This is a genomic window from Pseudomonas sp. AC229 (assembly GCF_979254655.1).
Map to the genome: position 1 here is coordinate 56,774 of NZ_CEEDHK010000013.1, position 55,961 is coordinate 112,734.

The following is a 55,961-nucleotide window of genomic DNA, read 5'->3' on the forward strand; positions in this document are numbered from 1 at the left end:
CTGTAAAAGCGCCCCAAGCTGCGGGCGGCGTTGTGGTCGAGCAACCGGGTGGTGGCCACCAGCTTGCCGGTGTTCAGGTCACGCACGCCGATGTGGGCGCAGTGGCCATCGTAATCGTCCATGTCCAGACCCAATTCGGCGCCTTTGAGCTTGGCGTCGAACTCTTTGCTGAATACGCTGAAGCGCAAAGCCTGGGCTTCACGCAGGGCACGAGGGCCGACCAGGCGCTCGGCTTGCAGGCGGCGTTCGGCAGTGGTGTCACGAGTGCGGGCGATTGTAGACATCGAGTAGCCTCCATAAGCCGGCTTGATTGGGTTGCAGCCGGTCGACCTTGTTGGGCAAGCTCAGGCTAGGAACACCCGGTGTCATCACCATGAATCTTTAGTGATGCTTGCATGACAATGAACGAGGACGCGCTTATGTACTGGCAACGACTGCTCGGCTGCACCGAGCGCCTGCCGGCAACCGCTGGTTTGGAAGAGTGGTACGCCGCTTTGTTGGCAAACGTGGGCGAGGGCGTGTCGCCGTTCGAGTTGGCGCTACTCGGCGGACGGCTAGCCGCTACCCCCGGCTTGGCGTTTCTGGCCGGTTACCAAGGCGCACTGCGCGCGCTGTGGCCGTCGGCGCCGTGGACCTTGGGCGCCTTGTGCGTCACGGAAAACCGCAGCGTGCGCCCCGCTGACATGCAGGTGCGCCTCGATGGCTTGAGCCTCAGCGGGCGCAAAGATTTCGTTACTGCCGCCGATGCAGCCGACTGGTTGCTGGTCGCCGCCCGCAGCGACTTGCCCGGCAACACGCCGCAAGTGGCCGTGTGCGTGGCCTACAACGGCGCGCCGGGCGTGCGCGTGGAAATGCTGCCGCCGTTGTCGCTGATGCCGGACGTCAGCCATGGTCGCCTGCACCTTGAAGGCGCGCAGTGCGAGCGCTTGCCGGGCGATGGCTGGGACGCTTACGCCAAACCCTTCCGCTCCCTGGAAGATTTACATGTGCTGACCGCCCTGGCCGCCTGGCTGTATGGCATTGGCGTCGACAACGCTTGGCCGCAAGCACTCAAGCTGCGCTTGTTGGCATTGCTGAGCAGTGGCGCTGAAGTGTCGCGCCAAGGCATGAACGAGCCCGCTACGCATCTGCTGCTGGCCGGTTTGTTCGAGCAATTCAACAGCCTGCGCGGCGACATCGACGCCGCCATGGCCGGTGGCGATCCGCATTGGCAACACCTGTGGAAGCGCGACGCTGGCTTGTTGGAAATCGCCCGCACTGCCCGCGAAAAGCGTCTGAGCAATGCGCTGTCCAGCTTGGCCGCACGGGCCTGACGTATCGCGCCGAACCGCCGCCATCTGCGGCACGTTCGGCGCTATTTGCGTTCATCGGCCGCGTGCTAGGGTTGGCGCCTTCGCCAACAAGAGGCCGTCCAATGCCCGTTCCTGCCTTACGCCGTTTAAGCCTTGCGCTCGGCTTGCTTTGCTTCATCCCTCACGGCTTCGCCGAAACCTGGCCGGCGGCCGACTGGGCGATGACGCCCGCCGCCGCCAGCCCAGCCATCGAAGCACTCGAAACCTACGCCTTTCCCACCCGCGACGATGACAGCCGCAAGGGCATTCGCACCGACGCGCTGCTGGTGATTCGCGATGGTCAGATTATTTACGAACGCTACGCCGGGCCGACCAAAGCCAGCACTCCACACTTGGCGTGGTCGGTGAGCAAAAGCATCCTGGCCACGACCCTCGGCGTGGCGTATGGCAAGGGCTTGTTCAAACTGGATGACCCGGCGGCCAAGTTCTATCCGCCCATGAACGCGCACCCGCAGGTGAAGATCGGGCACCTGTTGAATTGGGCTTCGGGCCTGGGTTGGCAGGAAGGCTACGAGTACGCCCCGGTGCGCTCCAGCGTGGTCGCAATGCTCTACACCCATGGCCGTAGCGACATGGCCGCGTTTGCCGCCAGCTTCGATCAGGCCGCCACGCCCGGCACGCGCTTCCTCTATTCCAGCGGCGACGCCAATCTGCTCGCCGCCGCCTTGCGCGGCATGGTCGGGGATGAGGCGTACAAGGATTATCCGTGGACCGCTTTGTTCGAGCCGCTGGGCATCACCAGCGCCGTGTGGGAAACCGACGCCAGCGGCACGTTCGTGGGTTCGTCTTATGCCTACCTGACTGCCCGCGACCTGGCGCGCATCGGCCTGCTGATGCAGCGCGACGGCCGTTGGGGCGATCAGCAAGTGCTGCCCAAAGCCTGGGTGGACTTCAACCGCACGCCATTCGCCAACTACCAGCCGTCGAAGGAAACCGAAGGCGATGCGGTGCCCGGCGGGCAGTGGTGGCTGAACGTCGCCGTGCCTGGCGCTGCCAAGCCCTGGCCGGATGCGCCGGACGACACCTTCGCCGCGCTCGGCCATTGGGGCCAGGCGCTGTACGTACTGCCGGCGCAAAAGCTGGTGGTGGTGCGTTATGCCGATGATCGCGACAAAACCTATTCCCATAACGAACTGTTGAAACGGGTTGAGGCGGCCTTCGCGCCGACCGCTCAAACCGCTGCGGAGGCCAAGTGATGAGCAGCTTTATCAAGCGTCGCCCGTTCAGCAGCGTGCTGTTGCTGATTGGGCTGGCACTGGCCGCGTTGGCCTGGCAGAACCGCGTTCACCTGGCAGCGTTTCCCGGCATCATCGGCGCGCTGTCGGCCAAGGAATATTGCTCGTGCCGCTACGTGATGGATAACCCGGCGCAGTACTGCCTGGCTTATGTGAAGCAGTACATTCCCATTAGTGGGTTCTTCGACGACGAAGCCAACAAGCGGGTAACCGCGCGCGGCCTGGGCAGCACGCAAACCGCCGCCTGGCAAGGGCCGCGCCAGGGCTGCCAGCTGTTGCCAAAGGCTGATTCGCTGCCGCAATCCTGAACCGAACCGGGGTTTGCAGGTCAGTGTGAGGCGGTTAAGGTGCCGCCTCACACTCTTGCTCGGAGCCCCAATGCGTACGCTGTTCACCTGTGCAATTGCCGCCTTTGTTCTCACCGCGCTGACGCCGGCCCAGGCCGATTGGTATTTGGATAACGAGTCCTCGCGGCTGTCGTTTATTTCCACCAAGAACGGCAAGTTGTCGGAGGTGCATCGCTTTCTGACGCTGCACGGGCAAATCGACGAAACCGGCAAGGCTAATCTGCGAGTGGAATTGGATTCGGCCAGCACCGGCATTCCGCTGCGCGATGAGCGTTTGCGCACCTTGTTGTTCGACACGCAGCGCTTCCCCGAAGCCTTGGTGAACGCGCAACTCGACCTCGCGCCCATCGCCAACCTGGCCCCCGGTGCGCAGTTGGAATTGCGCTTGCCGTTGACGGTCGAACTGCATGGCCAGACCCAGGCCTATAGCGCTGAGCTGCTGGCGACGCGCCTGGATGAACAGCGTTTCCAAGTGGTTACTCTGGCGCCGTTGGTGCTGCAGGTTGAAGACTTTGGCCTGGCCGACGGGCTGGAAGGCCTGCGCAAGGCGGCTGGCGTTTCCACCATCAGTTGGTCGGTGCCGGTGGGCGCTGTGCTGATCTTCACCGCGCGTTAAGGCGTTTTCCTTTTTGAATCAGGAGTTGAGCGTGGTGCGAGCGCGAAGGATGCAGAGCTGATGCCGGGGCGTATCTATCCTTGGCGCACCGACAACGGCTTCGAGTTGTTGGTGGACGGGCCACAATTTTTCCCGCGCATGTTCGCGTGCATCGACCGCGCCCAGCGCCAGGTGGAGCTTGAGCTTTACCTGGTCGAGTCGGGCGCCTGCGTCGACCAGATGGTGCAAACGCTATGTGCCGCTGCGGCGCGTGGCGTTCAAGTGCGCTGCTTGTTCGACGGCTTCGGCAGTTCGGCGCTTTCGGCGGTCGATCGCGAGCGCCTGGTGCAGGCCGGCATCGAGCTGCGCTTTTATAACCCGATCAAAATCTGGCGCTGGCAGCGCAACCTGTATCGCGACCATCGCAAGCTGTTGCTGGTCGACGGTGCCGTTGCGTTTGTGGGCGGCACGGGCGTGACCGACGCTTTCTGGACGCCCGGCGAGCCGACCAGCGCGTGGCATGAGGTGATGGTAGAAATCACCGGGCCATTGGTGCAGGACTGGCAAACGCTGTTCGAACAGCAATGGGCAGCCAATCCGCAAAACCGCGCCTGGCTGCCATTTTCCCCGGGGCCGCGTCCGCGTTTGCCGGTATTACCCGTCGGCGGCGCCGGGCTTGGCCGCGTGGCGTATGCCAATGCCATGCAGCACAGCGACATCGTGCAATCGCTGGTGCGCGCCTTGAACAGCGCACAACGGCGCATTTGGCTGGCCACGCCATATTTTCTGCCGAGCTGGAAAGTCCGCCGTTCGCTGCGCAAGGCCGCACAGCGCGGCGTCGACGTGCAGCTGCTGCTCACTGGCCGACAAACCGACAACCCGCCGGTGCGCTTCGCCGGCCAGCGCTACTACCCGAAGCTGTTACGCGCCGGGGTGAAAATCTTTGAATACCAGCCGTGCTTCCTGCACCTGAAAATGGTGCTGGTGGACGACTGGACCAGCATTGGCTCGTGCAACTTCGATCACTGGAACCTGCGCTTCAATCTGGAAGCGAACCTGGAGGCCGTTGAGCCGCCGCTGACCGAGGCGGTGGTGCAGAGTTTTCTCAACGACTTTGGCCAGAGTCGCGAAATAACCATGGACCTGTGGAAGTCGCGGCCGTTGTGGAAGCGCATGCAGCAGCGGTTGTGGGGGTGGTTGGATAGGTTGGTGGTGAATGTGTTGGATCGGCGCAAGTAGCGGAGGGCCAATCGAGGCTGAAGCCTCTCCTACAGATGGCGTGTTTATTTTTAGCCTCGAGGCTGCAAACAGTGGAACCCAGCCTTTTGTCGGGTGCCTTCAGCGGGGCACCTCGCTAGTCTCATCGCCATAACCATAAGAGGAATGCGCGCTTGAGCCGACATCACCCGCTGCTTGTTTTGCTGCTGCTGTGCCTCGCCGGTTGCTCCTCGCCCGGCGCCTTCCTGAATACCAATGACGGCCCGTTGTTCACGCCCCATTCCCCCGAGGAAGACCTTGCGCTGGTGTATCTCTATCGCCCGCAAAGCGATTGGGCGGACCAGGAGCTGGAAGCGCCCGGCCTGTTTCTGAACAAACGCCTGATCGGCAGCCTGCCGAGCAACAGCTACCTGGTGCTGGAACTGGACGTGGCCAGTTATCCCGTGGAAATGCGCCGACCGTTATTCGGCTCGTTCTGGACGGCGCTGGCCGACGGCATGCTCGATTTCAATCGCATCGCCGGTTTCAATTTGGATGTAGGCGCGGGCGGCACCTACTACCTGCGCTATGACGAGCTCAATCCGCCGCCCCTCGGCGAGGGTGTGGCCACGCTGGGGGACGGGCCGTTGCAACTGGTGCCGGCAAGCCTGGCGGAAAAGGAGATCGTGGCCACCCATGAGTTCCAGCCGCCGCAGCGCTTTGCCATGGAGCCATCGCCGGGTTTCTGGGGCGCGTTGGGTTTCGGCGAGCAGTGATTCGGTAGTAGTCGCCTATTACCTGTTCGCCACGCGGCGCGGCAATACTGGCTGGGTTGGCATGCATCTGCCCTTTCCCCTGCTGGAGATACCCCGATGGCCGCGAAGAAAATTCTCATGCTGGTTGGCGATTACGTCGAAGACTACGAAGTGATGGTGCCGTTTCAGGCGCTGCAGATGGTGGGGCACACCGTGCACGCCGTATGCCCAGACAAAACCGCCGGGCAAAGCGTGCGCACCGCCATTCACGATTTCGAAGGGGATCAGACCTACAGCGAAAAGCCGGGCCACAACTTTGGCCTGAATTTCGACTTCGCCAAGGTCAAGGCCAAAGACTACGACGCGCTGGTGGTGCCGGGCGGGCGTTCGCCGGAATACCTGCGGCTAAACAAGAAGGTGCTGGATCTGGTGAAAGCCTTCGACAAAGCCGGCAAGCCGATTGCCGCCGTGTGCCATGGTGCGCAATTGCTGGCGGCGGCCGGCATTCTCAAGGGTCGCGAATGCAGCGCTTACCCGGCCTGCGCGCCGGAAGTGAAGCTGGCCGGCGGCACCTATGTGGAGATTGCCGTGGACCACGCGCACATCGAAGGCAACCTGGTGACAGCGCCTGCGTGGCCGGCGCACCCGAACTGGCTGGCGGGCTTTCTGCTGCTATTGGGCACCACCATCACGCTGTAAGCTCAGGTTTTTCAGGCTCGGCGTTTGCCGTCGAGCCTCGCCAATTCAGGAGCAGGGCGCATGTGCGAGCTCTACGTCAAAGCCGATCCCATCCTCTACGAATCGCGTTCGCGCTCGCTGCGTATTTGCGGCGTGGTGACCACGTTGAGACTGGAGAACCAGTTCTGGGACATCCTTTCTGAAATCGCGGCAGTCGATGGCATGTCCACCAACCAGCTGATCAGCAAGCTGTATGAAGAGGTGATGGATTACCGCGGCGAGGTGGTGAACTTCGCGTCGTTTCTGCGGGTGAGTTGCTGCCGTTATCTGGCGCAGCCGCAGGAGAAGCGGGCACCGTTGGCGTTGGTGGCGAGTCGGTCTTGAGCTGCCGGTGAATGCAAAAAGCATCGCGGCTAAAGCCGCTCCTACGGGTTCTGTAGGAGCGGCTTTAGCCGCGATGCTTTTCAATAGTTATGTGAGCCTAAACCTGGCCGATGTAAGCCATCACTTACAAGAACCCGCCGATGGCTTACTTTTGTAGGACAATCACCAGTACAAGGTGACCACGGTCGCAGCCGCTTGGGTGCCTTTCACTTCGCTGACAGCGTTGCTGGAAAGGGGGGCTTCGGAACGCACGCCGTTGCTTTCACGGTCAACACGGAAGCTGTTGATGCCGTCGCAGTTCTGGTTTTCAACACGCAGGGACTGGCCGTTGGCGTTGCTGCTGAGTGCGCAGCTGGAGGTAATGGTGATGCCGACCGCCAGATTGCCCGAGGCCTGGCCTGCCTGGGCTTGAGCGCCCATGAACAGCAGTGCAGCGGCGGTAACGAGGGAAGCAAAACGACTGGTGCGGTTCATACTGTTCGCTCAATGTGATGGTTCGGGTTGACTGCACTCAGGCAGCAAAGCGTTTACAACCATCCGTAGCGAGCCGGTTCCTAAACCCGGCGATGCGCGCATATTCCGTCATTTCCTTGGGTGGCGATCCTACCTACAGCGATGTCAGCCTGCCACTACCGTCTGTAAGACATTCGCCATAGTGTCGCGTACGACATCACCTATGTCGCTTTTCTCACACTTTTCTGGCGCCAAAAAAATACCCAGCGCTTGGCCGGGTATTTTTCCTTCCTTTAACGATTCAGCAGCGGCTTAAATTTCGACCGCCAGGCTGTCACTTATCTTCTTCTGCCAGATAGCCGGTCCTGTGATGTGCACCGACTCGCCGTTGGTGTCGACCGCCACTGTTACCGGCATGTCTTTCACCTCGAACTCGTAAATCGCTTCCATGCCCAGTTCGGCGAACGCCAGTACTTTGGACTTCTTGATCGCTTGCGCCACCAGATAAGCGGCGCCGCCGACGGCCATCAGGTACACGGCTTTGTTGTCTTTGATTGCCTCGATGGCAATCGGGCCGCGCTCGGATTTACCGATCATGCCCAGCAGGCCGGTTTGTTCGAGAATCTGACGGGTGAACTTGTCCATCCGCGTTGCCGTGGTTGGACCGGCCGGGCCTACGACTTCGTCGCCGACCGGATCAACCGGGCCGACGTAATAGATGAAGCGACCTTTTAGGTCCACTGGCAGGCTTTCGCCTTTGTTGAGCATTTCCACCATGCGCTTGTGCGCGGCGTCGCGGCCGGTGAGCATTTTGCCGTTGAGCAACACGGTTTCGCCCGGCTTCCAGCTCTGTACGTCTTCGGGTGTCAGGGTGTCGAGGTCGACGCGGCGGGCCGACGGGCCAGCTTCCCAGACGATTTCCGGGTAGGCGTCCAGCGGTGGCGCTTCGAGCGACGCTGGGCCGGAACCGTCGAGCACAAAGTGCGCGTGACGGGTGGCGGCGCAGTTAGGGATCATGCACACCGGCAGCGAGGCGGCGTGAGTCGGGTAATCCATGATCTTCACGTCGAGCACGGTGGTCAGGCCGCCCAGGCCTTGAGCGCCAATACCCAGTTGGTTGACCTTCTCGAACAGCTCGAGGCGCATTTCTTCCAGCTTGTTCTGCGGGCCACGAGCTTTGAGCTCGTGAATGTCGATGGACTCCATCAACACTTCTTTGGCCATTACGGCCGCTTTCTCGGCGGTGCCGCCGATGCCAATGCCGAGCATGCCGGGTGGGCACCAGCCCGCGCCCATGGTCGGCACGGTTTTCAATACCCAGTCGACGATGGAGTCGGACGGGTTGAGCATGGCCATCTTCGATTTGTTTTCAGAGCCGCCGCCTTTGGCCGCCACGTCCACTTCCACGGTATTGCCGGGAACGATGGAATAGTGGATGACCGCCGGGGTGTTGTCCTTGGTGTTTTTACGCGCGCCTGCCGGGTCGGCGAGGATGGATGCGCGCAGCACGTTTTCCGGCAGGTTGTAGGCGCGACGCACGCCCTCGTTGATCATGTCGTCCAGGCCCATGGTGGCGCCGTCCCAGCGCACGTCCATGCCCACACGTACGAATACGGTGACGATGCCGGTGTCCTGGCAGATCGGCCGATGGCCGGTGGCGCACATGCGCGAGTTGATCAGAATTTGCGCCATGGAATCACGGGCCGCTGGCGATTCTTCGCGCAGGTAGGCTTCGTGCATCGCTTGGATGAAGTCCACGGGGTGGTAATAAGAAATGAACTGTAAAGCGTCGGCGACGCTCTGAATCAGGTCGTCTTGCTTGATCACGGTCATGCAGCGCGCTCCTCTCTAAACACGGGAACATCTAAGCGCGCAGGGCTAGGCCCGGCAGGCTCGGTAAGGCAAAAAAGGCGCGGCAGTATAACGCGCAGGGCGTTGTTGGCGCACCCGCTGACGATAGACCTTGGTCGATTAACGCACGTGTTGGTGTACTAGGTTTTTTGCCTTGAGCTAGGTACAGTGACGGCACGATGCCAGTACGGGACGGAGCCCATGAGCAGCGCCACTAAAAAGGGGACACAGAAAGCCCTGCAGAGCCTGCTACTGAAGCGGTTTGGCATGGCGGCGGCTACTTATGGACTGGCACTGCTGTTGTTCGGCCTGCTGGTAGCGGGCGGCCAATACTCTGCCGAACCCGGCGCTGCGCTGATTTGCGCCGGCATGGTGATTGTCAGCCAACTGATTTTCTTCGCCATCTTCATCAGCGGCATCAACCTTCGCTTTAACGACCCCAGCCTCACCGCGCCTCAGGTGCTCGTCGCCCTGAGCATGCACACTTACCTCATGTACAACCTGCACACCGCGCGCGGCACGATGCTGGTGTTCTATCTATTGATTCTGATGTTCGGGGTGTTCCAACTGGCGCCCCGGGTGTTTGCGCGCTGCGCCGCGTTCGCGTTTTTTGGTTTCGCCAGCGTGAATTTGTGGGACGCCTACCAGATGCGTCTGCCCGACCCGAAACTGGCGTTGCTGCAAGTGGGCGTGCTGTTGGTGACGTTGGTCTGGTTCAGCCTGTTCGCCGGCTATGTGCAGGCGCTGCGCCAACGCATGCGCCAACGCCGCTTCGCCTTGCAAGCTCACCAGGACACCTTGCGCGGCATGATGCGTCAGCTTGAAGACCTGGTAGCCACCGACGAGCTCACCGGCCTGTTCAACCGCCGTCATTTCTTGCGCCTGGCAGCCCGTGAATTGGCCAGCCTCAGCCCTGGCATGCAACACGGCCTGGCACTGATCGACCTCGACCACTTCAAACGCATCAACGACCAACACGGCCACGCCAGCGGCGACCGCGTGCTGCAAACCTTCGCCACGGTGGCACAAGCCTGCCTGCGCGACGGCGATGTGCTGGCGCGCTACGGCGGCGAAGAGTTTGTGCTGTTGTTGCCGTGCACCGACGCCGACCAACTCACCGCGTGCTGCGAGCGCCTGCGTGAGGCATTTGCCAACGCGGAACCGGTGGGCTTGAAAGTGAAGAGCATCAGCTTGTCCGCCGGCATGACCTTGCTTGAAGCCGGCGACGACCTCGACGAAGCCCTGCACCGCGCCGATCAGGCGCTATACCGCGCCAAGCACAGCGGCCGCAATTGCTGCCACGCGGCGTGGGAGAACAGCGGTGCCTGAACTGAAGGTGGCCGGGCAGGCGTACCCGTTAACCGCTGGCAGTAATTTGTTGGATGCCTTGCTCGGAGCCGGCATTGCCGTGCCATACAGCTGCCGCGCCGGCAGTTGTCATGCGTGCATGGTGCGCTGCGTTGGCGGCGAACCGCTGGACGCCAAACCCGAAGCATTGACCGCCGCCCAGCGTGAGCAAGGCTGGCGGTTGGCCTGCCAGTGCCGAGTAGTGGACGACCTCAGCGTTGAGGTGTACGACCCGCTGCGCGACGGTCTGCCCGCCACCGTGGCGCAGCTCGATTGGCCCAGCGCCACGGTGCTGCGCCTGCGGCTGGTGCCGGAGCGCCCGCTGCGCTATCGCGTGGGCCAGCATGTGTTGCTGTGGACGGCCTCGGGCATTGCCCGGCCGTATTCGCTGGCTAGCGTGGCGGGTGAAGATCCTTGGCTGGAGTTTCACATCGACTGTCGTCAGCACGGCGCGTTTAGCGACGCGGCGCGGCAGTTGCAGGCGGGCGACATGTTGCGCTTGGGCGAACTGCGCGGCGGCGCCTTGCACTATGACCCGGACTGGCAGCAACGCCCGCTGTTGCTGATGGCGGCGGGCACCGGTTTGGCTCCGCTGTATGGCGTATTGCGCGAAGCGTTACGCCAAAACCATGAGGGCGCGATCCGGCTGATGCATGTGGCCGCCAACGCCGAGGCGCATTACCTGACGAGCGAATTGAACGCCCTCGCTGATGCCCATCCGCAGCTCGAAATTCAGCTGGTGAATGCGGCAGAGTTGCCAGCCGCTTTGGCCGAACTACGCCTTGTTTCACGGCAAACCCTCGCCTTACTCTGCGGCCAGCCGGCCGTTGTCGAAACCTTCTCGCGCCGGCTCTACCTGGCAGGTTTGCCGCGCAGCCAACTGTACGCGGACCTGTTCTTGCCCCATGCGTGAGGATGGTTATGAGCGAACATGTACTGGTCGAGCGCGAAGCGGGTCTGCTGACCCTGCGCCTGCACCGTCTGGATAAAAAGAACGCGCTCACCCGCGCCATGTACAGCCGCATGGCCGAAGTTCTGGAAGAAGCCGACGCCGATTCGAGCATTCGTGCCGTGCTGATTTGCGGTGGTGAAGACTGCTTCACCAGCGGCAATGACATCGCCGATTTCCTGCAAGAGCCACCCACCGGCATGGACAGCCCGGTGTTCTTTTTTATGCGCGCCTTGTTTGAAATGAAAAAGCCCGTGGTGGCAGCCGTGGCCGGCCCGGCTGTTGGCATCGGCACCACGTTGCTGCTGCACTGCGACCTGGTGTACGTCAGCCAGGACGCCGTGTTGAAAATGCCGTTCGTGGCGTTGGGCTTGTGCCCTGAATACGGCTCCAGCCTGATCCTGCCGCAAATGCTCGGCCACGCCAAAGCTGCCGAATTGTTGCTGCTGGGCCAGTCTTTTAGTGGCGAACAAGCTGCCGCGTGGGGCATTGCCAACGAAGCGTTGAAAGATGGCGCGGCGACGCTGGCTCGCGCTAAAGAAATGGCCATGCGCTTCCTGCAACTGCCGCCCAAAGCGGTGGAAGACAGCAAAGGCCTGATGCGCAAACCGGGAAGGGAACAGCTGAGAAAGGTGATCGAGGAGGAGGGCGCTTTATTCAACCAGCGCCTGCGGTCACCGGAAGCGATTGAAGCGTTGTCGGCGTTTATGCAGCGGCGCAAACCGGATTTTTCCAAGTTCGCGTGAGGGCACCGCACCTTCCAAACCCGTAGGAGCCAGCTTGCTGGCGAACCCTGCAAACGACGCTAATCGGCGTCGCCTGATGGATTCGCCAGCAAGCTGGCTCCTACAAATCATGATCTGAGGCGATGCTTTAAAGATCAAAAACATCGCGGCTAAAGCCGCTCCCACAGGGTTGCATCGTGCCTTTAGCAACCGAGATTTACGGGGCTAAGGCCAGGCAAGGCGCCCCGCAGCTTTTAAGCGCAGCGTACTGATGTACGTGAGCATTAAAAGCGAGGACGTAACGCCGCCTGGCCGACGACCCGGAAATCGGCGCCGGGAGAGTCTCAGACCTGCGGTTCGCCCACGTGCAAAATCTTCATCGAGTTCGTGCCACCGGTGGTGTGGTAGCTGTCGCCCTTGGTGAGAATCACCCAATCCCCTGGCTGTACCACGCCGCGTTTCACCAACTCTTCAATCGCCGCTTCACTGATCTTGTTCGCCGGCAGCGCTGCCGGGTCGAACGGTACGGTGTACACGCCGCGAAACATGGCCACGCGGGCTTGGGTTTCGCGGTGTGGGGTAAAGGCGAAAATCGGTACCTGGGAACGCAGGCGCGACATGATCAGCGGGCTGTAGCCGCTTTCGGTCAGCGCGATGATCGCTTTCACGCCCGGGAAATGGTTGGCGGTGTACATGGCAGCCAGCGCTACGCTTTCATCGCAACGCTCGAAGGTGTGGCCCAGGCGGTGGCTGGAGCGCTTGTTGGTCGGGTGCTTTTCAGCGCCCAGACACACGCGGGCCATGGCCTTGACGGCTTCGATCGGGTACATGCCGGCGGCGCTTTCGGCCGACAGCATCACGGCGTCGGTGAAGTCCAGCGCGGCGTTGGCCACGTCCGAGACTTCGGCGCGCGTTGGCATCGGGCTGCTGATCATCGACTCCATCATTTGCGTGGCGGTGATCACCGCTTTGTTCAAGCGACGCGCGTGCAGAATGATTTTCTTCTGAATGCCGACCAGCTCGGCATCGCCGATTTCCACGCCCAGATCGCCACGGGCCACCATCACGGCGTCACTGGCGCGAATCAGGCCATCCAGGGTTTCGTCGTCGGCCACCGCTTCGGCGCGTTCGATTTTCGCCACCAGCCAGGCGGTGCCACCGGCTTCGTCACGCAGACGGCGGGCCAGTTCCATGTCGGCGGCATCACGCGGGAAGGAGACGGCGAGGTAGTCCAGCTCCATCTCGGCAGCCAGCTTGATGTCGGCTTTGTCTTTGGCGGTCAGGGCCGGCGCGGTCAGGCCGCCGCCACGACGGTTGATGCCTTTGTGGTCCGACAGCGGGCCGCCGATCAGCACGCGGCAGTGCAATTCGTCAGCGGTGGTGGATTCCACCAGCATCACCACACGACCGTCGTCGAGCAGCAGCTCGTCGCCGGTTTTGCAGTCTTTGATCAGGTCCGGGTAGTCGATACCGACCACTTCTTGCGTGCCGGCATCGCGCGGGTGGGTGACGGAGAAGCGGAAGCTGTCGCCTTCTTTGAGTTCGATGCGCTTGTCGGCGAATTTGGCGATACGGATTTTCGGGCCTTGCAGGTCGCCGAGCAGTGCCACGAAACGACCGTGCTTGGCGGCGATTTCACGAACCAGGATGGCGCGCGCTTTGTGTTCGTCGGGGGTGCCGTGGGAGAAGTTCAGGCGACAGACGTCGACGCCCGCGAGAATCAATTGTTCCAACACTTCCGGGGAATTGCTGGCGGGACCGAGGGTGGCGACGATTTTGGTGCGGCGAAAGGTCATGCGAAAGACTCCGAAGGGCGAGCAGAAGCCGAGGCTACTATGCTGCGCCGCTGTAGTCATTGTTCGCTTGCACTACCTTACTCCTCGTTATATGGCGCGCTGCTCAAGGTGTGATGGTGTTCAGCGCGGTGTCCAGATGGCGCTCGGCTTTGTCGCGCAATTCGCTGTTGGGGTATTGCGCCAGCAACTGGCGCAGGTACTCGATGGCCTTGTCGCGGCTGGGGTGCGGGTTGTCCGGCGCCAGGTACATAAGCGCTACCTGGTACAGCGCTTCTTCCTTTATGGAGGGTTCTACCGCCGGGTCTTTGAGCGCCACGCGGTACAGCTCCTCTGCGTCGGCGACGCGGTCTTTGAGCACCGCGCGGCGCGAGAGCAGGGTCATGTCCGGGTCGAGGCTAGGCTGGTCGAGGTTGAGATTCTGGCTGGGTTTCCAGTTGGCCAGCAGTTCGCGGGCGTTCTGTTGCAGCGGCTCGTTGGCGCGCTGATTGATCAGCGCAATGCGTTGTTCACTGCGTGCCGCGGCCCGGGTTTGGCCGAACTCATTGCGCACTTTATAAAAGGTGTTAAGGGCTTTGGTGTCGTCGCGCTGGTCATTGAAGCGACTCATATAAATGAGGCCGATCTGGTACAGGGAAATGGCGCGTACCTCGTCGCTCAGCTTGTCGTCCTGATAGCCCTGCAAGTACGTGGTTTCAGCCTTGGCGCTGGTGCCGTCGCGAATGGCCATGGCGCTGTAGGTGAGCAAGTCGCCTTCGTCTTCGATGGCGCCAAGCATGCGGTTGTTTTTGCTTTCCTTGGATTCGGCGACTTCCTGCGTGGTGACCTGGGCGATAAACAGCGGCGTGGTAGGTGCGCAGCCGGGCACAAGTAGGCAATACAACAGCGGCACAAAGCGGCGGGCGGGCATGGGCGTTCCTTGGCTTTTATAGAAGTGCCGGGCGGTGCGCTGCGGCCCGGTTCGGCCAGTCTAGTCAGGCGGCGCAGATGGACCAAGGGCGCTGACGCATCTCCAATCGGAGGATATGCTCAGCCTGCTCTGCAGTTTTTCTCAAGGCTGTCGATACACTCCACATCGGAGGATTTGCCCATGCGATTTTTACTTATTGGTGCGGTGGTGCTCGGCGCCGCAGGCTGCAACAGCATGACCATGGATTACCACCTGGATCAGGCTTACCAGGAATACAACGCCGGCAATTGCGACAAGGCCATGCTGGAGCTGTCGCAGGCCGAGCGCAAAAGCCGTTCGCGCAGTTATGTACAACCGGAAATCTCGCTGTTGCGCGGCCAGTGCCTGGAACGTGAAAACCTCTTCGTGGACGCGGCGCAAACGTACCAGTTCATCATCGCGCGCTACCCGTCGAGCGAGTACGCCTACCGCGCCCGCGCGCGTTTGGACACGTTGCAGCAGCTTGGCCACCGGCCGAGCGAAACCGCCAAAACGTCCGCTGCACCGCTGTAATTTTCTCAGCGCCGGCGTTGCGCTATTGGCAAGCCCACGGCGCTTAGCGAAGATAGCCAGGCGCTGAATGTGGCGTTGATTCAAGGAGGAAGGCTATGCGCATGTGGTTGTTATGCGTCGCGCTGCTGCCCGGTGTGGCGGCGGCAGAAATCTACAAATGGACGGATGCCAATGGCACGGTGCACTTCGACCAGCGCCAGGTTTCAGGCTCGGCGCCTGTGGCGGTGAAGCCGCAAGTGATCGAGCGCGATGAAGCCACCCGCCAGCGCCAGGAACGCACCGACAATTTCTACAACGCGCGCCGTGAAGAGCAAGCGCAAGCCCAGCAGCGCGCGAGCAAACAGCAGGCCGAAGTCCACAATTACTGCGCAAGCCTACGCAACAAACTGGCGCAGATTCCCGCTGGTAGCACGTACTACTCCGTCAATGACAAGGGCGACCGCGAGTATTACAGCGACCAGCAGCTGGACACCGCTCGTCGCCAAATCAGCCAACAAATTGCTCGCGACTGCGACTGAGGCTGGCCCTCCCTATAAGCAGCGGCCATACTCAGGCGCCGTCCATAGCGATTTGCCATCATGCGAAGTGAACGCCGAATCGATCGACATCAGCTGCCGTCTTACCTGAATGTCTTCAACCGCATCACCGACAAACCCATGGGCCATATCGGCAACGTGTCGCTCGACGGCCTGATGCTGATCAGCGAGTTGCCCATGCTCGTTGGCGCGCGGTTTGAAATGTGTTTGAAAATTCCGGGGCCGACCGGCCAGCGAATCATCAACTTCTCCGCCACCTGCCAATGGTGCCGCGAAGATGTCACCCCGGGTGGTTGGGACTCAGGCTTCTCGCTGGTGGCACCGCCGCCGGATTACGTGGAAATGGTTGACGCGCTGCGTCAGTACTTCACGTTTCAAACCTTGGCTACGCCGGTTTAGCTGCTTTTCGCTCTGCCATCAAAACCCTCTCCCCAGCCCTCTCCCGTAAACGGGCAGAGGGGGCGAAGTCGTGCGTGAATTGATTCCCCTCGCCCGCTTGCGGGAGAGGGGTTAGGGGAGAGGGAGGGGCGCAGCGCAGATCCGAGTCCGCCGCTGGGCTCTCTGTAGGAGCGGCTTTAGCCGCGAGCTGTTGATCGAAAAGCTCGCGGCTAAAGCCGCTCCTACACAGACGCAGTTTGGCGATGCCGTATGTTCGCCGCCATTCGAGATCGTCGGGGCTAAGGCTTGGCAAGGCGCCCCGCAGCTTTAAAGCGCAGCGTACTTTTGTACGTGAGCATTTAAAGCGAGGACGCAACGCCGCCAGGCCGACGACCCGGCGATCGTCCAGAAAGAATCAAAACACGCCGGCTTTTTTCCAGGCCAGATACCGCTCGACGAGCTCCGGCCCCAACTGGCTCGGCCTTGCATCCAGCACCGGCACGCCATGGGCGATCAACCGTTCATGCAGCCCGGCCCGCGCGTTCAAATAATCCACGGTGCCGCAGTAGGCCAGCGCCTCTTCGTAGGTGTGCACGGGGTTGTGGCGCAGGCTGTCGAGCACTTCTTCGCGCAAGCTGGTGATCAACACCCGGTGTTGGCGGCCGAGGCGTTTGGCGGCGGCCAGGAGCTCTTCGTCGTCTTCGTCGCGCAGGTTGCTGACGATCACCACCAGCGCGCGGCGGCGTTGGCGGGCGAGCAGGGCGTCGATGGCTGCGGCGTAATCGGCGGGACGTTGCGTGCTTTGCAGGTCGTACACCGCGTTAAGCAGCACGTTCAAATGCGCCTGGCCTTTGACCGGTGCCAGAAAGCGCGGCTGGTCGCCGGCAAACGTCGCCATGCCCACAGCGTCGCCTTGGCGCAAGGCCACGTAGCTGAGCAGCAGGCAGGCGTTGAGGGCGTGGTCGAAGTGTGAAAGGTCGCCGTCCTGGCTGCGCATACGCCGGCCGCAGTCGAGCAGGAAAATAATCTGCTGGTCGCGCTCGTCTTGATACTCGCGGGCAATCGGCGTGCGTTTGCGTGCGGTGGCTTTCCAGTCGATTTGGCGCAAGGTGTCGCCATCGCGGAATTCGCGCAGCTGCTGGAATTCCTGACCCAAGCCACGGCGCTGTTGCTGGCGCACGCCCAGTTGCCCAAGCCAGTCGTCCACGCCTTTGAGGCTGGCGTCGTAGAGCCTTGCGAAGTCCGGGTACACGCGCGTGGCGCCTGGCAGCTCCACGTAGCGCCGGCCTTGCCAGAGTTTCAGTGGGCTGGGGATGCCCAACTCACAGCGTTCGAACGCGAAGTGCCCACGCACCAATGGCCGCACGCGGTAGCTGAATTGCGTTTGCTCGCCAGGGCGCAGCTCGATGCGTTGCGGCAGGTAGTCGACGTCCATGCCGGCGGGCACGTGGTCGAACACCTCGAGTTGCTGGCGATGACGCAAGCCGTGTTGCGCGACCAGTTGCACCTCACCCCAACGGCCGAGCGACAAATTGCCGGGCAAGGTGCGTGTCAGCTGTGGCGAGGGCAGTTGCCGCAGCCACAGCACGTCCAGGCCGCTGACCAGCAACAGTGCCAGCAGCGCCGCCCACCACAGCGTGTGCAAGGTCGGCGGCACATGCACGTCTACGGCCTGCAAGATGCCCAGCACAATGGCCAGGCTCAGCAAGCCGCCAAGCAGCAGCAACAGCAGGCGCGACGGTTTCATTGCGGCCCTTTATTAGCGGACATGGCGAAGTGGGTCATAGACGCGGCGCTGCCACCTGGTCGAGCAGTTGTTGCAGCACCTGATCCACCGACAACCCTTCGATATCCAGTTCCGGCGACAAGCGCACGCGGTGGCGCAGCACCGCCAGGGCGCAGCCTTTCACGTCGTCGGGGGTCACGAAGTCGCCGCCACGCAGCAGTGCACGCGCACGACCGCCGCGCACCAAGGCAATGGATGCACGCGGGCCGGCGCCAATGGCCAGACCCGGCCAGCTGCGCGTGGCACGCGCCAGGCGCACGGCGTAGTCGAGCACCTGCTCATCAAGCGCCAGATCGCTGGCGATTTTCTGCAGGGCCAGCACATCCTTGGCTTGCAGCAGCGGGCGCAGCGGCACCACGTCAAGCATGTCGGCGCGCGATGAACGACTGACCTGGCGGACCATGGTCAGCTCTTCTTCGAGCTGCGGGTAATCCATGCGCAGCTTGAGCATAAAGCGGTCGAGCTCGGCTTCGGGCAGCGGGTAAGTGCCTTCCTGTTCAATCGGGTTCTGCGTGGCCAGCACCATAAACGGCTGAGCCACGGCCAGCGCGCGACCTTCCAGCGTGACCTGACGTTCTTGCATCACTTCCAGCAGCGCCGCCTGGGTTTTCGCCGGGGCGCGGTTGATTTCGTCCGCCAGCAGCAAGTTGGTGAACACCGGGCCTTTGCGCAGCTTGAACTGCTCGGACTGCAGGTCGTACACGGCATGGCCGGTGACGTCGCTTGGCATCAAGTCGGGCGTGAACTGGATACGCGCGAATTCACCGCCAAAGCAGCGGGCCAGTGCGCGCACCAACAGGGTTTTACCCAAGCCCGGCACGCCTTCGAGCAACACGTGGCCGCCGGCCAACAGCGCCGTGAGCACGTCGTCGATCACGGCGGTCTGGCCGATCAGCGCCTTCTGCAATTCCTGGCGCAGCGCTTGGGCCAACTGGGTGGCGCGTTGACGCTGGGCGTTCGCCGGCGGCGCGGCAGGGGCCGGGGCAGGCGGTGGCGTCAGCGCGCCAACAATGGCAGCGGGTGCTGGAGCCGGGGTGGGTTCCAGGGCTTGCGGGTCCAGCTCCAGTTCGGTGGCGGGGGCATCGACTGGGCGGCCGGGCTGTTCGGGCGTCTGTTCGCTCATAGGGCATTCCTGAGGGTTTGCAGGTGGGCGACCTGGCGGGTGAATTCGGTGGCGGAGATCCGCTGTTTCGGCAGCGGACGCATGGCTTGGCTAATGGCACTGCTGGGTAAGCGACTGAGGCGGCCGAGCACTTGCCATTGGGTGGCAATGTCCAGCCGTTCGAAACCGGGATGACGACGGCGGGCCTGGCGCTGGATATCGCGCTGCAGCCCTTGCAGCAAGCTTTGCGCGCCACTGTTGCGGCGCAGGAAGTCAGCGCTACCGCGCAGGTGTTCTTGAAGTTGGCGACGGGCCAGGCTGGCCGGCGCGAGCAGCGGACCCTGACGACGGCCGTTGGCCCACAGTACCAGGGCGACCAGCAGCGCCAAGGCCACCAGCGCTTCGGGGAAGTTGCGCCACAGCAGCGTGAGCAAGTCGTCGCGGTCGGCGCGATACAGCAGCGTGACCTTGCTGTCTTGCGTCAGGTACCAGAGCAGCCAGGCGTTGTCGTAGTCGGCGATGCTTTCGTTCTGCCAGATCCAGCTGTCGGTCAGCACCGTTACCAGGCCGTCGCCGTGGTTGAGCTGCAGCATGTGCGTGGAGTCGGCACTGTTGGCCCAGGCTTGGGCCTGGTTCTTGGCGTCGAACAGGTGGTAGTCGGTATCGAAGTTGATATAGGCCGGCGCCTCTTCGTTTTCCAGATACAGCTTGGTCAGCTCGGGGTAAAGGTCCGCGTCGGCCTCGTCGCCAGGCCCGGGTTCTTGCGGCTCGTCTGAATCGTCGCGCTGTGCGTCTTGTTCGCTGCTGTCTTCGGCAGTGGCTTGTTCTGAGTCTTCGGTGTCTTGGACGTCGGTGTCTTGGTCGAGGTCTTCCGTCAGCAGTTGGTGGATGCCCAGTTTGTCGAGCAGCAGGTCGTCACTCTTGCCTTCTTCCTCATCCCACAGCGACTCGGCCACCACCAGCAGATGCCCGCCTTTGGCTGCCCATGCCAGCACGCGCTCGGTTTGCCGTGGGGTCATTTTTTCGCGCGTGCCCAACAGCAGCAAGGTATTGCCTTGGCTCGGCAAGGTGCTGAGCACCTCCAGACCGTCGGCACGGGTGACGCTGATCTGTCGGTCTTTCAAGAAGGTTTCGGCCGCCAGGTAGGGGTTGGCGCCCACTTCCGGCGAGGGGCCGTGTTTGATTTCTTTTTGATAGGGTGTAGCCAGGCTCATCACATAGATAGCGGCCAAGCCGAGGAGGAAAAAGATCACCGCCGCGACGGCAAACGTGACGCGCCGGTTCATGCCTGCGCCCCCGTTTGGAACAAGCGACGCCAGCCTTCGCAAAGGCCGCGCTTGAGGTTGTCGGGCGGGTTTTGGTGCCCGTACGCGAGGTTTTGCCAATGGCGCGTGAGCACTTGGGTGAAGCGGGTGAGGTCGCCAAGCTCAAGGTTTTGTACCAATTGCTGCACTTCGCCCTCGGTGTGCGAGCCTTTGAGCGGCAGGTGGTAGTCGTGCAGCAAACGGCTGAGCAAGGCGCGGTAGAGCAAGCCCAGGGCTTCACGCGGCTGTTCGTTCCACAGGCGTTCGACGGTGCTGGCGACATCGTCCGGCAAGCTTTCGGGCGCCACGTCGAGGCCGAACAGCATGCTTGGCACTTCGCGCCTTTGCCGTTTGGGCAGAGATAGGCGTCCTGTAAACGTGCTCAGCCATTCGCGGTAACGCCAGATAATCAGCACCACGAGCGCAATGACCGCGCCCCACAGCAACACTTCGACTGCATTGGCCAGCCACTTCATGCCTTGCCACGCTTCGAGCAGGTGCTTGATGCCCTCAAGCAGCGAGGACGCCTCGTCTTCGTTGCTGTCTTTGGCTTTTTTCGGTTCTTTCTTGGCGTCGTCGCCGAAGCGCCAACGGGTAACGGTTTCGCGGTTCTCGAATGGCGGCGCGTCGAGAATTTTGCTGATGCTGGCTTGCGCGGCTTTGCTGGTCAGCGATTGATTGGCGAGCCGGTCTTTGTCGGGGCCGAGCGGGTCGTCGAACGGAATCGGGCAGCTGCCAACCGCAGCCGGCTCATCGTCGGCCCAGGCGCTGCCCGGTGTGCTCAGCAGCAATGCGCTGAAGCCGAGTATCAGCACGTAGGCGATGCCCGTAAGGCGTTGGCGCAGACGGCGGAACGTCAGTTCGATGTCCCAGCCTTCCAGCGTGGTGCGCCGGTTCAGGTACAGGGTGAAACCGCACGCCACGTATACCGGCTCCCACACACACAGCACCAACACGTACAGCGAGTTGTACAAGTGCTCCAGCCACAGCCATTCGCCGGCTTCCGGGTTGATCAGGTTTTGCCAGTCCCAATCGGTTTTCATCTGCTGCGGCAGCATCAGGTAGAACAGTGCGGTAAGGCCGAACAACAGCGCGGTTTCAACGTGCACGCCAATCACCGTGAGCCAGGTGGCGGCGCCGGTGCTGCGTTGGCCGAGCACCACCAGGCGTTTGCTGCGCGCTTCGCCGCTCAGCCCTTCCAGCTGCATGACGGGCAAATCGAAGCTGCGGGTGAAGCTCAGGCGTCGCCAGGTCAGGCTCGCCAGCAGTTGCGGCTTAAGCAGGCGCGGCCAGGCTTTGACGGCCTGCTTGATGGTCGGCGTATTGCCGAACAGCGCTTGCGACAAGATATGCAGCGGCAAGCGGTCGAACGCCGGCTTGAGCAACCAGAACAGGAACATAGTGACGCTGGGGTAGTTCCACAGCACCGCAGTGATCAGGGCGAACACCGGAAAGCTGATGAGGAAAAAACTGCTGAACAGCACGCGCAGGTGTTGCCGCGCCAGCAGCACGCCGAGGTCGATGGCTTCCCAGTTGCTGCGCGGGCGAATGGCCACGCTGGCGTCAGTCAGGCGCATGCACACCCCGACCGGCAAACACGAAATAGCTCAGCACCAGCGTCCACAACCCGGCGCCGACGATGTATTTCACCATCGGCGTGGTGAAGGTCATCGACGACCAATAGGCCTCGATAAACGCGGCGATCAGCAAGAACAGGATGACGCCCGCCACCAGTTGCACGGCGCGTCCGGCCGCCAGGCGCAGCGCCTCGGCGCGGGTAAACCGGCCCGGCGCGAGCAGCGCCCAGCCCATCTTCAAGCCGGCCGCGCCGGAGAACACGATGCCGGTCAGCTCGAACGCGCCATGCCCGATCACAAACGACCAGAAGGTTTCGGTGTAGCCCACCTGGGTTAAATGACCGGCCACGGCGCCAATGGTCAGGCCGTTGAATAGCAGGAAAAACAGACTGCCCAGGCCAAACAGCAAGCCGCTGGCGAAGGTCTGAAAGGAGATGCCGATGTTGTTCATGATGTAGTAGCCGAACATCATCCAGTCATCACCGGCGTCGCGTTCATTGCGGCCGATACGGCGGGCGTCGGGGTCGTACATGTGTTCCATATCTGCGACCTGATCGGGCGCCATGACGCTGTAGATCAGGTCGGGGAAGGCATAGACCAGCACGCCCATCAGAATCAGCGTGCCGAAGAACACCAGCGTGGCGATCAGCACGCTGCGCCATTCCTCACGCACCAAACGGGCAAAACCGCCCAGCACAAACTGAATGATCTGCGCGCCCAATTGGCTGCGGTGACGGTAGAACTGCTGGTGCCCGCGCATGGCCAGCAGTTGCAACTGATCGATCAGGTAACTGCTGTAACCGCGTTCCTGCGCCAGCGCCAGTTGATGACACAAGCGCCGGTAATCGCCGGCGAAGGCTTGGCTGGCTTCGGCAGAGGCTTTGCCACGCTCAAGGCTTTCGAGCAACGCGGTGAAGCGTTGCCACTCAGCCTGATGACGGCTCTCGAATACGATCTGTTTCATGTCGGCCCCAGCAAGCCGCTGGCGATGCGGTTGAGCTGCTGTTCGGCCTGCTCGGCAGGCACTTGCAAGGGCTCGGCAAGAATGGCGGCCAATTCCTGACGGCGCGCGGCGGAGAGTTCGCCCTGACGTTCACTGAAAGCCATGACTGCGCGCTGCTCGTTGAGGCTCAGCGGGAACGGCGCCCGCAGCGGTTCGGCATTGGCGAGCGGCGGGCGCTTCAGCGCAACGTCGCGGTACACCACCACGCTGCCGGCGGCCAGGTCGCCAAGGCGCTTGAAGGTTCGGCTGTTCAGGCAGCTGACGATGCCGAAGGCATAGGAGAAGGGCAGCACATCCACAAAGCGCAGCAGGTTGCGTGTCAGCGAGGCGGCCCAGCCAATCGGCGTGCCGTCGTCGTGCACCACGCGCAGGCCCATGAACTGCTTGCCCGGAGACTGCCCTTGGTTGAGCACCTCGAACAGCACCATGTACCACCAGTTCACCAGGAAATACAAAATCGCGCCCAGGCCCATGCCCAGTTGGCCCAGCAGGGCTAACACAATGGCGGCGAAGCCCAGAATAAGGCCGCGAAGGCCCAGGTCGATGGCGAAGGCGAGGGCGCGTACCAGCAGGCCAGCAGGGCGCAAGGCCAGGTCGATGCCTTCCGGCGTTTCCACGTGAAAGCGCGTATCCAGCAAGGTGCCAGGCGCGGAGGGAAGAGCGGGGGAAGGGGAGTGAGGCATCGGGGCACGGCGTCGAGGAAAGCCCGATGCTAGCGAGCAGCAGGCGGGGAAGCAACCGGGCTATGCAGCAAGCCCGGTCGCATCGGGTCGACTTAGTTAGTCGGTACCGGACGTACGCCGAAGATAGTGCGGTACAGCACGCCAATGGCCACGACCATCAACGGAATCAGCCACAGCAGGCCGATGAACAGAGTCAGACCGCTGAGGGCCATCAACACGCCGAAGATCATCAGCAGGCCGAACACTTTGAACCAGTGTTGGCCGATGGCTTTGCGCGAGGTTTCCAGTGCTTGCCACGGCGACAGGCCGCGCTCTACTACGAGCGGGATGGCGAGCATGTAGGCAACGCTCAGGTAGATGCCAGGAATCACGAACAGGAAGTAGCCGATCATGATCAGCACGCTCATCAGCAGCGCGGTAATGACCACCGGCACCGAGCGACCGAAGTGGCTGAACATTTCACCGAAACGCACCGGCTGGCCGGCGGCGGCACGGATGCCGACCATGTTGATGCCCGCCAGGAACGGGTAAACCATGGCGGTGGCCAGGAAGCCAAGGAGCATTGAGCCAATCATGAAGGCGAACATCGCGCCCATGGCCATGGAGCCGTCGTCGCCGCTCATCAGGCCCAAGCCCGCTACGCCGGCCACGCCGAAGACGGCCAGCACGATGGTGAGAATGTTCATGACCGCGAACAGCGCGGCGTAGAACACCACGAAGCCGCCGATGATGATGCCTTTGGTGCCCTTGGTCAGGCGCCAGGCTTCGCCCAGCAGGTCGCTGACGCCGAAGTCGTAACGGCGGCTCAACGCTTCTTCAATAGTGGGAACGCTGCCGGTATCTGCAATGGCTTGCAGGTTGCTGGCGGGTGCGGCGAAGGGATTTGGAGCAATGGATTCGGTCATGCTTACTTCCTTGTGGGTAGGTTCTCCGAGTGGCCGCATGCTAGCCGTCGGCCATCTCGGCGACAAGCCCCGCGCACGCGGTGTGTGCGGCGCTTCATACTTAGCGATGCCGCGTAAGCAGTAGCTTTCCGGTGACTGAGCGTCTGCGTCGTGGTTTTGCGCGGTGCTAGACTGCCGCCGCTTTCCCTTCGCCATTTTCGCCCCGCAGGCCCGCATAAGGATTCGCCGTGAGCGCAAGCATCTTCTGGTACGACTACGAAACGACTGGCATCGACCCGCGCAGTGACCGACCGCTGCAAGTTGCCGGCATTCGCACCGATGAAGCGCTCAACGAGATTGGCGAGCCGGTGAATCTGTATTGCCGGCCCAGCGACGACATCCTGCCGCACCCCATGGCCTGCCTGATCACCGGTATTACCCCGCAAACATTAGCGAGCAAGGGCCTGGACGAAGCCGACTTCATGACCCGCGTGCACGCTGAAATGGCCGCGCCCGCTACGTGCAGCGCCGGCTATAACAGCTTGCGCTTCGACGATGAGGTCACGCGCTACAGCCTGTACCGCAACTTCTTCGACCCTTACGCCCGTGAATGGCAAGGCGGTAATAGCCGCTGGGATTTGATCGATGTCGTGCGCACCGCCTATGCGTTGCGGCCCGAGGGCATTAATTGGCCGCAGGAAGAACAACGCGTCAGCCTCAAGTTGGAACGATTAACTGCGGCCAACGGTATCGACCATGGCCAAGCGCACGATGCGTTGTCGGATGTGCGCGCCACCATCGGCCTGGCCAAGTTGGTGCGCAGCGCACAACCAAAACTGTACGACTACCTCTATCAACTGCGCAGTAAACAGAAGGTGCTCGACCAAGTTCGTCTTTTGCAACCGATGGTGCATATATCTGGCCGATTCTCTGCGGCGCGTAATTACTTGGCGGTGGTAATGCCGCTGGCCTGGCACCCGCGCAATCGCAACGCCCTGATTGTTTGCGATTTGCAGAGTGACCTCTCACCATTGTTGGAGCTTGACGGCGAAAACTTGCGCCGGTTGCTGTACACCCGCCGCGAGCAATTGGCTGAGGGGCAATTGCCGGTGCCGCTGAAACTTGTGCATATCAATCGTTGCCCCGTGGTAGCGCCCATGGGCGTGCTGCGTGAAGAAGATAAACAGCGCTTGCAACTGGATATGGCAACAATCGAACAGCGTGCCGAGCAACTACGCGCCAGCCAGGCAACTTGGCAGGAAAAATTGCAAACGGTTTATGCCGCCGAAGAATTCACCCCCAGCGAAGATCCGGAACAGCAGTTATATGACGGTTTTATAGGCGACCGTGATCGACGCTTGTGTGAACAAGTGCGCACCGCTGAACCGCAACGATTGGGTCAGGAACAATGGCCATTCGATGACGCACGACTGCCGGAACTATTGTTTCGCTACCGCGCGCGAAACTTTCCTCACACCCTCACGTCGGCCGAACAACAGCAATGGCGCTTATTCTGCCAGCAGCGTTTAAGCGCGCCACAATGGGGCGCGCCCAATACCTTGGCGGCGTTCGACAGCGCTTTGCAGCAGGCCTGGGGCACGGCAGATGCCGCGCAGCAGGCTGTGCTGCAGCAATGGCAGAACTACGCGCTGGATTTGCGCCAGCGTTATGAGCTGCCCTAGGCATCAGAAAAACCAGGCAATAAAAAACGCCGGCATAAGCCGGCGTTTTTTCATGTCTCGCTGAGCAATCTGAAACGCACTCGCGTGGTTTGCAGATTGGCCAAGCTGCATTAGTCGAGCAGAGTTGCCCAGCCTTCAACGGCTGCAGCGCCCCACTTGGCTTTCCACTCTTTCAAGGTTTTGTGGTTGCCACCTTTGGTTTCGATGACTTCACCGGTGTTCGGGTTTTTATATTGCTTAACTTTACGAGCACGCTTGCTGCCAGTGGCTTTAGCGGCACGTGGGGCTTTGCTGGATTTAGCATCTGGATCGAGCATGGCAACGATGTCACGCAGCGATTTCTGGTATTCGCCCATCAGCGTGCGCAGTTTGCCTTCGAATTCCAGTTCTTTTTTCAGCTTGTCATCCTGCGAGAGGTTTTTCAGGCGCTCTTGCAGTTCTTTGATGGCTTCTTCTGTTGCGCGGTATTCATTGATCAGAGACATGGGCGATACCTTGAATCGGAGGTCGGGGGTTAGTGTTGGTGATAATAGTCATGCACTTAATACAAGTAAACATGTTTGAAAAGTTTTGCCTGAATTAGTTTCAAGACTATTGCGCTCGTTGTGTAAGACCAACCCAGCGCTAAATAGTTAAAGTGACTTTGCGTTACTCGGGTTTAAATCCCTGCACTGTGCAGGGCCATATGCACGCCGCGCCAAGGTGCGTGCGCCACTGCTGAAGTTTTCCCGCGCTGTCGCTAGAATGGCGGCCTTTGTGAGTTTCTGGAGTTCCCGCATGCGCACTTTTCGCTTGGTAATCGCCTGCCCCGACGGCGTCGGTATCGTTGCCAAGGTCAGTAACTTTCTGGCGACCTATAACGGTTGGATCACCGAAGCGAGTCATCATTCGGATAACCAAAGTGGCTGGTTCTTTATGCGCCACGAAATTCGCGCCGACTCGCTGCCCTTCGATCTCGACGGTTTCCGCCAGGCCTTCGCGCCCATCGCCAAACAGTTCTCGATGGAATGGCGCATTACCGATTCAGAACAAAAGAAACGCGTGGTGCTGATGGCCAGCCGCGAATCGCACTGCCTGGCCGATTTGCTGCACCGCTGGCACAGCGACGAGCTGGACTGCGAAATTCCGTGCGTGATCTCCAACCACAACGACCTGCGCAGCATGGTCGAGTGGCATGGCATTCCCTTCCATCACGTGCCAGTCAATCCGCTGGATAAAGAGCCGGCGTTCGCCGAGGTGACCCGCCTGGTCCGCGAAGTGGGCGCCGATGTGGTGGTGCTTGCCCGTTACATGCAGATTCTGCCGCCGGAGCTGTGCCAAGAATTTGCCCAGCGCGTGATAAACATTCACCACAGCTTCCTGCCGTCGTTTATCGGCGCCAAGCCGTATCACCAGGCATCGTTGCGCGGCGTCAAGCTGATTGGCGCGACCTCGCATTACGTCACCGAAGAATTGGATGCCGGCCCGATCATCGAGCAAGACGTGGTCCGCATCAGCCACCGCGACAGCATCGAAGAGCTGGTGCGCCTGGGTAAGGACGTGGAAAAAATGGTGCTCGCCCGTGGCTTGCGCTATCACTTGGAAGATCGCGTGCTGGTGCACAACAACAAAACCGTGGTGTTCGATTAACCCTTGCGAGGCAGCCCATGAGTGATCCCCTCGACCGCGCCACCTCCACCGCGCCCGCGACGTTGGGCGAAGGTTGCCTGAGCCGCTATGACCCGGAGGCCATGGACGAACAAACGGGTACCGAGTTTGAAGAGGCGGCCAGGCTTTGGGAGGAGTTGCATCCAGAGTCGGATAAAAAGCCTGACGCGTGAGGGGCTGAGTTGGGCGTCGCTGCGCAGCGACGCCCAACGGCGAGAACGCGTTAAATCCTGAAACTATCCACCAACTGCTTGAGCCGCGTGGCCTGCTGTTCAAGGTCGCCACACGCACGCAAGGTGGCGTGCAGGTTCTCGACACCTTCCTGGTTGAGCATGTTGATTTCGTTGATGTCCATGTTCAGCGATTCCACCACCGAGGTTTGCTCCTCGGTAGCGGTGGCAACCGATTGGTTCATGCCGTCGATCTCGCCAATGCGCTGGGTCACGCTACCCAGGCGCTCACCGGCGCGGTTGGCGATTTCCACGCTTTCTTCGCTGTAGCGCTGGCTCTCGGTCATGGTGGTGACCGACTCACGCGAGCCCACTTGCAGCTCTTCGATCATCTTTTGAATTTCCTGCGCCGATTCCTGGGTGCGGTGCGCCAGGTTGCGCACTTCATCGGCCACCACGGCAAACCCACGCCCGGCTTCACCGGCTCGCGCGGCCTCGATGGCGGCGTTGAGCGCCAGAAGGTTGGTCTGCTGGGAAATGCTTTTGATCACTTCCAGAATCTGACCGATGTCGACGGTTTTGCCGTTGAGCGTTTCGATGTTGCCGCACGAGGTGCGGATTTTGTCGGACAGCTCGTTCATCGCCACGATGGTTTTCTCCACCACTTGACGCCCGTCTTCAGCCAGCACTTTGGCGTCCGACGCCTGCGTGGAGGCGTCGGCGGCGTTGCGGGCGATTTCCTGCGCTGCTGCACCGAGCTGATTAATCGCCGCCGCGACGCTGTTGGTGCGGTTGGCCTGCTCGTCGGAGTTCACCATCGAGGAGTTGGAGGCATTGACCACCAGCTTCGCCACTTCATTGACCTGCGCCGTGGCCGAGGACACTTCCCGGATCGAGCTGTGAATCCGCTCGACGAACTGGTTGAACGAAGAGGCCAGATCGCCGAACTCGTCGTTGGATTGCACAGCCAGGCGCTTGGTCAGGTCGCCTTCGCCTTGGGCGATGTTGCGCATGGCGCCGGCCATGACATGCAACGGTTGCATCAGCACGCGAATCAGCATGCCCAGCAGGAACAGGATTCCGACCACGGCGACGATAGTCATGATGATGGCCGAGGCGCGAAATTCGGTGAGCATTGAATACGCTTTGTCTTTATCGACCGACAAGCCCAGGTACCACTTCACCGACGGCAGGCCGTTCACCGGGGCAAAGGTGAGAATGCGCGCTTCGCCATTGGCCTCGGCTTCGCTGATGGCGCTGCTGATGCTCGGCGTGTTGGTGGGGTAGAGGTCTTTGAGGTTTTTCATCACCAGATTTTTGTCTGGGTGCACCAGGATCTTGCCGTCAGCGCTCACCAGAAAGGCGTAGCCCATGCCGCCGAAGTCCAGGGAGTTGATGATTTTCACCAAGGCATTGAGGCTCAGGTCGCCGCCGACCACGCCGGCTGTTTGCGCGGGCGTGGCGATGGTAATGATCAGCGCGCCGGTAGCGGCATCCACATAGGGTTCGGTTAGCGTGGTGGTGCCGGCGGCCATGGCGTCTTTGTACCAAGGGCGCGTACGCGGATCGTAACCGGCGGGCATTTCGCTGGTGGGGCGCATGATGAATGACCCATCGGCGCTGCCCAGGTAGGTGAAGTCGAAGGTGGATTTCTGCGCCTTCTGCTCCAACAGTTTGGCCACGGCATCGGGTTCGCTGTTGGCGGCAATGCTTTGCGCGGTGCTCTCCACCAGCACGATACGCCCCGCCAGCCAGTTCTGGATGTTGCTGGCCGTCACCTCACCCATTTCTTGCAAATAGTTGTTCAAGTCGTCCCGGATGGCATTGCGTTGCAGGTAATCGTTGTACAGCGTGAATAGCGCGAATGCGGCGATCACCACTAACGAGGCCGCAAGCAGAATCTTGTGGCTGAACTTCAGGTTTTTGGTCATGGCGTGTTGCGTCCGGTTGGCGCTGGCGCCAGTCTTGGCTGGCTAGCAGGCGTGTGTCGATCGACTCGGCTCCGTGTCTTTTTTTATGTCGGCCACACTGCATTAAAGCTTTAAATCAGGAGAGCGAAATGCCAGGGCAAAACGAATTCTTTCTCGGCGCCGATCCGGCCGGGCAACCGGTGGCGCAGGCGATGCGTTTGGCCAACCGTCACGGCCTGATCGCCGGCGCCACCGGCACCGGCAAAACCGTGACCTTGCAACACTTGATGGAAGCCTTCAGCGACGCTGGTGTGGCGGTGTTCGCTGCTGACATCAAGGGCGACTTATGCGGCATCGGTGCAGCCGGCACGCCGCAGGGCAAGGTGGCCGAGCGCATCGCCAGCATGCCCTGGCTCAACCACGCGCCGCAGGCGTATCCCGTTACTTTGTGGGACGTGCAGGGCAGCAGCGGCCATCCGCTGCGCACCACGTTGAGCGAGATGGGGCCGCTGCTGCTGAGCAACCTGCTTGAGCTGAGCGACAGCCAGCAAGCCGCGCTCTACGCCACCTTTCAAGTGGCCGACCGTGAAGGCTTGTTGCTGCTGGATTTGAAAGACCTCAAAGCCATGCTCAATCACCTCAAAGAGCACCCGCAACTGCTCGGCGATGACAGCGCGTTGTTTACCAGCGGCTCCAGTCAGGCGCTGTTGCGCCGGCTGGCGGTATTGGAACAGCAGGGCGCCGACGCCTTGTTTGGCGAGCCGGCGCTGCAGCTGGAAGACATTCTTCACCCCGACGCCGACGGCCGTGGCCGCATTCATTTGCTCGATGCCAGCCGCCTGGTACATGAAGCACCCAAGGTATACGCCACCTTTCTGCTGTGGCTGCTGGCCGAGTTGTTCGAGCAACTGCCCGAGCGCGGCGACGCCGACAAACTATTGCTGGCGCTGTTTTTCGACGAAGCTCACCTGTTATTCGCCAACACGCCCAAGGCCCTGCAAGAACGGTTGGAGCAGGTGGTGCGGCTGATTCGTTCCAAAGGCGTCGGCGTGTATTTCGTCACCCAGTCGCCGAGCGACCTGCCAGACGACGTGCTGGCGCAATTGGGGCTGCGCATTCAGCACGGCTTGCGCGCGTTCACGGCCAAAGAGCAGAAATCGCTGCGAGCGGTTGCCGATGGTTTCCGTAGTAACCCGGCGTTCGACACCTTGAGCGTGCTGACTGAACTGGGCATTGGTGAGGCGTTGGTCAGTACGCTGGAAGAGAAGGGCACGCCGGCCCTGGTGCAGCGCGTGGCTATTGCGCCGCCGCAGTCGCGTATCGGGCCGCTTACCGAAGCTGAGCGCGCCGGGTTGATTCGTCAGTCGCCGCAAGCCGGGCGCTACGACAAACCCATCGACCGCGAGTCTGCCTACGAGCGTCTCACCACGCGTGCCGCCGCCAGTAGCGAAGCGCAAAACGCGCCGCCTGTGGATGCAGGCAAGAGCGGTGGCAGCTTCGCCGACATGGCAGGCGAGTTGCTCGGCGGTGTCGCCGGACAGGCGTTGAAAAGCGCAGCACGGCAAGCGGCCAATCAAATTGGTCGCGAGTTGGTGCGTGGCTTGTTGGGTTCGTTACTTGGAAAGAAACGCCGCTGAAGCACTTGTTTATTGGCGCACTTTATAAAGGTGCGCCCTTAAACGTCGGTGTCTTTAACCGACTCCAGACGGGCTTGATGTTCTTTTTCAATCTTTTCCATTTCTCGCTCAAACGCTTGATCGAGGACATTGGAGCGTTTGCGCCATGGCTTGCGTTCAGGTTCCGGCTGGGCGGCATAGGTCACAACTTCTCCGCCATAAACTTCCGTATAACGCTGCGCCTGGCGCTCAAGTTCGGCGCGCAGTTCGTCTTTGGTCACGTCGTGCCTCTGCTCGTGGTTAAGGCCTGGCCGTCTGCGTTCTGGCATGCGCTGCATCAGCGGCCGGCACCGGGGAGCGCAAGGCTCCGCCTGGTTTTATGAGTGTGATTGATTAAAAGTCTAGCTAAATCAACTGCTTGGATTGACTGGCTGGGATCTCCAGCAGGTCGACGGTATTCCGTCGTGGGGAAGATTATAGTCAGGCGCAATTAAAAATCTATGCGCTGAAAATGATTAAGCGACATTCACCAGAACGTTAGCCAAGTTCCCCACCTAAGTTGGGAAACGGCACGCACAACTTAATGGTGTTGTTGGGTGGGGCGCTAAACGCGTCAATCCAATAACGCTCCGTCTGGTTTAAACGAAGCGGATTGACGCTGCGTTATTAGCGCCGCCGGGTGTCACGGTTTCAGTTCTTCAATTGGCTGGCGAATTGGCCAATGGCATCCACCACTTTTTGCGCGCCGTCTTGAATCTCCACAATAACCGCGCCGGCTTCATTCGCCAGGCCCAAGCCTTGTTCGGCTTGTTGCCGGCTGCTGGCCATACTGCCCACTGCCGTCTGTGCCAATTGCTGGTTTTTCTGCACCACTTCAACAATTTCTTCCGCGGCCTGGCTGGTGCGGCCGGCCAGTAAGCGAACTTCATCGGCCACCACGGCAAAACCACGCCCTTGCTCACCCGCGCGCGCAGCTTCAATGGCTGCGTTCAGCGCCAACAGGTTGGTCTGGCCCGCGATACCGCTGATGGTTTTGATGATGGAGCTGATCAGCTGCGACTGTTTATCCAATGCCTCAATGCCTTCGGCCGCTTCCTGAACCTGCTGGGTAATCTGGCGCATCACGTCCACCGTCTGCTGCACCACGGAGGCGCCTTTCTGCGCGCTCAGGTCGGTTTGCTGCGAGGTGCTGTAAGCAATGTTGGCGGCCTCGGCGACGGCGATTTCCTGGTTAACCTGATCGGAGATAACCGTGGCGAATTTCACCACTTTGTACAAATGGTCATGAGCGTCATGCACCGGGTTGTACGACGCTTCCAGCCACACCGGGCGGCCCATGGCATCCACGCGCTTGAAGCGGCTGGCCACGTATTCGCCGCGATTGAGCTTGGCCCAAAAGTCTTTGTAACCCGGGCTATTCACTTCCTGCGGATCACAGAACATGGCGTGGTGTTTGCCCTTGATCTGCTCAAGGCTGTAGCCCATGGCGTTGAGGAAGTTGGGGTTGGCGGTGATGACTTCGCCCTTGAGGTTGAACTCGATCACGGCAGTAGAGCGCAGCAAGGCGTTGATGATGCCTTCATGTTCTTTGGAGGTTTCAATAGTGCGGGTCAGGTCGTTTGCGTACAGACCAAAACTCACTAATTTGGCGTGGCTGTTGCGAATCGGCTGAAAAATTATGCGCAGCCAGGCTTCTTCGCCGTTGCCCCGCAGCAACCGGAAAGCCCCGACCAAATGATCGCCAACTTGCAGCGCTTGTTTGATGCGCCGGTAGTTCTCTTCTCTGCGGAAACTATCGGGAAAAAACTCGTCAAGCGCGCGCCCCATTAACTGGTCGGCGCGGTAGAACATTTCTTTCAGGAAATTTTCGTTGGCTTTGATGATGCGACCGCTCGTATCAACTTCCAGCACCAGCATTTCGTCATAGAGCGACTGCTTGATTTGCCGGCTGCGGGCCACTTCTTCTTCAAGTTCGGCCAGTCGTTCTTTGAGCTGCTTATTGAACATGCTGTGTTACCCGCGCGTTAGATGTGCATTCCGTTTGCTTTTAGGTCGGCACCGCAAAATGTTCCTGAAGCGTAGAAGATAAAAAAATCTCTGGCACGCGGCCGACGCAAATTGTTCGGGCCGCGCGGTGCGGCTGGCCGGGCCAGGGCTGCCGAAAACCCCTCATCCCCTGCGACACCTGTCGCACCACCTGTTGCGCCGCTGCGACACCTGCCCGCACCAGCCTCGTCACGTCAGTTTGCTGCAAGCCGCGGCCTGCTTGGGCTGCAAGCCGGTATGGCAGCGCTGGCACAGCCGTTGCTCCAGTCCCTTTCGTCAGCAGCGCGACGCTGCGGCTTCTAATAAGAACTGGAGATTCCACGATGAATCAGATTGGCCTGCAGCGGTGCCTATTCGCTTCCCTGCTTCTGAGTGCGGCCATTAGCGGCCACGCCCTGGCGACAGACAAACCCGCCGCCGTCGATGGCGCGCGCATCAGCGCGGCCGACAGCGAGCCCGGCAACTGGATGACCACCGGCCGTACTTACGACGAACAACGCTACAGCCCGCTGAAGAAAATCAACGACGGCAACGTCGACAAACTCGGCCTCGCCTGGAGCTACAAGCTGGACATCGACCGTGGCGTGGAAGCCACGCCGATCATCGTCGACGGCGTGATGTACACCACCGGGCCGTTCTCCATCGTTTATGCCCTCGACGCTCGTAACGGCAAATTGCTGTGGAAATACGACCCGCAATCCGACCGCTCCCGCGCGGGCGAAGCCTGCTGCGACGCGGTGAACCGAGGCGTGGCGGTGTGGAATGGCAAAGTCTATGTCGGCGTGCTCGACGGCCGTCTAGAGGCCATCGATGCCAAGACCGGACAAAAAGTCTGGAGCGTCGACACCCGCACCGACCCCAGCCGCAGCATCACCATCACCGGCGCACCGCGCATCGTCAAAGGCAAGGTCATCATCGGCAACGGCGGCGCCGAGTTTGGCGTGCGCGGCTATATCACCGCCTACGACGCCGAGACCGGCAAGCAAGACTGGCGCTTCTTCACCGTGCCCGGCGACCCCAAAGAAATGCCCAAGGGCAAAGGCATGGAAATCGCCGCGAAAACCTGGTTTGGCGACAATTACGTCAAGCAGGGCGGTGGCGGCACGGTGTGGGATTCGATGTCCTACGACCCCGAGCTGAACCTGCTGTACATCGGCGTGGGCAACGGCTCGTCGTGGAACCCGCGCATTCGCAGCGAAGGCAAGGGCGACAACCTGTTCCTGTCCTCCATCGTCGCCATCAACCCGGACAACGGCGAGTACGTTTGGCATTACCAAACCACCCCCGGCGATGCCTGGGACTACACCGCCACGCAGCACATCATGCTGGTGGACCTGGAACTCAACGGCAAGAAACGCAAGGTGCTGATGCAGGCGCCGAAGAACGGTTTCTTCTACGTCATCGACCGTGAAACCGGCGAGCTGCTATCCGCCAAGAACTTCATTCCGATCAACTGGGCGACCGGCATCGACATGAAAACCGGCCGGCCGATTCGTAACGAGAAAGTCGCCGAATATTGGAAAGACCCCGAGAAAAAAGCGCGTCTGATCCAGCCGGCGTTCTGGGGCGCGCACGACTGGCAGCCCATGTCGTACAACCCCACCACCGGGCTTGTGTACATTCCGGCGCACATCATGTCGGCCATGTACCAGGACGTTGACGGTGCGCCGCCGCGCTCCAAGTTCAAGAGCATTTATCAGCTCGACGTGAACACCGGCATGATGCCCGAGGACCCCGAGGGCCTGCGCAAGATCGCCGACACCTGGACCGGCAAACTCATCGCCTGGGACCCGGTCAAGCAAGAGGCCGCGTGGGAAGTGCCGTACACCACCATCTTCAACGGCGGCACGCTGAGCACGGCTGGCAACCTGGTGTTCGAAGGTACCGCCAATGGCCGCGTGGTGGCCTACACTGCCGACAAGGGCAAGAAGGTGTGGGAGCAACCGGCCAACACCGGCGTAATGGCCGCACCGGTGACCTATGAAGTGGACGGCGAGCAATACGTAACCTTCATGGCCGGCTGGGGTGGCGCGTTCTCGACCTTCGCGGGCGCGTTGTCGCTGCGTGCCGGGGTGAAACCGAACGCGCAAGTGCTCACCTACAAACTCGGCGGCACCGCCAAGTTGCCTGAGCTGAACGACCGCTTCGCCGACCGCAAACCCGAGCCACCTGAGCTGACCGGCACCACCGCGCAAATCGACCAGGGGCGCGAACTGTTCAACGCCAGTTGCTCGCAGTGCCACGGCATCAACGCCATCAGCGGCGGTGTAGTGCCGGACCTGCGCACCCTGAGCAAGGAAAACCACGAGCGCTTCCTTGGCATCGTCTACGGCGGGCGCATTCCGGACGGCATGCCGTCGTTCCAGGGGCACCTCGACATTCAGCAAGCCGAAGCGGTGCACCAGTACCTGATCAAGCGCGCCTATGACTTGCAAGAACAGCAGGCCGCCGCGAAGAAAACCGCCAGCAACTAATCCGTAAACCCGTCACCACGCAGACGCTCGCCCCGGCGGGCCGATGCGTGGACAGGAGAGAACGCATGAGCAGCATCGTTACCTACGAGAACTACATCGATAATTCCTTTATCGGCAGCGAAGAACTGATCGAAGTATTCAACCCGGCCAACGCCGAGCTGCTGGCCCGCGTGCCGCAAGCCACAAATGTACAAGTGGAACGGGCCATCGCCGCCGCGCGCAAAGCGCAAAAAGGCTGGGCGGCCAAACCGGCTATCGAACGCGCCGGCTACCTGCGCCGCATCGCCCAGAAAGTGCGCGACAACGCCGAGCGCCTGGCGCGCATCATCACCCAGGAGCAGGGCAAGGTGCCGGGCCTGGCGATGGTGGAAGTGAACTTCACTGCCGACTACCTCGACTACATGGCCGAGTGGGCGCGCCGCCTGGAAGGTGAAGTGCTAACCAGCGACCGCGCCGGTGAACACATCTTCCTGCAACGCAAACCCTTGGGCGTGGTGGCCGGCATTCTGCCGTGGAACTTCCCGTTCTTTCTGATCGCTCGCAAGATGGCGCCGGCACTGATTACCGGCAACACCATCGTCATCAAGCCCAGCGAAGAAACGCCGATCAACTGCTTCGAATTCGCCCGCCTGGTGGCGGAAACCGATCTGCCCACGGGCGTATTCAACGTCGTCAGCGGCACGGGCGCCGGCGTCGGCCATGCGCTGACCAGCCACGCCGGTATCGACCTCATCAGCTTCACCGGCAGCGTCGCCACCGGCTCGCGCATCATGGCCGCTGCCGCGCCGAACATCACCAAACTCAACCTGGAACTGGGCGGCAAGGCGCCGGCTATTGTGCTGGCCGACGCCGACCTGGAACTGGCGGTAAACGCCATTACCGCCTCGCGGGTGATCAACACCGGGCAGGTGTGCAACTGCGCCGAGCGGGTGTATGTCGAGCGCAAAGTGGCCGACCAATTTATCGACAAACTTGCCAGCGCCATGGCCGCCACCAAGTACGGCGATCCCTCGGCCGAGGCGGACCTGGACATGGGCCCGCTGGTGAACCAGATCGGCCTCGACAAGGTCGCGCAAATGGTCAAAACGGCTAGCGGGCAAGGCGCGCAGATCATCACGGGCGGCGCGGTGGCCGATCTTGGCAAGGGCTTCCACTACCAGCCGACCGTGCTGGCTGGCTGCACCGCTGACATGGAAATCATGCGCAAGGAAATTTTCGGCCCGGTGCTCCCGGTGCAAATTGTCGACGACCTCGACGAAGCCATCGCCCTGGCCAACGACAGCGAATACGGCCTGACTTCCTCGCTCTACACCCGCAACCTCAGCGCCGCGATGAAAGCCAGTCGCGAAATCGACTTCGGCGAAACCTACATCAACCGCGAGAACTTCGAAGCCATGCAGGGCTTCCATGCCGGCACGCGTAAATCCGGTATCGGCGGTGCAGATGGCAAGCACGGCCTGTATGAGTTCACCCACACGCATGTGGTGTACATCCAGGAATAACCGCGCCGCAACAGACTAGGTAAGCAGTGCTTTGGCGGGTTCACGTTTCGGCGTGCGCCCGCTTTTTTTGGTTCGGCATTGTAGGAGCTAGCTTGCTAGCGAACCCTGCAAACATCCATCGAGAATGCCGTTGCAGGGTTCGCCACCAAGGTGGCTCCTACAGGGGTGGAATCCGGCGCTACGCATTCTCAATACACAGCAATATGCGAATCCGCCCGCGGTTCTGTGCCACCGCACAGCACGCCCGTATTCGGGTCGCGCAGGATGATCTGGCCGCGACCGAAGTCGGTCAGGTCGTGGGCGATTTCCACCTGATGCCCGCGCCGCGCCAAGGCAAACGCCAGGTCGCGCGAGGCGCCCTGTTCGATGCCAACTTTCATCTCGCCCAGCCATTGCCAGCGCGGGGCGTCCAGTGCGGCTTGAGGGTTAAGGCCGAAGTCGACCAGGTTCATCACCATTTGCACGTGGCCTTGCGGCTGCATATAGCCGCCCATGACGCCAAACGGCCCGAGGGCTTGGCCGTCTTTGCTGAGAAAGCCGGGGATGATGGTGTGAAAGGTTTTCTTGCCGGGCGCCAGGCTGTTGGCGTGGCCGGGGTCGAGGCTGAATTCCGAGCCGCGATTTTGCAGGGCGATGCCACTGTCGGGCAGCACCACGCCAGAACCGAAGCCGTGGTAGCAGCTTTGGATAAACGACACCATGTTGCCCTCGGCATCGGCCGTGGCCAGGTACACCGTGCCGCTGGTGTGCGGGTCGCCGTGCAGCGGCGGTTGGGCGCGGTCGCTGATCTGCGCGCGACGGCGCTCGATGTAGCCGGGGCTCAGCAGTTGCTCGACCGCCACGCGCATGTGCTCGGCGTCGGTGATGTGGTGCAGGCCGTCGCTGTAGGCCAATTTCATGGCCTCCAATTGGCGGTGCCAGGTGAGCTGGCTGTCGCGCTGGTCGAACTGAAAGCCTTCGAGGATTTTCAGCGTCATCAAGGCAATCAGGCCTTGGCCGCTCGGGGGAATTTCCCAGACATCCACGCCTCGGTAATTCACGCTTATCGGTTCAACCCACTTGGCTTGGTAACCGCTCAGATCGCTGGCGAGCAAGTAGCCGCCGGTGGCCTCTGAATGCGCAGCCAGGCGCTGGGCAATGGTGCCGCGATAGAAACTTTCGCACCCTGTGGCGGCCAGTTCGGCCAGCGTTTCAGCTTGTGCCGGGTTGCGAAACAGCTCGCCCGCCTGAGGCGCGCGGCCGTCGATCAAGAAGGTCGAGAACCAGCTTTCCAACACGGGCTGGCGCTCGGGGGTGTATTCGTCCAACGCGGTTTGCCATTGATGCGCGACCACCGGCGACACCGGAAAACCGTCGCGCGCCAACTCGATGGCCGGTTGCAGCAGGTCTGCAAACGGCAACCGGCCAAAGCGCCGGGAAAGTTCTGCCCATGCCGCCGGACAGCCCGGCACCGTCACCGGCGCCCAGCCATACACCGGCATTTTTTCATGCCCCGCCGCCTGCATGGCCTCGATGCTCAACGCTTGCGGCGCATGGCCGCTGGCATCCAGACCGTGCAGCTGGTTTTTAACCCACACCAGGGCAAAGGCGTCGCCGCCAATGCCGCAGCCAGTGGGTTCAACCACCGTGAGCGCCGCCGCCGTAGCGATGGCGGCGTCGATGGCGTTGCCGCCTTGGCGCAGCATGGCGATACCGGCCTCGGCGGCCAGAGGCTGCGAGGCAGCGACCATGCCGCGCTTGGCGAACACGCTCTGGCGTTGCGAGGCGTAGGGGTATTCATGGGCAGAAAATTTCAACATGGGCAGAACTCATAAAAGGTCAAAACGGCGTCCGCTTATTTGCCGGACTTGATTCGTGTCCACTCGCGAGTGATGACGCGCTGGATCGCAGGCGGCAAGTCGGCCGACACGAACAGCTTGGAAATGACTTCATCGCTCGGGTAAATGCCGGGGTTGTCGCGCACGGCAGGGCTGAGCAGGGCAGTCGCGTCCTTGTTCGGGTTGGCGTAGCCGACATAGTCACTAACCGGCGCAATCACTTCCGGGCGCAGCAAGTAGTTGATCAGCGCATGGGCGTTTTTGGCGTTGGTCGAGTCTTTCGGAATGGCGATCATGTCAAACCACAGGTTGGCGCCTTCCTTGGGAATCACGTAGCGAATGTCGACGTTTTTGCCGGCATCCTTGGCCCGGGTTTGCGCCTGCATCACGTCGCCGGAATAACCAATGGCCACGCAGATGTCGCCGTTGGCCAGGTCCGTGGTGTATTTCGACGAGCTGAAGTAGGTCACCGACGGCCGCAGTTTTTGCAGCAGCGCCGATGCTTTTTTGTAGTCGTCCGCGTTTGTGCTGTTGGGGTTCATGCCCATGTAATGCATGGCTTGCGGAATGATTTTTACCGGCGCATCGAGCATGGCCACGCCGCAGCTTTTCAGCTTGGCCAGGTTGGCCGGATCGAACACCAGTGCCCAGGAATCGACGGGCGCATCGGCGCCCAGCGCGGCGCGCACTTTTTCCACGTTGTAGCCAATGCCCAAGGTGCCCCACATGTACGGCACGGCGTATTTGTTGCCAGGGTCGGCTTCTTCCAGACGCTGCATCAGGCGCGGGTCGAGGTGCTTCCAGTTGGTGAGCAGTTCGCGCTGCAAAGGCTGGTAGGCACCGGCGCGAATTTGCTTGGGCAGGAACTGGCTGGACGGCACCACCAGGTCATAGCCGGAGTGCCCGGACAGCAGCTTGGCTTCGAGCATTTCGTTGGTGTCGAAGACGTCGTATTGCACCGGCACGCCGCTGTCTTTTTCAAAATTCTTCAGGGTGTCCGGGCCCATGTAATCGGACCAGTTGTAGAAGCGAATCGTCTGCTCCGCCGCCTGGGTGGCCGGCAGAATCGCCAGGGCGCAGAACGCGCCCAGCAGTGTGCGTGAAACGGAAAGGCGCAGGCTCATGCGGGTAATTCCTTCTGTTACGACGAGGAGAAAAGGGGGCCGTAGGAGCGAACTTGCTCGCGAAAGAAGTGGTGCGATTCAGCGACAAACTGCAGCGCCTGCTTCGCGAGCCAGCTCGCTCCTACATTGGGTTCATCTGTTCCAGAAACCGCGCCAGTTCCGGCACGGTGCCTTCAATGTGTTCACGCAACACCCGCTCGGCCAGCGCGGCGTCGCCGCTGCGGATGGCGTCGAGTATTTCACTGTGTTCTTCGCGGGCGCTGGGCGCTTGTGCATGTTGCAGCCACAGGCGCATGGGCGGTTCGATGACTGAATACAGCGCGCTGATCTGGCGCATCAGCCGGGGCCGCTCGCTGAGGCTGCACAGGTATTCGTGGAACACGCGGTGCCGGCCGACCCACTCGGCGCTGTCGTCGCGGCACTCGTCCATTTCATCGAGCAGGCGTTCAAGCCGGTTCAAATGGCGCTCGGTAATTTTCGGCACCGCCACGCGCAGCGCTAAGCCTTCGAGGGCGCTGCGCATGTCGAACACTTCGTGTATCTCGTCCAGGTTCAAGCCGCTGACCACGGCGCCGCGGTTAGGGCGCATGGTCACCAAACCCTCGGCCGCCAGGCGACGAAACGCTTCGCGCACGGGCATACGGCTCATACCGATTTCGCTGGCAATTTCTTCCGACACCAGACGGTCGCCCGTGCGGTAGTGGCCGGTGCAAATCGCGTTGAGAAGAAAGCTGTAAGCCTCTTCTTCGGCGGTCATGGGTTTGCGTTCGGCGTAGGAGGGGACGATGTGCATCGCAGTGCTCGCATGGTTTTTTGGATCCAATTATCCATAAAGCCAACGAATGCAGAATGCGGGCCAATGCTGGGTTAAGGCTCTATCTGATTGATTATTAAGGATTAAAGAGAAATTAGCGGGACTGGGTCGGTGAAGGCGTTCGTCACGTTTTGGAGCGGGGCGTTACGCAGATGCGCACTTTGGGAACGAAAACCCTCGCCCGCGAGCGGGCAGAGGGGGCGGATTGATGGTGAGTAGAGAATCGAGCTATTAACCCGGATCGCGGAAGTTGGGGTGGCGGCCGCTGACGGGCACGGAGGTTTTCGTTGCGGTGGCGATATCGATGCCTTCGCTGGCGACTTCGGCGAGAAAGTCGATCTGCTCCGGGGTAATCACATACGGCGGCAGGAAATACACCACGCTGCCCAAGGGCCGCAGCAAGGCGCCGCGTTCCAGCGCGTGTTGGAACACTTTCAAACCCCGGCGCTCTTGCCACGGGTAAGGCGTTTTGCTGGCTTTGTCCTGCACCATTTCAATGGCCAGCACCATGCCGGTCTGGCGCACTTCGGCCACGTGCGGATGGTCCACCAGATGCGCCGTGGCACTGGCCATGCGTGCACTGAGAGCGCGGTTGGCTTCGATCACGTTGTCTTGCTCGAAAATATCCAACGTGGCCAAAGCCGCCGCGCACGCCAGCGGGTTGCCCGTATAGGTGTGGGAATGCAGGAAGGCGCGCAGGGTTTGGTAGTCGTCGTAGAAGCCTTGATAAATCGCCTCGCTGGTGAGCACGGCGGCCATCGGTAAGTAGCCGCCGGTGAGCGCTTTGGACAGACACAGAAAGTCCGGCGCGATGCCCGCCTGCTCACAGGCGAACATCGTGCCGGTGCGGCCAAAGCCCACGGCAATTTCATCGTGAATAAGGTGCACGCCGTAGCGGTCGCAGGTTTCGCGTAGCAGTTTGAGGTACACCGGGTGGTACATGCGCATGCCGCCGGCGCCCTGAATCAGCGGCTCGATAATCACGGCGGCAACGTCCTGATGGTTTTCGGCCAGCGCCTGTTCCATCTGGCCAAACATCACCCGCGAATGTTCTTCCCAACTCACGCCTTCTGGGCGCAGGTAGCAGTCGGGGCTAGGCACCTTGATGGTGTCCATCAACAGGGATTTGTAGGTTTCGGTGAACAGCGCCACGTCGCCCACCGACATCGCCGCAATAGTTTCGCCGTGGTAGCTGTTGGTCAGCGTAACGAAGCGTTTCTTGCGCTCCAGGCCGCTGTTACGCCAGAAGTGGAAGCTCATCTTCAAGGCGACTTCGATGCCGGATGACCCGTTGTCAGCGTAAAACACACGGTCCAGGCCCGCCGGTGTGAGCTTGACCAGGCGCTCGGATAATTCAATCACCGGCTGATGGCTGAAGCCCGCGAGAATCACATGCTCCAGTTGGTCGACCTGGTCTTTGATGCGCTGGTTGATACGCGGATTGGCATGACCAAACACGTTGACCCACCAGGAACTGACCGCGTCGAGGTAGCGTTTGCCGTCGAAGTCTTCGAGCCACACGCCTTCGCCACGCTTGATCGGCACGAGCGGCAATTGCTCGTGATCTTTCATTTGCGTGCAGGGGTGCCAGAGCACCGCCAGGTCGCGTTGCATCCACTGATTATTCAGGCTCATTCGAAACTCCAGGCAGTCAAGACAGCTGTACAGACGCGGCCAGGCAGAGGCTGGGCACGCAAAGCAGGACTGCAGCCTATGCAATGGCGCGCCGGTGAACAACTGCAAACCGCCCACGCGTTTTCAAGGCGACGGACTTGGCTGGTTCCTTGGCGGGGGGCGGCGTATTCTGCGCGCCATCTAAGAGCGTTCCGCTGCCTGCGGAACGGATGTAAGGAGTGGTTGTATGTTGCGAACCGGTTTGCGCGCCTTGGCGCTGCTGGCAATGGGTGTGTTCAGCGTGGCGGCAATTGCCGCCGACAAGCCGGCGGCCACCAAGCCACCCACGGCCATTGTGGTGGGCGCCGGGTTGGCCGGTTTGACCGCCGCGTACGAGCTGCAACAAAAGGGCTGGCAGGTTACGTTGCTAGAAGCCAAACCGAGCATTGGCGGGCGTTCGGGCCTGGCCACCAGCGAATGGATTGCCGGCAAGAAAGTGCAGCCCACCCTCAACGGTTACATCGACACCTTCAAACTGCAGACCCTGCCCGCGCCCGAGTTCGTGCGTAACCCCAGCTACCTGATTAACGGCGACTACTTCACCGCCGCCGACCTGGCCACCAAACAGCCGGAAACCGCCGAAGGCCTCAAGCGTTTCGACAAAAGTCTGGACGACCTGGCAGCGTCCATTGCCGATCCGATGAACCCGGCCGCCAACAACACCCTGTTCGCGCTCGACCAGATCACCGTCGCCAAGTGGCTCGACAAACTCGCGCTGCCGACCACCGCGCGCTTGTTGGTCAACCAACGCATTCGCTCGCGCTACGACGAACCGTCACGCCTGTCGCTGCTTTACTTCGCCCAGCAAACCCGCGTTTATCGTGGCGTCGACGACCGCGACCTGCGGGCCGCGCGCTTGCCGGGTGGCAGCCAGGTGCTGGCGGCGGCGTTTCTCAAGCAAATCAAAACCATCAAAACCAACGCCAAGGTCTCGGCCATCAGCCAGGACAAAGACGGCGCCACGGTAAAAGTGGGCAGCGTCGGTTACAGCGCCGACTACGTGGTGCTGGCCGTGCCGCTCAAAGCCCTGGCGCAAATTCAGCTGACCCCGGCGCTGGACGCGGCGCACCTTGGGGCCATCAAAGGCACCAACTACGGCTGGCGCGACCAGATCATGCTCAAGTTCAAAACCCCGGTGTGGGAGAGCAAGGCGCGGCTGTCCGGTGAAATCTTCACCGACCAGGGGCTGGGCATGTTGTGGATCGAGCCCGCGGTAAAAGGCGGCGCCAATGTGGTGATCAACCTGTCGGGCGACAACGCCCGCGTGCTGCAAGCATTTGGCGACAAACAGATGGTCGATCAGGTGCTGATTCGCCTGCACGCGTTCTACCCGAAAGCGCGTGGCGCGTTCACCGGCTATGAAATCAAGCGCTACAGCACCGACCCTTCCACTGGCGGTTCGTACCTGGCCTACGGCCCCGGCCAACTGACGCGCAACTGGCGTTTGTGGGAACAACCGCTGCAACGTGTGGTGTTTGCCGGTGAGCACACCGACGCCTTGTATCCCGGAACACTGGAAGGCGCGCTGCGCAGTGGCCAGCGCGCGGCTAGCCAGGCGCAGAGTCTGTTGGCCGGCACGTTTGTAGATCCCACCAAGCCGGTGGTCGCCCAGGCCGCACCGCCGAAGAAGCCCGCCAAAGAAGACGACGACAAGCAAGGCTTCTTCTCGAAGCTGTTCAACTGATGCGTGGCGCCCGCGCAAGGCGGGCGCCGGTGGCTTTGTCGGGGGCAATTGAATGCGCCTGACAGAGCCACGCTATCAACACAGCACATAGGCTCTATTAGACCTCCTCCCATACACGGCTAGTCTTGCACTGCGCCGTGTCGTTGCGGCGCCGTTTCACTGATGAGGGGACCCAGAGCCTCGCCCCGCCGCTCCGATGCGGTAACGACCCCAGGCCCGCCCCGACCACACCGAACCTGTGTGTCAGCGTTCGTAGCCACATTGGCTGAAGCCGGATTACTCGACCTTATTAAGGAAGAACACCATGTCGACTGAATCAAAATGCCCGTTCAACCACGCCGCTGGCGGCGGCACCACTAACCGTGATTGGTGGCCCAATCAGTTGAACCTGAAAGTGCTGCATCAACACTCGGCAAAATCCGATCCGCTGGGGGAAGACTTCAACTACGCCAGCGCCTACAAAAACCTCGACTTCGCCGCGGTCAAACGCGACCTCGAAGCCGTGATGACCAACTCTCAAGACTGGTGGCCGGCCGACTTCGGCCATTACGGCCCGCTGTTCGTGCGCATGGCCTGGCACAGCGCCGGCACCTACCGCACGGGCGATGGCCGGGGCGGCGCCGGTTCCGGGCAGCAACGCTTTGCCCCGCTCAATAGCTGGCCAGACAACGTCAGCCTCGACAAAGCGCGTCGGCTGATCTGGCCCGTGAAGCAAAAATACGGCAACGCCATTTCCTGGGCCGACCTGATCGTGCTCACCGGCAACGTCGCGCTGGAATCGATGGGCTTTAAGACCTTCGGATTTTCGGGTGGCCGGGCCGATGTCTGGGAACCGGACGAAGACGTGTACTGGGGCACCGAAACCGTGTGGCTCGGTGGTGACAAACGCTACGGCAAAGCCAGCAAAGAAGTGGAAGAGCCGGGCCAAGGCGACCTGGTGGCTGAGCCGGCAAAACGTCCGGAGCAAGAAGGCCGTGAGCTGGAGCGCAACCTCGAGAACCCGCTGGCCGCCGTGCAAATGGGCTTGATCTATGTGAACCCGGAAGGGCCGGAAGGCAATCCCGACCCGGTCGCCTCGGCCCGCGACATTCGCGAAACCTTCGCCCGCATGGCCATGGACGACGAAGAAACCGTGGCGCTTATCGCGGGCGGTCATGCCTTCGGCAAAACCCACGGCGCCGGCCCCGCCGATAACGTGGGCCCGGAACCGGAAGCCGCAGGCCTGGAAGAACAAGGCTTGGGCTGGCGCAACGCATTCGGCAGCGGTAAAGGCGGCGACACCATCACCAGCGGTCTGGAAGTGACCTGGACGTCCACGCCAACGCGCTGGAGCAACGAGTACCTGGAAAACCTGTTCGGCTTCGAGTGGGAACTGACCAAGAGTCCTGCCGGCGCCCATCAGTGGCAACCCAAAGGCGGCGCAGGGGCGGGCAAGATTCCAGACGCCCACGACCCGAGCAAACGTCGCGCACCGTCCATGCTTACCTCTGACCTGGCGCTGCGTTTCGACCCGGCTTACGAAAAAATCTCCCGCCGCTTCCTGGAAAATCCACAGCTATTGGCCGACGCATTCGCCCGCGCCTGGTTCAAGTTGACCCACCGTGACATGGGCCCGCTGGCCCGTTATCTGGGGCCGGAAACACCGCGCGAAGAACTGCTGTGGCAAGACCCGATTCCAGCGGTGAATCATCCGCTGGTCGATGCCAGCGACGTGGCGGCGCTGAAAGACAAAGTGCTGGCCTCGGGCTTGAGCGTGGCGCAACTGGTGTCCACCGCCTGGGCCGCCGCGTCGACCTTCCGTGGTTCGGACAAACGGGGCGGCGCCAACGGCGGACGCCTGCGTCTGGAACCACAAAAATCCTGGGCCGTGAACCAGCCGGCGCAGTTGGCGCAGGTGTTGGGCACGCTGGAGCGCATTCAGGGCGAATTCAACGGCGGCCAGGTCGGCGGCAAACGAATTTCCTTGGCGGACCTGATCGTGCTGGCCGGTAACGCAGGCGTTGAGCAAGCAGCGAAGGCCGCCGGGCAAACCGTCAGCGTGCCGTTCGCACCCGGGCGCATGGACGCCTCGCAAGCGCAGACCGACGTGGAATCGTTCGGTTTCCTTGAGCCCATCGCCGATGGCTTCCGAAATTATCTGAAGGGCAAATACACCGTGTCGGCGGAAACGCTGCTGGTGGATAAAGCCCAGTTGCTGACGCTCACCGCGCCGGAAATGACCGTGTTGGTTGGCGGTTTGCGGGTACTCGGGGCCAACGTCGAAGGCGCCCAGCATGGCGTGCTCACCACGCGTCCGGGCGTACTGACCAACGACTTCTTCAGCAACCTGCTGGACATGGGCGTGGAATGGAAACCGGCGTCGGCCACCACCTTCGAAGCGCGCGAGCGCAAGACAGGGCAGGTGAAATGGACCGGTACGCGCGTTGATCTGGTGTTCGGCTCCCACGCGCAGCTGCGCGCGATTGCCGAGGTGTATGCCAGTGCCGACGGCCAGGCCCGTTTCGTTAAGGACTTCGTTGCGGCCTGGACGAAAGTGATGAATCTGGATCGCTTCGACCTGCATAGCTGATCAAGCCCCCGCACCACCCGGTGCCCCCTTTGCTCTCGCGGCAAAGGGGGCGTTTTTTTTGCGCGCGAATGGCTGAATTCTGGCGCTGCGTCAGACGATGGCGCGGCGGTCTTCCCACCTGACTGCGCGCTACAGGCGCTCGTTTTTTTTGCTGCGGTTGTCCAGGCTCAATGGCACGGTTTACTCAATAGAAAATATTCCATTGACGGAATATAAATTAAGGTGGAAAGTCGCCATGGCTTGGGATGTTGAATACACGGATGAATTCGGCGCGTGGTGGCAGGGGTTGTCGCAAAAGCAGCAGGAGTCGTTGGACGCTTCGATCGGTTTACTGGTTGAGTGCGGGCCGTTTCTGGGCTTCCCCCATAGCAGCGGTGTGTCGGGCTCGCGCCACAAACACATGCGCGAAATGCGTACCCAACAAGGCGGCAGGCCACTGCGCAGCTTGTATGCATTTGATCCCAGGCGGTGCGTCATCCTCTTGGTTGGCGGCGACAAAACAGGTGATAACCGCTGGTACGCCACGAACATTCCGCTGGCGGATCGGCTTTACGACAAGCACCTGCTCACGGTGAAAAAGGAGACCGCAATACATGGCTAACAAATACTCAGAGCTGCGTAAAAACATGACGCCCGAGGCGCGCGCTCGCGCCGAGGCGAAAACGCGCGAAATGCTCGCGCAAATGCCGCTACACGAATTGCGCCAGGCGCGCGGGTTGTCCCAACAGTCGCTCGCCGAGCTGTTGAATGTTCAGCAGCCCTCCATCGCGAAAATGGAGCGGCGCACTGACATGTACATTTCCACCCTGCGCAACCACATCGAGGCCATGGGCGGACAGTTGGAAGTGATTGCGCGATTTCCCGAAGGCGCCGTGCGCATCAGCAACTTCGCTGACCTCGATGACGGGGCGCTTAACCAGCCGTAACCCGGAGACGTCTCGTATGAATGAGGCCAGTTCATACACGACGGGGGCAGTGTTCCCACCTCACTACCGTCCGCGTGCACTCATGTTGGCCTAGGGCGATGGGCTAGGCTCGCCGATCAATTCATTTCGCCTCGAGCCCGCTTCATGACCAGCAAGTATTCCACCCGCAGAACCAAGCTGCTGCCGCCCTCCCAGGCACGCGCCGAGGCCACGGCCAAAGTGATGCTCGCCATTGGCCAGTCGCAGCAGTCACTGACGAAAAACCTCGGGCTGCCCCCGGCGGCCGTGAACAAAATGGAGCGTTACACCGACATTTACCTGGCTACGTTGCGCCAGCATATCGAGGCCATGGGTGGCCAGTTGCAAGTGATCGTGCGCTTCCCCGAAGGCGCGGTGCGGCTAAGCAATTTCATCGACTTGGAAAACGAGGCCTATCAACCCGATGAGTCGAACCTGTCGTTTGGCTGACTATCAGCGCGCTCCCAGGAATTGCCCGTAACCCGGCGCAGTTCCCAATTGCGCTACCACCGCTTCGTCATCCACCGCCAGCCGGCCATTTATGAGCACATGGGACACGCAACCCGGATTGCGGCAGACCATGCGCTGAATCCCGAAGCCTTGCATGTCATCCCAGGTTTCATTTTCCAGATCCTGCTGCAACCCGTGGGGGTCGAGCACCACGATATCGGCACGGTCGCCTTCGCGGATACGTCCGGCATCGATACCTAACCAGTCCGCCTGTTCGCCAGTCAGTCGGTGAATGGCCTGCTCGACGGCCATGATCGGCCGGCCTTCGTTGTGACTCTCCTGCACCAGTTTCAACAAACGCAGCGGCAGGTTGTAGAACGCCATGTTGCGCAGGTGGGCGCCCGCGTCAGAAAAGGTGATGAGCGTGTTCGGGTTGCAGACCATCTTGCGCAGCACGTCTTTGCGGTGATTGCCGATCACGGTGAACCAGCGCAGTTGCGTGCCGTAGGCCACCACCATGTCGAGGAACAAGTCGACCACATGCAGGCCGCGCTCTACGGCCACGTCGGCGAAGTTACGGCCGATCAGTTTTTCGTCCGGGCAGTCGAGAATCACCGCGTCGCCGAAGTCGCGTTGCCACACACGCGGCGAGAGTTTCTCGGCGTAGAACTTGCGAAAGGTGCGGCGATAACTTTCATCTTCCAGCAGTGCGTTGCGCGCCACGGCGTCTTTAAGATTCAGCGCCATTTCGCCGGCACCGAATTCCTCAAAGAGCACCACGTCTATGCCGTCTGCGTAGATTTTGAAAGGCGTTGGCAAGAGCTGCCAACGGAAGTCGCCGCCCATTAAATTGGTGAACCAGGCCGACAGCCGTGCCATGGGCGCGATGGTCTTGTTGCCCTTGAGATCGAGCATGGAAATCAGCGTGGTCTTCAGCGGTTTGCGCAGCACTCCCATGGCTTGGCCGAGGTACTGCAACACTTGCAAGGGGTTGGCCGCGTTCGGCGCGCCCTGATGAACGCGGCCGCGCTGGCGCAGCAAAGCATTCAGGCGGCGAATTTCGCTCCAGTGCGCGTAAGTGCTGGGCAGGCTTTTCGACCATTCGCGGTCGCCGTCAATTTTGTCCCACTTCAGGCTCATGGTGGACAGGCCGAGAAAGCCGACATCCAGCGCCTCTTCCATTACCCGTTCCATCTCCTTCATTTCCGCTTCACTGGGCCGCACCTGACGATCGGTGGCACGGTGCAAACCCATCACGGCCACGCGCAAGTCGCTATGACCAAGAAAGCTCACCACGTTTGGCCCCAATGGCAGCGTGCCCATGAACTCGACCCATTGGCGCGGCGTGGTCCAGGTTTTGTGCGCGCGCAGAATCGGCAGCACCTTGTCGCGCGGCACCGTTTCTACGCGGGTGAAAATGTCTGAAGCATCTTCCGGCGCGGAGCAGACCATGCTCAGCGAACAACTGCCCACCAGCACGGTGGTCACGCCGTGGCGCACCGACTCGCTGAGGCTCGGCGCCACGATCAGTTCGGCATCGTAGTGGGTGTGGCTGTCAATAAAGCCCGGCGTCACCCATTTGCCGTGGGCGGCAATCACGCGTTCAGCGAGGCTTTCGTCAAACGGCGTGGCACTGACGGCCACCACTTTGCCGTCCTTCACCGCCACGCTGCGAATGGCTGACGGTGCGCCGGTGCCGTCGAAATAGCGGCCGCCCTGAATCACGATGTCGTAGACAAACATGGATCACCTCGTTGCTTGTTTTTGTAGTTTTAGGGGGAAGTGGTGATGCGAGAGTAGGGCGCCGAATGCACGTTTCCTTGTCATAACACGACAATTTCGGCATCGTCTTTTCTCCGTTGCGGGAGCCGCCGATGACCATCCGTTATGAATTGCGCAGCGCCAGCTTGCTTGGCTTCGAAGAGGAAGTGGCCGCGTTGGGCGGTGATCTGGCGTCGCTGCTGGCCGACGTTGGGCTGAGCGTGACGCAGCTGCGCGAAGCCGATCGGCTGATTGGCAGCGAGCAGGTCATTCACCTGCTGGCCACCGCTGCCGAGCGCTTGGGTTGCCCGGATCTGGGCCTGCGCGTCGCCAGTCATCAAGGCATCAGCATGTTGGGCTTGCTCGGCACCTTGCTGTGCGCCGAGCCCAATGTGCAGGCGGCTTTTGCGGCCGCGCAGCGTTATATCGCCTTGCACAACAAGGCCGAGCATTGGCGATTGCAGCAGCACGGCGGGCGCGTGTATGTGCAGCGCATCGAGCATTTCTATGGCGCCGAACACGCCCAGCAATACCGGGAAATGGCGGTCGCCGCGTGCGCGCGCCTGGCGCGGGAAATCTGTGCCGGCGGCGATGTGCGGCCGTTGCGTGTGGAGTTCAGCCATAGCCCGGTGGCGGCGGTGAAAACCTACCGCCAGCACTTTGGCTGCGAGGTGCTGTTCAACCAGGAGCGCGATTGCCTGGTATTTGCCGAAAGCATCATGGCGCTGCCGGTGAAACCTTTATCCACCCAGGCACAGGCGCGAATCAACACTTACTTGCGCGAGCTGGTGAACGATCTGGACAGCAACCTGGAAATGCAGGTGCGCACCCTCATTACCCAAACCGTCGGCCTGCATTTGCATACGCTCGACCACATTGCCGCCTTGCTCGGCCTGCATCCGCGTACCTTGCAGCGCCGCTTGCGCAGCGAGCAGCTGAGCTTCAAGCAGTTGGTGCTGGCGGTGAAAATGCAGCTGGCCAGTTGGCACTTGCACGCCTCGACCATGGACCTCACGCGGCTCGCTGATGCCCTGGGCTACAACGATTTGGCCGCCTTCTCCCGCGCCTTTAAATCCCATCACGGCATGGCGCCCTCGCAGTGGCGTGAGCAGCATCGTGCGGTGCGGGTGGCTTATGTCGGTGCGCGTTGAATCGCGTCGAAGAACGACGAAATCAACCGGCTGCTGCGCCGTTCCGCCAGGCAATACACATAGGTTTCGGTAAACACCGGATCGCCCTCGATACGCAGCGCATGCAGGCGCGGGTCGGGAATAAATTCGGCCTCAGACACCGTGCCAATACCGATGCCCCGCACCACCGCTTCGCGCAGCGCTTCACGGCTGCCGATTTCCATGGCCTTGCGCGGCGTGACGCCGGCGTCGGCAAGCGCGCGCTCCAGGGCCGAACGGGTGGTCGAGCCGGTTTCGCGCTGCAGCAGCGGCTGGTCTTCAAGTAGCTGCAACGGCACGCTTTCGCGCTGGGCGAAGGGGTGGGTGTGGTGCACGAACAGAATGATGGCGTGGCGGGCGTAATGCACCGCGCTCAAGCTGGGGTCGTCGTGGCGGCCGGCGAGCACGGCAATGTCGGTGGCGTATTGCTCCAGATCGGCCAGCACCTGCGCCGAGTTGCCGACTCGAATCGACACGTCGATGCGCGGGTATCGCTGGCGATAGTGGTCGACCATCTCGATTACATGGAATGGCCCCACCGCGCCCAGCTTCAACTGGCCGCTGTCCAGGCGGCCCGAGTCATGCAGCAGGTTGTTCGCTTCCAGTTCCAACAGCGCCATGCGTTGAGCGATGGGCAGCAACTGCTGGCCAACAGCGGACAATTCAATGCGCCGCCCCTTGCGGTGAAACAGCTCGACGTCGTATTGGCGCTCCAGTTGTTGCACCTGGGTGGTCAGCGTCGGCTGGCTCAGCCCCAGCGCGCGGGCGCCCGCGCTGAAACTGCCGTGCCGCGCCACAGCCAGAAACGCGCGAATTCGAGCGGTAGACATCCATAGCCTCCATCAATAGTTAGCGGGAAAAACCCATATTGAATTGATCGTATGACTGTCACGTGACGCTTCTAGCCTGTGCTCACTTCCCAACCACACGTGCTGGAAATGCCATGACTTCTATCGCTTCGCTGTTGCGTATTGCCGGGTTTGCGTTGCTGCCGTTGCTCGGCGCAAATGCCCAGGCGGCTGAAAAGCTGACCATCGGTTTGATTCCGTCCGAAGACTCCCAAGCCATGATCGAGAGCAGCAAACAGGTGCTCGAAGGGCTGGAGAAACAACTGGGCATGCCGGTCGAGCCGTTCGTGGCCACCGACTACAACGGCATTATCGAAGCCCTGCGCGCCGGCAAGCTGGACGTCGCTTACCTCGGCCCGTTCTCGTATGTGTTGGCGGCCTCGGTGGCCGACGTGGAAGCCTTCGCCGTAGCGGTCACCAAAAAGACCGGGCAGAGCGCCTACAAGAGTTTGATTCTGGCGCGCAAAGGCAGCGGCATTAACGACCTGGCCGACCTCAAAGGCCACACGTTTGCCTTCGTCGACCCAAGCTCGGCCTCGGGCCATTTGTTTCCCAAGGCCGGTTTGGAAAAAGCCGGTTACGACCCGGAAAAACTGTTCTCCCGGGTAATTTTCTCCGGCTCGCACGACGCCAGCATCCTCGCCGTGGCCAACAACAAGGTCGACGCCGCTGCCGTTGCTGACCGCATTCTCGCAGGCGCGGTAGCCAAGGGCATCGTCAAGAACGAAGACTTCCAAGTGGTCTGGACGTCGCAACCGATTCCCGAATCGCCGATGGTCTGGCGCAAGGCTCTGGACCCAGCGCTCAAGCAGAAAGTCGCAGCAGCGTTGGCGTCGATGAAAGACGTGCCATGGGGTGACCAGGGGCAATTGGACGGTTTCCAGAAAACCGACGACGCCGCCTACAACGTGGTGCGTGAGACCGCCAAGGTGCTGAACCTCGACCTCAAGGGCATGAAATGATCCGCGCCCGCCAATTGACCAAGCAGTACGGCAGCAATGCCGTGCTGCGTGGCATAGACCTGGAGATTCAGGCCGGCGAGTTCGTGGTGATTCTCGGCCAGTCGGGCGCCGGCAAATCGACCTTGTTGCGCTGCATGAATCGCCTGGTTCAGGCCGATGCCGGCGAGCTGAGCGTGGCCGGCATGGACGCCGTCACCTGTCGCGACACCCGCGCCTTGCGCCAGCAAGTAGCGATGATTTTTCAACACCACAACGTGGTGCCGAGGTTGTCGGTGCTGAAAAACGTACTGACCGGACGCCTGGGCGCGGTATCGACCCTGGCTTCGGTGCTGCAGCTATTTCGCCGCGAAGACATCGACCTGGCCATGCAGTGTTTGCAACGGGTCGAGTTGGCGCACAAAGCGCAGCAGCGCTGTGATGCGTTGTCGGGCGGGCAAATGCAGCGCGTCGGCATTGCCCGTGCCCTGGCTCAGCGACCGCAAGTGATTTTGGCCGACGAACCGGTGGCCAGCCTCGACCCGAAAACCGCGCGCCTGGTGCTGCAATACCTGCGCGACGCGACCCGTGAACTGGGCATTACCGTGGTGTGCAACCTGCACCAAGTGGATTACGCCCGCGAATTTGGCGACCGCATCGTCGGCCTGGCCCATGGCCGCATGGTGTACGACGGGTGTCCGCACGGCATGACCGACGCCGATCTGCACCGCATCTACCCGGGCCAGGAGCCCGAGCACCCGGCCGAATCGGCTGGCGAAGCCCTGCGTGTGCGTTATGCCAATTGACCGTATGCCAACTAACCGGAGCGACGCCATGCAGGCACGTAAATACCAGTGGACCGTCGATACGCCGCAAAACGCGCGCGGCTGGTTGGTCACCGCCGCGATGGTGTTGGTCGCCGTGCTGGTGCTGAACTGGAGCGCCGAAGGCGCGCAACTGAGCGTGGCCGAACTGGCCGCCGGTTTGCCGCAAATCGGCGACTTTCTTGGCCGTACTTTTCCGCCGGACTTGAGCATTTTGCCGCGTCTTTGGGCGCCCGCCCTGGAGACCCTGCAAATCGCGTTGTGGGGCACGCTGCTGGGCGTGGTGTTGGCGGTGCCGATCTCGTTTCTGGCGGCGCGCAACCTCAGCCGCAATCCGGTGCTGTATCACCTCACTCGCCAGTTTTTGAACATTACGCGCAGCATTAACGAGCTGATTCTGGCGTTGATTTTTGTCTCCGCAGTGGGCCTTGGGCCATTCCCTGGGGTGCTGGCGTTGGCGGTGCATGGCGTCGGCATGCTCGGCAAGTTTTTCGCCGAAAGCATTGAGGAAATCGACCAAGGCCCGATCGAGGCGTTGCAGGCCACGGGTGCGCGGCCGTTGCAGATCATCGTGTTCGGCGTACTTCCGCAAGTCGTCACCGCCTGGATCGCCGTGGTGCTGTATCGCTTCGAGGTGAATCTGCGTTCGGCCACGGTGCTGGGCATGGTCGGCGCCGGCGGTCTGGGCTTTGAGCTGGTCAGCAGCCTCAAGCTGTTCAAGTACCCGGAAACGGCCACCTGCATCATCGTCATCACCGTCATGGTGGTCGCCGCCGACACCCTGTCCAGCCGCCTGCGCAACGCCATCCAGCGCGGCGCCAGTCACTGATCGTTAGCCCTTTTTTCCGCCCGGCGCAGGTCGGGCAGGGCGGTGCTTTGCCGCCAACTTCATCACCTTCAGGAGTTTGTATGGTTTCGCGCTTCCATAACCCGGTCGACACCCGCTTTGGCTGGGGCAGTATCGAGCTGCTCTCCGGCCTTACCGAAGGGCAGACCGTGGCCTTGGTGATTTTTCCCGAGGCTCGCCAGCTGGGCGTATTGGCCCGTATTCAGGCGCTGCTGGGCGAGCGCCTGGTGTATGTGGTGGAAGACGTGCAGCCCAATCCGGACGTGGCGCAACTGCGTCAGGTGTACGAGCGCTTCTGGCAACAAGCGGGTCACTGCGAAACGGTGATTGCCGTGGGCGGTGGCAGCGCCATCGACACCGCCAAGGCGCTGATCGTCGGCACCGAGCAAGGGCGCTTTGATGAGTTGCTGGCGCTGTTGGCCAGTGGTCAACCGTTCGAACCGGCGCGCAGCAAGCGCCTGATTGCCGTGCCGACCACCGCCGGCACCGGCAGCGAAGTCACGCCATGGGCGACGATCTGGGATGCTGGCGCGCAGAAGAAATATTCCCTGCACCTGCCGTGCACCTGGCCCAGCGTGGCGCTGATCGACCCGCAGTTGATGGTCAGTGTGCCGGCCAGCGTGACGGTTTCCACCGGCCTGGATGCCTTGTCCCATGCGCTGGAAGCCATCTGGAATCGCAACGCCAATCCGCTTTCCGACACCTTCGCCATCGCCGCCATTGAAGACATTCTTGAGTGCTTGCCGGCGCTGCAAAACGACCTGGGCAATCGCGAGTTGCGCTCGCGCATGGCGCTGGCGGCGCTGAAAGCCGGCATGGCGTTTTCCAACACCAAGACCGCGCTGGCCCATTCCATTTCCTACGAAATGACGCTGCAACACGGGTTGCCACACGGCATCGCCTGCTCGTTCACCTTGCCGCTGGTGCTGGGCCTGGCCTGGGGCCAGGACGCCGAGCGCGACCGCACCTTGCAACGCATTTTTGGCCCTGACCTGCCCAGCGCCCAGGCGCGCTTGCGGCGCTTTTTGCACAGCCTGTCGGTAAAAACCGACTTTGCCGATTACGGCGTCAGCGA

51 protein-coding genes and 2 pseudogenes (2 of these 53 running past the window's edge) are annotated in these 55,961 nt (G+C 61.4%); 30 read left to right on the forward strand and 23 right to left on the reverse strand.

The window, feature by feature from the left end:
* On the reverse strand, window positions 1-284 hold the 5' portion of the coding sequence (gene olsB, locus AC0IW7_RS18250; protein ID WP_122451943.1) for an L-ornithine N(alpha)-acyltransferase. Its footprint begins 472 nt before the window's first position; only the first 284 of its 756 coding nucleotides appear in the window; its start codon is at window positions 282-284; its stop codon lies off the left edge, out of view.
* 135 nt (window positions 285-419) lie between these two features.
* Between olsB and AC0IW7_RS18255 the strand changes: the two genes are divergently transcribed.
* The 8 genes from AC0IW7_RS18255 (at window position 420) to AC0IW7_RS18290 (ending at window position 6,543) form a co-directional block, all read left to right on the forward strand.
* Window positions 420-1,313, forward strand: a complete 894-nt coding sequence (locus tag AC0IW7_RS18255) for an acyl-CoA dehydrogenase middle domain-containing protein (RefSeq protein WP_471819879.1) — start codon at window positions 420-422, stop codon at window positions 1,311-1,313.
* Between the two features lie 101 nt (window positions 1,314-1,414).
* Window positions 1,415-2,548, forward strand: a complete 1,134-nt coding sequence (locus AC0IW7_RS18260) for a serine hydrolase domain-containing protein (protein ID WP_471819881.1) — start codon at window positions 1,415-1,417, stop codon at window positions 2,546-2,548.
* On the forward strand, window positions 2,548-2,895 hold the full coding sequence (locus AC0IW7_RS18265) for an amidase (RefSeq protein ID WP_471819883.1): 348 nt from the start codon (window positions 2,548-2,550) through the stop codon (window positions 2,893-2,895). The genes AC0IW7_RS18260 and AC0IW7_RS18265 overlap by 1 nt, the downstream gene beginning before the upstream one ends.
* A 70-nt stretch (window positions 2,896-2,965) precedes the next feature.
* Window positions 2,966-3,550 (forward strand): YceI family protein, encoded by a 585-nt coding sequence (locus tag AC0IW7_RS18270; protein WP_471819884.1) that lies wholly within the window; start codon window positions 2,966-2,968, stop codon window positions 3,548-3,550.
* A gap of 60 nt (window positions 3,551-3,610) precedes the next feature.
* A complete protein-coding gene (locus AC0IW7_RS18275) occupies window positions 3,611-4,768 on the forward strand; it encodes a phospholipase D-like domain-containing protein (protein WP_471819885.1) in 1,158 nt (385 codons plus the stop codon).
* A gap of 152 nt (window positions 4,769-4,920) precedes the next feature.
* Complete coding sequence (locus tag AC0IW7_RS18280; RefSeq protein WP_471819886.1) at window positions 4,921-5,502, forward strand: DUF2846 domain-containing protein; 582 nt, start codon at window positions 4,921-4,923, stop codon at window positions 5,500-5,502.
* Between the two features lie 96 nt (window positions 5,503-5,598).
* Entirely contained in the window at window positions 5,599-6,180 is a 582-nt protein-coding gene (locus AC0IW7_RS18285) for a DJ-1/PfpI family protein (protein ID WP_122492690.1), read from the forward strand.
* Between the two features lie 60 nt (window positions 6,181-6,240).
* On the forward strand, window positions 6,241-6,543 hold the full coding sequence (locus AC0IW7_RS18290) for a ribbon-helix-helix domain-containing protein (protein ID WP_471819887.1): 303 nt from the start codon (window positions 6,241-6,243) through the stop codon (window positions 6,541-6,543).
* A gap of 162 nt (window positions 6,544-6,705) precedes the next feature.
* On the opposite strand, the gene AC0IW7_RS18295 is transcribed toward AC0IW7_RS18290, so the two are convergent.
* Together AC0IW7_RS18295 and AC0IW7_RS18300 are read right to left on the reverse strand one after the other, a co-directional pair.
* On the reverse strand, window positions 6,706-7,017 hold the full coding sequence (locus tag AC0IW7_RS18295; protein WP_471819888.1) for a hypothetical protein: 312 nt from the start codon (window positions 7,015-7,017) through the stop codon (window positions 6,706-6,708).
* Window positions 7,018-7,308: 291 nt separating this feature from the next.
* Window positions 7,309-8,829 (reverse strand): fumarate hydratase, encoded by a 1,521-nt coding sequence (locus AC0IW7_RS18300; RefSeq protein WP_122492688.1) that lies wholly within the window; start codon window positions 8,827-8,829, stop codon window positions 7,309-7,311.
* Window positions 8,830-9,048: 219 nt separating this feature from the next.
* Here AC0IW7_RS18300 and AC0IW7_RS18305 point away from each other — a divergent pair, with 219 nt between their 5' ends.
* The 3 genes from AC0IW7_RS18305 to AC0IW7_RS18315 are packed head-to-tail and all read left to right on the forward strand — an operon-like array spanning window position 9,049 to window position 11,889.
* Window positions 9,049-10,176 carry a GGDEF domain-containing protein gene (locus tag AC0IW7_RS18305; protein ID WP_471819889.1) on the forward strand — a complete coding sequence of 376 codons (1,128 nt, stop codon included), beginning with the start codon at window positions 9,049-9,051 and terminating at the stop codon, window positions 10,174-10,176.
* Window positions 10,169-11,107 carry an iron-sulfur-binding ferredoxin reductase gene (locus tag AC0IW7_RS18310; RefSeq protein WP_471819890.1) on the forward strand — a complete coding sequence of 313 codons (939 nt, stop codon included), beginning with the start codon at window positions 10,169-10,171 and terminating at the stop codon, window positions 11,105-11,107. The genes AC0IW7_RS18305 and AC0IW7_RS18310 overlap by 8 nt, the downstream gene beginning before the upstream one ends.
* Window positions 11,108-11,115: 8 nt before the next feature.
* Complete coding sequence (locus AC0IW7_RS18315; protein WP_471819892.1) at window positions 11,116-11,889, forward strand: enoyl-CoA hydratase-related protein; 774 nt, start codon at window positions 11,116-11,118, stop codon at window positions 11,887-11,889.
* Between the two features lie 323 nt (window positions 11,890-12,212).
* On the opposite strand, the gene pyk is transcribed toward AC0IW7_RS18315, so the two are convergent.
* Window positions 12,213-13,664, reverse strand: a complete 1,452-nt coding sequence (gene pyk / locus AC0IW7_RS18320; protein WP_471819894.1) for a pyruvate kinase — start codon at window positions 13,662-13,664, stop codon at window positions 12,213-12,215.
* A gap of 103 nt (window positions 13,665-13,767) precedes the next feature.
* The gene (locus AC0IW7_RS18325; protein ID WP_471819896.1) at window positions 13,768-14,571 is read right to left on the reverse strand and encodes an outer membrane protein assembly factor BamD; all 804 of its coding nucleotides are present in this window, start codon (window positions 14,569-14,571) and stop codon (window positions 13,768-13,770) included.
* Window positions 14,572-14,751: 180 nt separating this feature from the next.
* Between AC0IW7_RS18325 and AC0IW7_RS18330 the strand changes: the two genes are divergently transcribed.
* The 3 genes from AC0IW7_RS18330 to AC0IW7_RS18340 all read left to right on the forward strand — a co-directional run bounded on the left by AC0IW7_RS18330 (window position 14,752) and on the right by AC0IW7_RS18340 (window position 16,058).
* Window positions 14,752-15,123, forward strand: coding sequence for a tetratricopeptide repeat protein (locus AC0IW7_RS18330; RefSeq protein ID WP_471819898.1), 372 nt, complete (start codon window positions 14,752-14,754; stop codon window positions 15,121-15,123).
* A gap of 95 nt (window positions 15,124-15,218) precedes the next feature.
* Window positions 15,219-15,641, forward strand: a complete 423-nt coding sequence (locus AC0IW7_RS18335) for a DUF4124 domain-containing protein (RefSeq protein WP_471819900.1) — start codon at window positions 15,219-15,221, stop codon at window positions 15,639-15,641.
* 60 nt (window positions 15,642-15,701) lie between these two features.
* Window positions 15,702-16,058: a PilZ domain-containing protein gene (locus AC0IW7_RS18340; RefSeq protein WP_122492681.1), complete on the forward strand. Its 357-nt coding sequence runs from the start codon at window positions 15,702-15,704 to the stop codon at window positions 16,056-16,058.
* A gap of 394 nt (window positions 16,059-16,452) precedes the next feature.
* On the opposite strand, the gene AC0IW7_RS18345 is transcribed toward AC0IW7_RS18340, so the two are convergent.
* The 7 genes from AC0IW7_RS18345 to AC0IW7_RS18375 all read right to left on the reverse strand — a co-directional run bounded on the left by AC0IW7_RS18345 (window position 16,453) and on the right by AC0IW7_RS18375 (window position 24,397).
* Entirely contained in the window at window positions 16,453-17,784 is a 1,332-nt protein-coding gene (locus AC0IW7_RS18345; RefSeq protein WP_471819901.1) for a DUF58 domain-containing protein, read from the reverse strand.
* 34 nt (window positions 17,785-17,818) lie between these two features.
* On the reverse strand, window positions 17,819-18,946 hold the full coding sequence (locus tag AC0IW7_RS18350; protein WP_471819903.1) for an AAA family ATPase: 1,128 nt from the start codon (window positions 18,944-18,946) through the stop codon (window positions 17,819-17,821).
* Window positions 18,943-20,211, reverse strand: coding sequence for a DUF4350 domain-containing protein (locus AC0IW7_RS18355; protein WP_471819904.1), 1,269 nt, complete (start codon window positions 20,209-20,211; stop codon window positions 18,943-18,945). Before AC0IW7_RS18355 ends, AC0IW7_RS18350 begins: the two co-directional genes overlap by 4 nt.
* Window positions 20,208-21,806, reverse strand: a complete 1,599-nt coding sequence (locus AC0IW7_RS18360) for a DUF4129 domain-containing protein (RefSeq protein WP_471819906.1) — start codon at window positions 21,804-21,806, stop codon at window positions 20,208-20,210. Before AC0IW7_RS18360 ends, AC0IW7_RS18355 begins: the two co-directional genes overlap by 4 nt.
* Window positions 21,793-22,770, reverse strand: coding sequence for a stage II sporulation protein M (locus tag AC0IW7_RS18365; RefSeq protein WP_471819907.1), 978 nt, complete (start codon window positions 22,768-22,770; stop codon window positions 21,793-21,795). Before AC0IW7_RS18365 ends, AC0IW7_RS18360 begins: the two co-directional genes overlap by 14 nt.
* Window positions 22,767-23,492: an RDD family protein gene (locus tag AC0IW7_RS18370; protein ID WP_122492677.1), complete on the reverse strand. Its 726-nt coding sequence runs from the start codon at window positions 23,490-23,492 to the stop codon at window positions 22,767-22,769. Before AC0IW7_RS18370 ends, AC0IW7_RS18365 begins: the two co-directional genes overlap by 4 nt.
* 92 nt (window positions 23,493-23,584) lie before the next feature.
* Window positions 23,585-24,397: a hypothetical protein gene (locus tag AC0IW7_RS18375; RefSeq protein WP_471819908.1), complete on the reverse strand. Its 813-nt coding sequence runs from the start codon at window positions 24,395-24,397 to the stop codon at window positions 23,585-23,587.
* 227 nt (window positions 24,398-24,624) lie between these two features.
* Between AC0IW7_RS18375 and sbcB the strand changes: the two genes are divergently transcribed.
* Window positions 24,625-26,058, forward strand: coding sequence for an exodeoxyribonuclease I (gene sbcB / locus AC0IW7_RS18380; RefSeq protein ID WP_471819909.1), 1,434 nt, complete (start codon window positions 24,625-24,627; stop codon window positions 26,056-26,058).
* A 110-nt stretch (window positions 26,059-26,168) separates the two neighbouring features.
* On the opposite strand, the gene mvaT is transcribed toward sbcB, so the two are convergent.
* Complete coding sequence (gene mvaT / locus AC0IW7_RS18385; RefSeq protein WP_122492674.1) at window positions 26,169-26,543, reverse strand: histone-like nucleoid-structuring protein MvaT; 375 nt, start codon at window positions 26,541-26,543, stop codon at window positions 26,169-26,171.
* Window positions 26,544-26,835: 292 nt separating this feature from the next.
* Between mvaT and purU the strand changes: the two genes are divergently transcribed.
* Window positions 26,836-27,687 carry a formyltetrahydrofolate deformylase gene (gene purU, locus AC0IW7_RS18390; RefSeq protein ID WP_463551650.1) on the forward strand — a complete coding sequence of 284 codons (852 nt, stop codon included), beginning with the start codon at window positions 26,836-26,838 and terminating at the stop codon, window positions 27,685-27,687.
* 17 nt (window positions 27,688-27,704) lie between these two features.
* Window positions 27,705-27,878 (forward strand): hypothetical protein, encoded by a 174-nt coding sequence (locus AC0IW7_RS18395; RefSeq protein WP_463551651.1) that lies wholly within the window; start codon window positions 27,705-27,707, stop codon window positions 27,876-27,878.
* A 50-nt stretch (window positions 27,879-27,928) separates the two neighbouring features.
* On the opposite strand, the gene AC0IW7_RS18400 is transcribed toward AC0IW7_RS18395, so the two are convergent.
* Complete coding sequence (locus AC0IW7_RS18400; protein ID WP_471819911.1) at window positions 27,929-29,806, reverse strand: methyl-accepting chemotaxis protein; 1,878 nt, start codon at window positions 29,804-29,806, stop codon at window positions 27,929-27,931.
* Between the two features lie 128 nt (window positions 29,807-29,934).
* On the opposite strand from AC0IW7_RS18400, the gene AC0IW7_RS18405 reads away from it, so the two are divergent.
* Entirely contained in the window at window positions 29,935-31,422 is a 1,488-nt protein-coding gene (locus AC0IW7_RS18405; RefSeq protein ID WP_471819913.1) for a helicase HerA-like domain-containing protein, read from the forward strand.
* A gap of 38 nt (window positions 31,423-31,460) precedes the next feature.
* Here AC0IW7_RS18405 and AC0IW7_RS18410 read toward each other — a convergent pair whose 3' ends face one another.
* The 3 genes and pseudogenes from AC0IW7_RS18410 to AC0IW7_RS18420 form a co-directional block, all read right to left on the reverse strand.
* The gene (locus AC0IW7_RS18410; RefSeq protein ID WP_122492670.1) at window positions 31,461-31,682 is read right to left on the reverse strand and encodes a hypothetical protein; all 222 of its coding nucleotides are present in this window, start codon (window positions 31,680-31,682) and stop codon (window positions 31,461-31,463) included.
* A 409-nt stretch (window positions 31,683-32,091) separates the two neighbouring features.
* Complete coding sequence (locus AC0IW7_RS18415; RefSeq protein ID WP_463384652.1) at window positions 32,092-32,670, reverse strand: methyl-accepting chemotaxis protein; 579 nt, start codon at window positions 32,668-32,670, stop codon at window positions 32,092-32,094.
* A pseudogene (locus tag AC0IW7_RS18420) lies at window positions 32,650-33,408 on the reverse strand (PAS domain-containing protein); the annotation flags it as partial. The gene AC0IW7_RS18415 and the pseudogene AC0IW7_RS18420, both read right to left, overlap by 21 nt.
* A 362-nt stretch (window positions 33,409-33,770) precedes the next feature.
* Here AC0IW7_RS18420 and AC0IW7_RS18425 point away from each other — a divergent pair.
* Complete coding sequence (locus tag AC0IW7_RS18425; protein ID WP_471819915.1) at window positions 33,771-35,921, forward strand: PQQ-dependent dehydrogenase, methanol/ethanol family; 2,151 nt, start codon at window positions 33,771-33,773, stop codon at window positions 35,919-35,921.
* 65 nt (window positions 35,922-35,986) lie between these two features.
* Window positions 35,987-37,423 (forward strand): aldehyde dehydrogenase, encoded by a 1,437-nt coding sequence (gene aldA / locus AC0IW7_RS18430; RefSeq protein ID WP_471819916.1) that lies wholly within the window; start codon window positions 35,987-35,989, stop codon window positions 37,421-37,423.
* Between the two features lie 188 nt (window positions 37,424-37,611).
* On the opposite strand, the gene AC0IW7_RS18435 is transcribed toward aldA, so the two are convergent.
* The 4 genes from AC0IW7_RS18435 to AC0IW7_RS18450 form a co-directional block, all read right to left on the reverse strand.
* A complete protein-coding gene (locus tag AC0IW7_RS18435) occupies window positions 37,612-39,222 on the reverse strand; it encodes a gamma-glutamyltransferase family protein (protein ID WP_471819918.1) in 1,611 nt (536 codons plus the stop codon).
* Between the two features lie 35 nt (window positions 39,223-39,257).
* Window positions 39,258-40,364 carry a polyamine ABC transporter substrate-binding protein gene (locus AC0IW7_RS18440; protein WP_471819920.1) on the reverse strand — a complete coding sequence of 369 codons (1,107 nt, stop codon included), beginning with the start codon at window positions 40,362-40,364 and terminating at the stop codon, window positions 39,258-39,260.
* 121 nt (window positions 40,365-40,485) lie between these two features.
* Window positions 40,486-41,157 (reverse strand): GntR family transcriptional regulator, encoded by a 672-nt coding sequence (locus AC0IW7_RS18445; protein WP_471819922.1) that lies wholly within the window; start codon window positions 41,155-41,157, stop codon window positions 40,486-40,488.
* A gap of 252 nt (window positions 41,158-41,409) precedes the next feature.
* Window positions 41,410-42,813, reverse strand: a complete 1,404-nt coding sequence (locus AC0IW7_RS18450; protein ID WP_471819924.1) for an adenosylmethionine--8-amino-7-oxononanoate transaminase — start codon at window positions 42,811-42,813, stop codon at window positions 41,410-41,412.
* A gap of 226 nt (window positions 42,814-43,039) precedes the next feature.
* On the opposite strand from AC0IW7_RS18450, the pseudogene AC0IW7_RS18455 reads away from it, so the two are divergent.
* The 5 genes and pseudogenes from AC0IW7_RS18455 to AC0IW7_RS18475 form a co-directional block, all read left to right on the forward strand.
* Window positions 43,040-44,530: pseudogene (locus AC0IW7_RS18455) on the forward strand (flavin monoamine oxidase family protein); the annotation flags it as partial.
* 310 nt (window positions 44,531-44,840) lie between these two features.
* The gene (katG, locus tag AC0IW7_RS18460) at window positions 44,841-47,105 is read left to right on the forward strand and encodes a catalase/peroxidase HPI (RefSeq protein ID WP_471819926.1); all 2,265 of its coding nucleotides are present in this window, start codon (window positions 44,841-44,843) and stop codon (window positions 47,103-47,105) included.
* A 235-nt stretch (window positions 47,106-47,340) separates the two neighbouring features.
* A complete protein-coding gene (locus AC0IW7_RS18465) occupies window positions 47,341-47,706 on the forward strand; it encodes a type II toxin-antitoxin system RelE/ParE family toxin (RefSeq protein WP_471819927.1) in 366 nt (121 codons plus the stop codon).
* The gene (locus AC0IW7_RS18470) at window positions 47,699-48,031 is read left to right on the forward strand and encodes an XRE family transcriptional regulator (protein WP_471819929.1); all 333 of its coding nucleotides are present in this window, start codon (window positions 47,699-47,701) and stop codon (window positions 48,029-48,031) included. The genes AC0IW7_RS18465 and AC0IW7_RS18470 overlap by 8 nt, the downstream gene beginning before the upstream one ends.
* Window positions 48,032-48,175: 144 nt before the next feature.
* A complete protein-coding gene (locus AC0IW7_RS18475) occupies window positions 48,176-48,499 on the forward strand; it encodes a helix-turn-helix domain-containing protein (protein WP_122492660.1) in 324 nt (107 codons plus the stop codon).
* A gap of 3 nt (window positions 48,500-48,502) precedes the next feature.
* On the opposite strand, the gene AC0IW7_RS18480 is transcribed toward AC0IW7_RS18475, so the two are convergent.
* A complete protein-coding gene (locus AC0IW7_RS18480; RefSeq protein ID WP_471819931.1) occupies window positions 48,503-50,242 on the reverse strand; it encodes an N-acyl-D-amino-acid deacylase family protein in 1,740 nt (579 codons plus the stop codon).
* Between the two features lie 131 nt (window positions 50,243-50,373).
* On the opposite strand from AC0IW7_RS18480, the gene AC0IW7_RS18485 reads away from it, so the two are divergent.
* Window positions 50,374-51,411 (forward strand): AraC family transcriptional regulator, encoded by a 1,038-nt coding sequence (locus AC0IW7_RS18485; protein ID WP_471819932.1) that lies wholly within the window; start codon window positions 50,374-50,376, stop codon window positions 51,409-51,411.
* Here AC0IW7_RS18485 and AC0IW7_RS18490 read toward each other — a convergent pair.
* The gene (locus AC0IW7_RS18490; RefSeq protein ID WP_471819934.1) at window positions 51,393-52,259 is read right to left on the reverse strand and encodes a LysR substrate-binding domain-containing protein; all 867 of its coding nucleotides are present in this window, start codon (window positions 52,257-52,259) and stop codon (window positions 51,393-51,395) included. The two genes, AC0IW7_RS18485 and AC0IW7_RS18490, sit on opposite strands and share 19 nt — an antisense overlap.
* A 113-nt stretch (window positions 52,260-52,372) precedes the next feature.
* Here AC0IW7_RS18490 and phnD point away from each other — a divergent pair, with 113 nt between their 5' ends.
* The 4 genes from phnD to psrA form a co-directional block, all read left to right on the forward strand.
* Window positions 52,373-53,239: a phosphonate ABC transporter substrate-binding protein gene (gene phnD, locus AC0IW7_RS18495; protein ID WP_122492656.1), complete on the forward strand. Its 867-nt coding sequence runs from the start codon at window positions 52,373-52,375 to the stop codon at window positions 53,237-53,239.
* Window positions 53,236-54,021 carry a phosphonate ABC transporter ATP-binding protein gene (gene phnC / locus AC0IW7_RS18500; protein ID WP_471819936.1) on the forward strand — a complete coding sequence of 262 codons (786 nt, stop codon included), beginning with the start codon at window positions 53,236-53,238 and terminating at the stop codon, window positions 54,019-54,021. The genes phnD and phnC overlap by 4 nt, the downstream gene beginning before the upstream one ends.
* Window positions 54,022-54,049: 28 nt before the next feature.
* Entirely contained in the window at window positions 54,050-54,868 is an 819-nt protein-coding gene (gene phnE, locus AC0IW7_RS18505) for a phosphonate ABC transporter, permease protein PhnE (protein ID WP_122492654.1), read from the forward strand.
* Between the two features lie 80 nt (window positions 54,869-54,948).
* On the forward strand, window positions 54,949-55,961 hold the 5' portion of the coding sequence (gene psrA / locus AC0IW7_RS18510; RefSeq protein WP_471819938.1) for an iron-containing alcohol dehydrogenase PsrA. Its footprint extends 82 nt past the window's final position; the window shows 1,013 of its 1,095 coding nt (coding positions 1-1,013); the start codon lies at window positions 54,949-54,951; its stop codon lies beyond the right edge, outside the window.

What these genes read in the sequence shown, in the direction of transcription:
- AC0IW7_RS18255 (WP_471819879.1), top strand. Translation starts at nt 420, where the DNA reads ATGTACTGGCAACGACTGCTCGGCTGCACCGAGCGCCTGCCGGCAACC.
- AC0IW7_RS18260 (WP_471819881.1), top strand. Translation starts at nt 1,415, where the DNA reads ATGCCCGTTCCTGCCTTACGCCGTTTAAGCCTTGCGCTCGGCTTGCTT.
- AC0IW7_RS18265 (WP_471819883.1), top strand. Translation starts at nt 2,548, where the DNA reads ATGAGCAGCTTTATCAAGCGTCGCCCGTTCAGCAGCGTGCTGTTGCTG.
- AC0IW7_RS18270 (WP_471819884.1), top strand. Translation starts at nt 2,966, where the DNA reads ATGCGTACGCTGTTCACCTGTGCAATTGCCGCCTTTGTTCTCACCGCG.
- AC0IW7_RS18275 (WP_471819885.1), top strand. Translation starts at nt 3,611, where the DNA reads ATGCCGGGGCGTATCTATCCTTGGCGCACCGACAACGGCTTCGAGTTG.
- AC0IW7_RS18285 (WP_122492690.1), top strand. Translation starts at nt 5,599, where the DNA reads ATGGCCGCGAAGAAAATTCTCATGCTGGTTGGCGATTACGTCGAAGAC.
- AC0IW7_RS18290 (WP_471819887.1), top strand. Translation starts at nt 6,241, where the DNA reads ATGTGCGAGCTCTACGTCAAAGCCGATCCCATCCTCTACGAATCGCGT.
- AC0IW7_RS18295 (WP_471819888.1), bottom strand. Translation starts at nt 7,017, where the DNA reads ATGAACCGCACCAGTCGTTTTGCTTCCCTCGTTACCGCCGCTGCACTG.
- AC0IW7_RS18300 (WP_122492688.1), bottom strand. Translation starts at nt 8,829, where the DNA reads ATGACCGTGATCAAGCAAGACGACCTGATTCAGAGCGTCGCCGACGCT.
- AC0IW7_RS18305 (WP_471819889.1), top strand. Translation starts at nt 9,049, where the DNA reads ATGAGCAGCGCCACTAAAAAGGGGACACAGAAAGCCCTGCAGAGCCTG.
- AC0IW7_RS18315 (WP_471819892.1), top strand. Translation starts at nt 11,116, where the DNA reads ATGAGCGAACATGTACTGGTCGAGCGCGAAGCGGGTCTGCTGACCCTG.
- pyk (WP_471819894.1), bottom strand. Translation starts at nt 13,664, where the DNA reads ATGACCTTTCGCCGCACCAAAATCGTCGCCACCCTCGGTCCCGCCAGC.
- AC0IW7_RS18325 (WP_471819896.1), bottom strand. Translation starts at nt 14,571, where the DNA reads ATGCCCGCCCGCCGCTTTGTGCCGCTGTTGTATTGCCTACTTGTGCCC.
- AC0IW7_RS18330 (WP_471819898.1), top strand. Translation starts at nt 14,752, where the DNA reads ATGCGATTTTTACTTATTGGTGCGGTGGTGCTCGGCGCCGCAGGCTGC.
- AC0IW7_RS18335 (WP_471819900.1), top strand. Translation starts at nt 15,219, where the DNA reads ATGCGCATGTGGTTGTTATGCGTCGCGCTGCTGCCCGGTGTGGCGGCG.
- AC0IW7_RS18340 (WP_122492681.1), top strand. Translation starts at nt 15,702, where the DNA reads ATGCGAAGTGAACGCCGAATCGATCGACATCAGCTGCCGTCTTACCTG.
- AC0IW7_RS18345 (WP_471819901.1), bottom strand. Translation starts at nt 17,784, where the DNA reads ATGAAACCGTCGCGCCTGCTGTTGCTGCTGCTTGGCGGCTTGCTGAGC.
- AC0IW7_RS18350 (WP_471819903.1), bottom strand. Translation starts at nt 18,946, where the DNA reads ATGAGCGAACAGACGCCCGAACAGCCCGGCCGCCCAGTCGATGCCCCC.
- AC0IW7_RS18355 (WP_471819904.1), bottom strand. Translation starts at nt 20,211, where the DNA reads ATGAACCGGCGCGTCACGTTTGCCGTCGCGGCGGTGATCTTTTTCCTC.
- AC0IW7_RS18360 (WP_471819906.1), bottom strand. Translation starts at nt 21,806, where the DNA reads ATGCGCCTGACTGACGCCAGCGTGGCCATTCGCCCGCGCAGCAACTGG.
- AC0IW7_RS18365 (WP_471819907.1), bottom strand. Translation starts at nt 22,770, where the DNA reads ATGAAACAGATCGTATTCGAGAGCCGTCATCAGGCTGAGTGGCAACGC.
- AC0IW7_RS18370 (WP_122492677.1), bottom strand. Translation starts at nt 23,492, where the DNA reads ATGCCTCACTCCCCTTCCCCCGCTCTTCCCTCCGCGCCTGGCACCTTG.
- AC0IW7_RS18375 (WP_471819908.1), bottom strand. Translation starts at nt 24,397, where the DNA reads ATGACCGAATCCATTGCTCCAAATCCCTTCGCCGCACCCGCCAGCAAC.
- mvaT (WP_122492674.1), bottom strand. Translation starts at nt 26,543, where the DNA reads ATGTCTCTGATCAATGAATACCGCGCAACAGAAGAAGCCATCAAAGAA.
- purU (WP_463551650.1), top strand. Translation starts at nt 26,836, where the DNA reads ATGCGCACTTTTCGCTTGGTAATCGCCTGCCCCGACGGCGTCGGTATC.
- AC0IW7_RS18395 (WP_463551651.1), top strand. Translation starts at nt 27,705, where the DNA reads ATGAGTGATCCCCTCGACCGCGCCACCTCCACCGCGCCCGCGACGTTG.
- AC0IW7_RS18400 (WP_471819911.1), bottom strand. Translation starts at nt 29,806, where the DNA reads ATGACCAAAAACCTGAAGTTCAGCCACAAGATTCTGCTTGCGGCCTCG.
- AC0IW7_RS18405 (WP_471819913.1), top strand. Translation starts at nt 29,935, where the DNA reads ATGCCAGGGCAAAACGAATTCTTTCTCGGCGCCGATCCGGCCGGGCAA.
- AC0IW7_RS18425 (WP_471819915.1), top strand. Translation starts at nt 33,771, where the DNA reads ATGAATCAGATTGGCCTGCAGCGGTGCCTATTCGCTTCCCTGCTTCTG.
- aldA (WP_471819916.1), top strand. Translation starts at nt 35,987, where the DNA reads ATGAGCAGCATCGTTACCTACGAGAACTACATCGATAATTCCTTTATC.
- AC0IW7_RS18435 (WP_471819918.1), bottom strand. Translation starts at nt 39,222, where the DNA reads ATGTTGAAATTTTCTGCCCATGAATACCCCTACGCCTCGCAACGCCAG.
- AC0IW7_RS18440 (WP_471819920.1), bottom strand. Translation starts at nt 40,364, where the DNA reads ATGAGCCTGCGCCTTTCCGTTTCACGCACACTGCTGGGCGCGTTCTGC.
- AC0IW7_RS18445 (WP_471819922.1), bottom strand. Translation starts at nt 41,157, where the DNA reads ATGCACATCGTCCCCTCCTACGCCGAACGCAAACCCATGACCGCCGAA.
- AC0IW7_RS18450 (WP_471819924.1), bottom strand. Translation starts at nt 42,813, where the DNA reads ATGAGCCTGAATAATCAGTGGATGCAACGCGACCTGGCGGTGCTCTGG.
- katG (WP_471819926.1), top strand. Translation starts at nt 44,841, where the DNA reads ATGTCGACTGAATCAAAATGCCCGTTCAACCACGCCGCTGGCGGCGGC.
- AC0IW7_RS18465 (WP_471819927.1), top strand. Translation starts at nt 47,341, where the DNA reads ATGGCTTGGGATGTTGAATACACGGATGAATTCGGCGCGTGGTGGCAG.
- AC0IW7_RS18470 (WP_471819929.1), top strand. Translation starts at nt 47,699, where the DNA reads ATGGCTAACAAATACTCAGAGCTGCGTAAAAACATGACGCCCGAGGCG.
- AC0IW7_RS18475 (WP_122492660.1), top strand. Translation starts at nt 48,176, where the DNA reads ATGACCAGCAAGTATTCCACCCGCAGAACCAAGCTGCTGCCGCCCTCC.
- AC0IW7_RS18480 (WP_471819931.1), bottom strand. Translation starts at nt 50,242, where the DNA reads ATGTTTGTCTACGACATCGTGATTCAGGGCGGCCGCTATTTCGACGGC.
- AC0IW7_RS18485 (WP_471819932.1), top strand. Translation starts at nt 50,374, where the DNA reads ATGACCATCCGTTATGAATTGCGCAGCGCCAGCTTGCTTGGCTTCGAA.
- AC0IW7_RS18490 (WP_471819934.1), bottom strand. Translation starts at nt 52,259, where the DNA reads ATGTCTACCGCTCGAATTCGCGCGTTTCTGGCTGTGGCGCGGCACGGC.
- phnD (WP_122492656.1), top strand. Translation starts at nt 52,373, where the DNA reads ATGACTTCTATCGCTTCGCTGTTGCGTATTGCCGGGTTTGCGTTGCTG.
- phnC (WP_471819936.1), top strand. Translation starts at nt 53,236, where the DNA reads ATGATCCGCGCCCGCCAATTGACCAAGCAGTACGGCAGCAATGCCGTG.
- phnE (WP_122492654.1), top strand. Translation starts at nt 54,050, where the DNA reads ATGCAGGCACGTAAATACCAGTGGACCGTCGATACGCCGCAAAACGCG.